Annotated in this window: 40 protein-coding genes and 3 pseudogenes (2 of these 43 cut by a window edge); 17 read left to right on the forward strand and 26 right to left on the reverse strand. The window is 38.6% G+C overall.

The features are described from left to right. Positions 1-496 carry the 5' portion of a porin family protein gene (locus ESZ36_RS20335; RefSeq protein ID WP_170235904.1) on the reverse strand. It extends 110 nt beyond the left edge of the window, so 496 of the gene's 606 nt are visible here — the first part of the coding sequence; the start codon lies at positions 494-496; its stop codon lies off the left edge, out of view. Positions 497-890: 394 nt separating this feature from the next. Here ESZ36_RS20335 and ESZ36_RS20340 point away from each other — a divergent pair, with 394 nt between their 5' ends. Genes ESZ36_RS20340 through ESZ36_RS20350 form a run of 3 tightly spaced genes read left to right on the forward strand, consistent with a single transcriptional unit; the run spans position 891 to position 3,877 of the window. Further along, positions 891-1,949, forward strand: a complete 1,059-nt coding sequence (locus ESZ36_RS20340; RefSeq protein WP_170235905.1) for a sensor histidine kinase — start codon at positions 891-893, stop codon at positions 1,947-1,949. Position 1,950: 1 nt separating this feature from the next. Beyond that, positions 1,951-3,084 (forward strand): sensor histidine kinase, encoded by a 1,134-nt coding sequence (locus ESZ36_RS20345; protein WP_146791275.1) that lies wholly within the window; start codon positions 1,951-1,953, stop codon positions 3,082-3,084. Further along, on the forward strand, positions 3,077-3,877 hold the full coding sequence (locus tag ESZ36_RS20350; protein WP_146791277.1) for a LytR/AlgR family response regulator transcription factor: 801 nt from the start codon (positions 3,077-3,079) through the stop codon (positions 3,875-3,877). The genes ESZ36_RS20345 and ESZ36_RS20350 overlap by 8 nt, the downstream gene beginning before the upstream one ends. On the opposite strand, the gene ESZ36_RS20355 is transcribed toward ESZ36_RS20350, so the two are convergent. Both ESZ36_RS20355 and ESZ36_RS20360 read right to left on the reverse strand, forming a co-directional pair. Further along, positions 3,878-4,573, reverse strand: coding sequence for a DUF6090 family protein (locus ESZ36_RS20355; RefSeq protein WP_146791278.1), 696 nt, complete (start codon positions 4,571-4,573; stop codon positions 3,878-3,880). It lies immediately after the preceding gene. Positions 4,574-4,649: 76 nt separating this feature from the next. After that, complete coding sequence (locus ESZ36_RS20360; RefSeq protein WP_146791280.1) at positions 4,650-5,354, reverse strand: hypothetical protein; 705 nt, start codon at positions 5,352-5,354, stop codon at positions 4,650-4,652. A 355-nt stretch (positions 5,355-5,709) separates the two neighbouring features. Here ESZ36_RS20360 and ESZ36_RS20365 point away from each other — a divergent pair, with 355 nt between their 5' ends. Both ESZ36_RS20365 and ESZ36_RS20370 read left to right on the forward strand, forming a co-directional pair. Then, positions 5,710-6,927: an acyltransferase family protein gene (locus tag ESZ36_RS20365; protein WP_146791282.1), complete on the forward strand. Its 1,218-nt coding sequence runs from the start codon at positions 5,710-5,712 to the stop codon at positions 6,925-6,927. A gap of 381 nt (positions 6,928-7,308) precedes the next feature. After that, positions 7,309-8,433, forward strand: coding sequence for a methyltransferase (locus ESZ36_RS20370; protein WP_146791284.1), 1,125 nt, complete (start codon positions 7,309-7,311; stop codon positions 8,431-8,433). Positions 8,434-8,650: 217 nt separating this feature from the next. On the opposite strand, the gene ESZ36_RS20375 is transcribed toward ESZ36_RS20370, so the two are convergent. Together ESZ36_RS20375 and ESZ36_RS23010 are read right to left on the reverse strand one after the other, a co-directional pair. Further along, complete coding sequence (locus ESZ36_RS20375; RefSeq protein ID WP_146791286.1) at positions 8,651-9,625, reverse strand: YecA family protein; 975 nt, start codon at positions 9,623-9,625, stop codon at positions 8,651-8,653. 475 nt (positions 9,626-10,100) lie between these two features. Then, a pseudogene (locus ESZ36_RS23010) lies at positions 10,101-11,894 on the reverse strand (DUF885 domain-containing protein). Between the two features lie 598 nt (positions 11,895-12,492). Here ESZ36_RS23010 and ESZ36_RS20385 point away from each other — a divergent pair. After that, positions 12,493-14,427, forward strand: coding sequence for a DEAD/DEAH box helicase (locus ESZ36_RS20385; protein ID WP_146791288.1), 1,935 nt, complete (start codon positions 12,493-12,495; stop codon positions 14,425-14,427). A gap of 672 nt (positions 14,428-15,099) precedes the next feature. On the opposite strand, the gene pgi is transcribed toward ESZ36_RS20385, so the two are convergent. From pgi to ESZ36_RS20425, 8 genes and pseudogenes are all read right to left on the reverse strand, one after another. Next, on the reverse strand, positions 15,100-16,758 hold the full coding sequence (gene pgi / locus ESZ36_RS20390) for a glucose-6-phosphate isomerase (RefSeq protein ID WP_146791290.1): 1,659 nt from the start codon (positions 16,756-16,758) through the stop codon (positions 15,100-15,102). Between the two features lie 556 nt (positions 16,759-17,314). Beyond that, entirely contained in the window at positions 17,315-18,127 is an 813-nt protein-coding gene (locus ESZ36_RS20395; RefSeq protein WP_211357821.1) for a sugar phosphate isomerase/epimerase family protein, read from the reverse strand. A 100-nt stretch (positions 18,128-18,227) separates the two neighbouring features. Next, positions 18,228-19,130 (reverse strand): DMT family transporter, encoded by a 903-nt coding sequence (locus tag ESZ36_RS20400; protein WP_146791293.1) that lies wholly within the window; start codon positions 19,128-19,130, stop codon positions 18,228-18,230. Between the two features lie 28 nt (positions 19,131-19,158). Next, positions 19,159-19,896, reverse strand: coding sequence for a sulfite exporter TauE/SafE family protein (locus tag ESZ36_RS20405; protein ID WP_146791295.1), 738 nt, complete (start codon positions 19,894-19,896; stop codon positions 19,159-19,161). A gap of 98 nt (positions 19,897-19,994) precedes the next feature. After that, the gene (gene iolG, locus ESZ36_RS20410) at positions 19,995-20,993 is read right to left on the reverse strand and encodes an inositol 2-dehydrogenase (protein WP_146791297.1); all 999 of its coding nucleotides are present in this window, start codon (positions 20,991-20,993) and stop codon (positions 19,995-19,997) included. A 145-nt stretch (positions 20,994-21,138) separates the two neighbouring features. Then, positions 21,139-21,942 (reverse strand): annotated as a pseudogene (iolB, locus tag ESZ36_RS20415) (5-deoxy-glucuronate isomerase). A 132-nt stretch (positions 21,943-22,074) separates the two neighbouring features. After that, positions 22,075-23,070: an inositol 2-dehydrogenase gene (iolG, locus tag ESZ36_RS20420; protein ID WP_146791299.1), complete on the reverse strand. Its 996-nt coding sequence runs from the start codon at positions 23,068-23,070 to the stop codon at positions 22,075-22,077. 501 nt (positions 23,071-23,571) lie between these two features. Beyond that, positions 23,572-24,420, reverse strand: a complete 849-nt coding sequence (locus ESZ36_RS20425) for a MurR/RpiR family transcriptional regulator (protein ID WP_146791301.1) — start codon at positions 24,418-24,420, stop codon at positions 23,572-23,574. A gap of 683 nt (positions 24,421-25,103) precedes the next feature. Between ESZ36_RS20425 and ESZ36_RS20430 the strand changes: the two genes are divergently transcribed. The 5 genes and pseudogenes from ESZ36_RS20430 (at position 25,104) to ESZ36_RS20445 (ending at position 31,213) form a co-directional block, all read left to right on the forward strand. Then, on the forward strand, positions 25,104-27,014 hold the full coding sequence (locus ESZ36_RS20430) for a bifunctional 5-dehydro-2-deoxygluconokinase/5-dehydro-2-deoxyphosphogluconate aldolase (RefSeq protein WP_146791303.1): 1,911 nt from the start codon (positions 25,104-25,106) through the stop codon (positions 27,012-27,014). A gap of 59 nt (positions 27,015-27,073) precedes the next feature. Then, positions 27,074-27,970 carry a myo-inosose-2 dehydratase gene (gene iolE / locus ESZ36_RS20435; protein ID WP_146791305.1) on the forward strand — a complete coding sequence of 299 codons (897 nt, stop codon included), beginning with the start codon at positions 27,074-27,076 and terminating at the stop codon, positions 27,968-27,970. A 15-nt stretch (positions 27,971-27,985) separates the two neighbouring features. Next, complete coding sequence (locus ESZ36_RS20440; protein ID WP_146791307.1) at positions 27,986-29,488, forward strand: CoA-acylating methylmalonate-semialdehyde dehydrogenase; 1,503 nt, start codon at positions 27,986-27,988, stop codon at positions 29,486-29,488. Between the two features lie 708 nt (positions 29,489-30,196). Next, a pseudogene (locus tag ESZ36_RS23225) lies at positions 30,197-30,310 on the forward strand (IS1595 family transposase); the annotation flags it as partial. Between the two features lie 612 nt (positions 30,311-30,922). Further along, positions 30,923-31,213: a transposase gene (locus ESZ36_RS20445; protein WP_170235906.1), complete on the forward strand. Its 291-nt coding sequence runs from the start codon at positions 30,923-30,925 to the stop codon at positions 31,211-31,213. A gap of 158 nt (positions 31,214-31,371) precedes the next feature. Here ESZ36_RS20445 and ESZ36_RS20450 read toward each other — a convergent pair whose 3' ends face one another. The 6 genes from ESZ36_RS20450 to iolE (ESZ36_RS20475) all read right to left on the reverse strand — a co-directional run bounded on the left by ESZ36_RS20450 (position 31,372) and on the right by iolE (ESZ36_RS20475) (position 38,637). After that, complete coding sequence (locus ESZ36_RS20450; RefSeq protein WP_211357822.1) at positions 31,372-32,346, reverse strand: ABC transporter permease; 975 nt, start codon at positions 32,344-32,346, stop codon at positions 31,372-31,374. Continuing rightward, the gene (locus ESZ36_RS20455; RefSeq protein WP_211357823.1) at positions 32,343-33,926 is read right to left on the reverse strand and encodes a sugar ABC transporter ATP-binding protein; all 1,584 of its coding nucleotides are present in this window, start codon (positions 33,924-33,926) and stop codon (positions 32,343-32,345) included. Before ESZ36_RS20455 ends, ESZ36_RS20450 begins: the two co-directional genes overlap by 4 nt. Positions 33,927-34,076: 150 nt before the next feature. After that, positions 34,077-35,018 carry a substrate-binding domain-containing protein gene (locus ESZ36_RS20460; protein ID WP_211357824.1) on the reverse strand — a complete coding sequence of 314 codons (942 nt, stop codon included), beginning with the start codon at positions 35,016-35,018 and terminating at the stop codon, positions 34,077-34,079. A gap of 235 nt (positions 35,019-35,253) precedes the next feature. Then, positions 35,254-36,420 carry a Gfo/Idh/MocA family protein gene (locus ESZ36_RS20465; RefSeq protein WP_146791311.1) on the reverse strand — a complete coding sequence of 389 codons (1,167 nt, stop codon included), beginning with the start codon at positions 36,418-36,420 and terminating at the stop codon, positions 35,254-35,256. Between the two features lie 55 nt (positions 36,421-36,475). After that, positions 36,476-37,639, reverse strand: coding sequence for a Gfo/Idh/MocA family protein (locus ESZ36_RS20470; RefSeq protein WP_146791313.1), 1,164 nt, complete (start codon positions 37,637-37,639; stop codon positions 36,476-36,478). A 101-nt stretch (positions 37,640-37,740) separates the two neighbouring features. After that, positions 37,741-38,637 carry a myo-inosose-2 dehydratase gene (gene iolE / locus ESZ36_RS20475; RefSeq protein ID WP_146791315.1) on the reverse strand — a complete coding sequence of 299 codons (897 nt, stop codon included), beginning with the start codon at positions 38,635-38,637 and terminating at the stop codon, positions 37,741-37,743. 353 nt (positions 38,638-38,990) lie between these two features. Between iolE (ESZ36_RS20475) and ESZ36_RS20480 the strand changes: the two genes are divergently transcribed. After that, on the forward strand, positions 38,991-39,872 hold the full coding sequence (locus tag ESZ36_RS20480) for an AraC family transcriptional regulator (RefSeq protein ID WP_146791317.1): 882 nt from the start codon (positions 38,991-38,993) through the stop codon (positions 39,870-39,872). Between the two features lie 842 nt (positions 39,873-40,714). Here ESZ36_RS20480 and iolD read toward each other — a convergent pair. The 4 genes from iolD to ESZ36_RS20500 form a co-directional block, all read right to left on the reverse strand. After that, a complete protein-coding gene (iolD, locus tag ESZ36_RS20485; protein WP_146791319.1) occupies positions 40,715-42,565 on the reverse strand; it encodes a 3D-(3,5/4)-trihydroxycyclohexane-1,2-dione acylhydrolase (decyclizing) in 1,851 nt (616 codons plus the stop codon). A gap of 62 nt (positions 42,566-42,627) precedes the next feature. Continuing rightward, positions 42,628-43,620: a hydroxyacid dehydrogenase gene (locus tag ESZ36_RS20490; RefSeq protein WP_146791321.1), complete on the reverse strand. Its 993-nt coding sequence runs from the start codon at positions 43,618-43,620 to the stop codon at positions 42,628-42,630. 259 nt (positions 43,621-43,879) lie between these two features. Then, positions 43,880-44,671, reverse strand: a complete 792-nt coding sequence (locus ESZ36_RS20495) for an HpcH/HpaI aldolase family protein (RefSeq protein WP_146791323.1) — start codon at positions 44,669-44,671, stop codon at positions 43,880-43,882. Between the two features lie 10 nt (positions 44,672-44,681). After that, a complete protein-coding gene (locus tag ESZ36_RS20500; RefSeq protein WP_146791325.1) occupies positions 44,682-46,121 on the reverse strand; it encodes an NAD-dependent succinate-semialdehyde dehydrogenase in 1,440 nt (479 codons plus the stop codon). A gap of 746 nt (positions 46,122-46,867) precedes the next feature. Between ESZ36_RS20500 and ESZ36_RS20505 the strand changes: the two genes are divergently transcribed. From ESZ36_RS20505 to ESZ36_RS20525, 5 genes are all read left to right on the forward strand, one after another. Beyond that, positions 46,868-48,370 (forward strand): CoA-acylating methylmalonate-semialdehyde dehydrogenase, encoded by a 1,503-nt coding sequence (locus ESZ36_RS20505; protein WP_146791327.1) that lies wholly within the window; start codon positions 46,868-46,870, stop codon positions 48,368-48,370. Positions 48,371-49,143: 773 nt separating this feature from the next. Then, positions 49,144-50,511 (forward strand): carbohydrate porin, encoded by a 1,368-nt coding sequence (locus ESZ36_RS20510; RefSeq protein WP_146791329.1) that lies wholly within the window; start codon positions 49,144-49,146, stop codon positions 50,509-50,511. An 837-nt stretch (positions 50,512-51,348) separates the two neighbouring features. Beyond that, positions 51,349-52,365, forward strand: a complete 1,017-nt coding sequence (locus tag ESZ36_RS20515) for a LacI family DNA-binding transcriptional regulator (RefSeq protein WP_146791331.1) — start codon at positions 51,349-51,351, stop codon at positions 52,363-52,365. A 376-nt stretch (positions 52,366-52,741) separates the two neighbouring features. Next, entirely contained in the window at positions 52,742-53,635 is an 894-nt protein-coding gene (locus tag ESZ36_RS20520) for a sugar phosphate isomerase/epimerase family protein (protein WP_146791333.1), read from the forward strand. A gap of 325 nt (positions 53,636-53,960) precedes the next feature. After that, complete coding sequence (locus tag ESZ36_RS20525; RefSeq protein WP_146791335.1) at positions 53,961-55,127, forward strand: phytanoyl-CoA dioxygenase family protein; 1,167 nt, start codon at positions 53,961-53,963, stop codon at positions 55,125-55,127. Between the two features lie 329 nt (positions 55,128-55,456). Here ESZ36_RS20525 and ESZ36_RS20530 read toward each other — a convergent pair whose 3' ends face one another. The 3 genes from ESZ36_RS20530 to iolC all read right to left on the reverse strand — a co-directional run. Further along, entirely contained in the window at positions 55,457-56,287 is an 831-nt protein-coding gene (locus tag ESZ36_RS20530; RefSeq protein WP_146791337.1) for a class II fructose-bisphosphate aldolase, read from the reverse strand. Between the two features lie 12 nt (positions 56,288-56,299). Continuing rightward, positions 56,300-57,145, reverse strand: coding sequence for a 5-deoxy-glucuronate isomerase (locus ESZ36_RS20535; RefSeq protein ID WP_146791339.1), 846 nt, complete (start codon positions 57,143-57,145; stop codon positions 56,300-56,302). Between the two features lie 156 nt (positions 57,146-57,301). After that, a protein-coding gene (gene iolC / locus ESZ36_RS20540) for a 5-dehydro-2-deoxygluconokinase (RefSeq protein ID WP_146791341.1) crosses the window boundary here: on the reverse strand, positions 57,302-57,671 show its final stretch. It continues 611 nt past the right edge of the window; 370 of the gene's 981 nt are visible here — the last part of the coding sequence; its start codon lies beyond the right edge, outside the window; the stop codon is at positions 57,302-57,304.

Below are 57,671 nucleotides of genomic sequence, written 5' to 3' on the forward strand. Positions count from 1 at the left end.
AACCAAGTTCGGAGTAGATACCCGTACCTGAATCTTCTTCAAATACGTTATTGTTGTTATTAGTCATTTCATAATCGAAATACTGGGCACCAAGTTTGCCATAAATAAAGTTATGTTCGGTAAGTGCCGTATCAAAACGTACTGCAACTATGAAGTTGGTATAATCAAGATCACTTTTAAATGAATCGGGGTTTGACTCATCGTCGCTTACACAATAATCCTCATCCGCATCATCATTCTCACAAATCCAGTCTTGCACGTTTGACCCTTTATTCAAGCCAACTTCCACAGCCCAGCCAGGCTTGAAATAATAATCTACATAGAGCATAACTTGGGCTACGCCATCTTTATCATTACCAAAACTATCGTGGTCTATATTACCGCTTGATACTTGCAAACCGGCATTAAAAGTTCCTGGTTGAGGTAATTCTTCAGCAGTAACAAATAAGCTTAATGCAGATACAACGATGAGTGATAAAAGCGTTTTTTTGTTCATAAATAATTCCATTATATTAAGATAAAACAAGAGAAAGAATTTTTCCCTTTTGATTGGTAAGAATAATATCGCCTGATTTGAACAAAGTTAATCGGTTAGGGATTAGTTGGGATTGGGCCGTGATGAGTGGGTGATTTTGATGACAATATAATTAAAGTGTTGTGTACTCGATTTTAAAAGTGGGATGAAATGAGTATTAACCGTGTTGAATTGGATTATATAAACTGGTACCTGTTAGAATATTATATTAAAGTAAACAGGTATTTGCCGAACGAAGCTTATCAAGCTAAATATCCCTATGTCCCCATTTCGTGCTGTGTTAAACAGCTATTCACAGATATCAAAAAAGCAATGGTTTTATTGGTCGCTTTTTTACCTTTTCCTCGGGGTCGTAATGGCCTTAATAGAAGTAGCTGATTTAGAAAGTAAAGAGATAGCTTTTATAACTTGGGAAGTATGGCTAGACCAATTTTGTTGGTCTATTTGCTTTGGCTTGATCACTCCTTTTGCAACCTGTTTTTTCCATCGCTGGTCAATGGAAAAAGGTCAGAGGCTTACTTCAACCGCCAAGCTTATTTTGTTTTATATCCCATTCAAGATTATTTATATGGGGGTAACTGGGCTAACTAAACAATTGTTATATTGGCTGATAACCGGTTCATTTATAAGTATGGAAACTCTTTTACAGCATAGAATTTACCAAATATTAGATGTTAATCCGATACTCGCTTATCAGGTTCTTGATGTATCACCACTCTATCTGATTGCTATCTTTTGTGTTTACACCAAGTTATATTTTACCACTGCACAGCAGGAGCAAATAAAAAGTGCTCAGCTTGAAGTAGAGCTACAAAAAACACGCATGGACGTATTACGCAATCAACTGCAACCGCATTTTCTTTTTAACACGCTAAATCTTATCTCAAGTACCATGTATCGTGATGTAGATAAGGCTGATTCCATTATTGCCCGACTCGGAGATTTATTACGATATTCCCTGGCAACGGAACAAAAACCTTTTGTGCCTTTAAAAGAAGAAATACAGGTGATGACATCTTATTTAGAAATCGCCAAATTGCGTTTTGGTGACAGGCTGTCGACTATTATCAACATAGCACCTGAAACTAACGACATAATGATCCCCGCAATGTTACTGCAACCATTACTAGAAAATGCAGTAAAATATGGTATTGAGCCATCTGATGAAAAGGGTGAAGTATCTTTGACTACGTCATTAGAAAATTCGGAACTCATTATAGAAATAACTAATCCTTGGCATCAACGCAGAGCACAACAAGAATCGTTTGGGATTGGATTAACTAACACTAAAAATCGTTTAGCCTTACTTTACTCAGATCACGCGTCTGTAGCGCTAGAGACTAGTAACGAAAACCAGATATTGTTACAAATACGTCTGCCGGTTCAACAAGCTCAAACATTGGTTAGTAATTAAAATGAACAGTATATTAAGCTACCTCACCGGCGTTTTCGGTGTATATAAACGCTGGTGCACTTGGCAGCGTATTTTTTACCTAACTATAACTGGTTCTCTTTCAGGACTAATGATTGTTCAAACTGAAATAGCTGATGCTCTCATTAGGGGCGAAGTTGGTTTAACTTGGCAACCTTGGGTCGCGACATATAGCTCAGTGATCGGTTTTACTATTGTTTCTCCCTTTTTAATTTACTGCTGTGAGCTATGGCCTTTTGGAAAAGCTCACGTGATTAAAACCACGATTAAATTGGCTTTACTCTATGTGCCAATTACCTTTTGTTTTATTACTGCCATGCTTATTTTACGTAATATCGCACATTTGTTAATCGACGGAACCCTATTTGATGGTTGGGACTTAATTGATCGATATATTTACGAATTCCCTAAAGCAATTGCAATATATCTTATTTTTATATTTATCACTTACACCAAAATTTATTATGACAATTCGCAAAAAGAACAGCTAAATGCTGCTAATTTACAGAATGAATTGCAAACAATAAGAATGCAAACCTTACGCAGCCAGTTGCAACCTCACTTTTTGTTTAACACCTTAAATTTAATTTCGAGTACGGTATATCAAGACGCAGATAAAGCCGACTCAATTATTACTCGGTTAGGTGATTTACTTCGCTATTCATTAGCAACCGAACAAAAACCTTTTGTGACCTTCAAAGAAGAGTTACAAGCCATGCAATCTTACCTAGAAATTTCACAATTACGTTTTGGTGAAAGAATGGAGTTAGAAATTTCAGTAGAGCCATCGACTGAATTGCTAATGATCCCCGCTATGTTGCTGCAACCCCTACTTGAAAATGCGGTTAAATATGGTATCGAACCATCAAATGAAACGGGTAAAATCACGCTAGAGTCTGACTTAATAGAGGGTCTACTACAGATAAAAATAACCAACCCATGGCATCAACGTAGACAACAGCAAGAATCTTTTGGCATTGGCTTGCAAAATACTAAAGATAGATTAAAACTTTTATACCAAGAACAAGCGACGGTAACATTGGATAATAACAATACTGATCAAGTAACGCTGACCATTATTTTACCGGCTCAACACATGGAACAAACTAATGAGTAATGACAACAGCTTTGAGCTAACAAAAAACCCTGACCATCAAAAAAATGTAGTACATGACGTATTAGTCGTCGATGACGAGCCTGCAGCAAGACAAAAATTGATATTGTTTTTACAAGACCATAAAGATTTCCGAGTAGTCGCACAAGCTCAAAACGGCATTGAGGCACTCGAATGTATCGAAAAACATTCCCCTGCCCTCGTTTTTTTAGATATTCAAATGCCTTTGTTAGATGGTATGTCTGTGGCAAGCAATCTCGAATACAATAAAAACATTGCCATTGTCTTTGTCACTGGCTTTAATGAATATGCAATTAAAGCATTCGAACTTAATGCAGTAGATTATCTGCTCAAACCTTATGATAAAGGACGATTAGCAAAAACCCTTACTCGATTCCGCGAATTTACTGGAACAATTTCAGAATACAACATACCTAAAATAATCCAAGATTACCGAGCGGAGCAACACTTCCCTGAAAAGCTATTATTCAAGTCTGAAGGGGCTATTGAAGTGGTATCCGCACAAGAAATTCAATGGATAGAATCATCAGGTAATTACGTTAAAGTCTGTTTAGAACGAACCGCTTTCATTGCAAGACAAACGATTACTACTGTGCAAAGCCAGTTAGATCCAGAGCAGTTTGTGCGCGTGCGCCGTACTCATATAGTTAACAAAAATGAAGTGGCGACAGTTGACCATATTAGTAAGGGTGATTACGAAATAACGTTAAAATGCGGCACTAAATTACGCCTTTCTAGAGGTTACAAAACACGTTTTTTTGAGGTGTTTAGTTAATTATTTATCCAACATCTCAATAATTTTATCAATAATATCAATTGCATTTTGATATACCTGATTCTTTTCATCAATTAAGCCGACTATTAAAACGAAAGTATTGTTAACTATATGACCGTATAACAACTCAGGCTTGTGTACTTTAAAGGGTTGCCACTGAATAGCACTAATAACCCAAGTACTCAGGTTATCCATTGCCGCTTGTCTATGCACATCTTCAAGTCGCTCAATATATAGGTACTCACTCTCTAAGTCTTGTAATGCACCAATAATGGAATGATTTTGCACGTGCTTAATTTCACCGCTATTGACAAGTGTTTGGTAGATACTGCTTTTTCGTCTAAAGTCTGAAAAATTTTTCAATTCAGTGGCAATAAAGCCTAATTCATTCACTTTTTTCCTGTCATGACGGTTAATAATGTCAATTGCTTTATTATATTGTTTTTTATAACGCTTCCCATATTCAATTTGACCTATAAGTTCTTTTTTGTCTTCTAGCAATTCGGTTTTCATACTCTGATAATATTGGCGTTCGAATTTCCTGTTATCTTGATCTTTATCCCAATTATCTACTTGTAAGGCAATCAAAATACCTATGGCGACCAGTAAAATTTCGCCCACGATATACGATAAATATTTAACAAGCTTACCTTCACTAATAAGTGCTTTTTTTATTTTTTTTAACTGAGTTAGCATTGAAAATACTCGGTAATGAATGTTATTTAATTTTATAGCATAAATGCAGTCGTAAGTGATCAGAAAGAGAACATAACTACTCTTGTACAACCACAATTTGACCATCAATACTTACAATGGCCAAGTATGATTGCCCTACTATCCCTATTGAACATAAGTCTATTTCGTTGCCTCCCACCAATAAATCTGCGCATCCTTCAACGTCAAAAGAAGCGGTTACTACGCCAGGCTCAGTTATTGCTAAGTTATCGTTTGAGAAAGACTGCTTAACTGTCATTTCACTAGTTGTTAATAATCGAACACTGTATTTATCAGCTATATTTTTTGCTTTCTTTTCAAATACCGCCAGCTTACTTTCATCAACCATACTCCAGGCAACAGCCCAATAGTCTGCTTGTTTATTGATATCAATTTTCTGACTTACTCTTGAACCATTGGTTATTGCATTTTCTATTGCAAAAACACTTTCATTAGCGCCATCTATCCAATCGTGCTGTATCACCTTGCTAACTTCAGCAGACATTAATTCTATCGTTTTAAATTGATCTTCATATACACTCGCATTGTAGATCGCACTTTGAAGGTAAAAGCTAGTATTGTCATCTAAGGCATTTATATAGGAAATTTTGGTACTATTATTAGTATCAATTTTATCAATTATCTTATCAGCAGTATCTCCACAGGCACTCAGTGATATAACCATTGCCATTGCAATCGCAATTTTCTGATGTTTAGTGGTTAAGTTATGTGTTTTCTCTTGGTTTGATAATATTGTGCTCATGAATAAATTCCCTTTGTTTAATTGTATAATTGTTTGTTTGCTTGCTTGACTGATTTGAAGTTTAAAGAATCAATACATCAAAATAAATCGACAAGGGGTGAGTCGGTATTTTTGCGTGATGACAGGGAATAATGCTTTACCGTTTGGTGTACTCTCTATATGAATAGTCTAAAGGTGCTTTAAATATCTGCCACCTTAAGGCATTTATAATCCCAACTGTAACGGGTATAGAAGTCATTTTATTAATATCCATTCCTTCTTGTCACTATACAAGACCGCTTCATCCCTACCCCCTATATTTAGCGATCTCATTTTCATAAACTTAATTGCATAAACAAATAGTCAGAGAAGATTTATGTTATCGCAATTAGCCGGTACGCAAATAACCAATAACTTGGGTGAGCGTAAATATTTTTTAGATTGGGTGAGAATTTTAGCTTTTGCATTCTTGATTCTTTACCACACAGCGTTGATGTTTGTTGATTGGGGGTTTCATATCGAAAGTGGCCATAACAGCACCTTTTTAAAGTCAATAATGATACTTAGCTCAAAATGGCGACTCGACATCCTGTTTATTGTTTCAGGTGTAGCAATAAGCTATATGATTACAAAAATGCCACTTAAGTCATTTGCATGGCAAAGAATAGTTAAGCTTTACCTACCACTTATTTTTGCTATCGCGGTTGTTGTAGCACCCCAGTCTTATTATGAAGCCATTCAAAAGGGAATTTTTGAAGGTGGTTTCTGGAAATTTTGGACTTCTTATTATTTTACCTTCTCATGGGATGAACGCATGCTTGCACCTTTCCCAACCTACAATCATATGTGGTATGTGCTGTATTTATTTCATTATACAATGGTGTTATTGCCTCTATTTTCTTTCATCAATAGTGATAAAGGTAAATTGATTTTAGCAAAAATTGAATGCTGGATTACAAAAGGCTCTCGTATTATTTGGCTACCATTAGCAATATATCTAGCCATTTTTCTCGCTATTGATAATCATGATGTGAACCATACTTTTTATAATGATTGGTACGGGCATGCTATTTTTATTTTTGCAGTTATTATGGGGGTGGCTTTTGCCCGTATGCCTAAAGTTTGGCAATCTTTTGAAAAAAATCGCTACTTTTCTTTAACCCTTGGTTTAATTAGTTACGCCGTTTTACTGGCTATATTTTTATCTCCCGACGAGATGTTACCGATGGATAGAACCGTAGTTTGGGACTATACGAGTCTATTAGTTAAATGGTCATGGATCGCTTTAATCATCGGATTTGCCAGAAAACACCTTAACTACACCAACAGCACATTGAAATATTGCAATGTCATGGTCTATCCGTTTTTCATTTTGCATCAAACCGTCATCATAGTACTTGGTTATTATGTGATTGATTGGAGTATGTCTGGAACGCTGGAGTTTTTGGTTATTGTTACTGGCACCTTTGTGATTTGCAGTTTGCTTTATGAATTACTCATTAAAAGAGTCAATACTCTAAGAGTATTATTTGGTTTGACATGGATAAAGATGGCACCTCCTATTAAGGTGCAACCTACAGCAAAACAGAGCTAAAACAGAGCTACCATTAAAAGTTATATGGTATTAATAACTATTTGCTAGCGCATAAACCTTGTCATCCAAAAGCGCAATTTTGGATGACGGAAATAATATAAATGGACTAATGAAGTTGTTATTATTTCTCTTAAGAACAAAAAGAAAGGATGAATATTATGACTGAAGATAATAATGACCGCACACCAGACGCATCGATTAAAGCAGCTCTTAATTGCTTTTTAAATGATGAAAGGATTAGCCCCCTAGCTTTATAGCAAACAGATTAATTGTTAGTAAACCTATCTGATAAGCGCGTATACCTCTAAATTAAAAATTACGAACATGGCAAATTTATGGAACTTATCTTCTAGGCCTTGCTTTGTCTAAAAAAGGAAAAACATGAATAAATTACAAAAAAACATTAGAAAAACTAAACGCTTTGAACGCATTATGAATATAGCGTATTGGATCGCAGACTTACCAAATAAGTTAACTCCTGCCCCCTTTAGGTTAATGCAAATAGGATCGTTATTTTGGCAATCTAGGTCTTTATATTTAGCGACAAAGCTTGGTATTGCAGACGTAATCTTATCTGAACCAATGGCAACAAAAGACATAGCAAAAAAATTAAACTTATTCGAACCAAACTTATATAGATTAATGAGATTTTTGGCCTCAATAGGGATATTTAAAGAAGTAAGCCACAAGGTTTTTGCACATAATAAATTATCGTTACCGCTTGTTAGGAGCCAACCCAACTGCGTATCGGATATGATATTAATGCATAATTGTGAAGAAATGACCTTACCATGGATGGACGCCATGGAAGCTGGCATTAAAGATGGCGAGATACCGTTTGTTCAATGTCATGGTAGTGAGATGTTTTCCTACATGAATAATAATAAAGAACTTAATGATTTATTTGCCAATGCCATGGATAGCGTCGAGTCACTTACAGGCTTAGATTATTTACAAGATTTCAACTGGCGTTGTTTTGACCGTATTATTGACCTTGGTGGTTCAAAAGGCAGTAAAAGTATCGCTATTTTAGCTGAAAACACCACCTTAACCTCGGTGGTATTTGATCGCGATGCAGTCACCCACGATGCCAAAGAAAGCTGGAAAAACAAGATAAATGATCAAATATTGGATCGTATCACTTACGTAGGTGGTGATTTGTTTTCTTCAAACTTACCAATACCAACCTCTGATAAAAATTTATATTTGTTAATCGCAATATTTCATTTACTTGATGACGCTGATTCCGTCGCATTACTAAAACGAATTACGGCTTCAATGGATGGTATTAATGCTTCCATAGCTATCGTTGATGCGGTATTACCTGAGACACAAGCTAGCATTACTCAAACATCGTTTGACATGCAAATGTTAATGGGAACAAAAGGCTGTGAACGTACAGCAACTCAATGGCATAACCTATTTGAACAAGCAAACCTTGAGTTGGTTGAAACTGTAGCCATTAGAACTTTTGCCAAGGTAATGGTATTAATTAAACGTTCTTAACGCTTAAGAGGTAACTGCGCATTAGGAAAGGATTAAAGCGAGAAAGGTGATGTGCTACCAACCCTTTGGCAGTTTTCACAACTTAAAATACAAAAAGCCGTTAACCTTTCGATTAGCGGCTTTTCTTAATGTGGCAGGCAGAATGGGACGAGTATGGGCACTGGTTTTATTCAATAAATTTACCATTGGGCTATGTCTGAGTAACCAGCTTACTGTTCTACCGCAAACAACACTTCTTATATTTCTTTCCACTGCCACACGGGCAAGGATCATTTCGACCGGCCGTAGGTAATGAACTAACGGGCACACTATTTTCTATGATTGTATTTTCGTCATACAAAATGTTAGCCAATAACCCGCCTTCCCCCATTAACGAATCAAAGCCCTCAAAGTCTTCCAAGTCTTCATTTACAAGACTATCGACTTCTTCACTTTCATCTTCTGAGTCATCTTCAGCCCAAGCACTTAAAGTGGCAACAAGATTAAATTGGGTTTGAATCATATCCGATTCAATCAACTTAGGCGTACCTGCCCTATTCCACGCTTTAACTTCATCTTGTTTAAAACGGTCTTCATCAAATAAATCTTTGTCACATAAACTAATAAACTGACTTTTAAAATCATCAAGTTCATATTCAATGCAAGAATCGGCTAATGCGCTAAGTAAAAAGCTATTGGTTGAACTCGGTAAAGCCGAAAATGCCGTTATCCATCGAGTTACATGTGCACTTAATACGAATTCATCAATAATACCCGCTTCGAACTGAGCAAATACCGCTTCAATAGCAGAGGCTTTGCAATACATCGCTTGATGACCATCAACAATATAATTACACAATGCTTGTGTATTACCATCAACCACATTATAAAATAAGGTCGGCGTTAATTCAGTTAGTGCATCGCCAAACACCCCTTCAAGAGGCGATAAAAACGTATCGCTACGTGCAAATAACTGCAAACACTTTTCTAATGCGGGAGAATATTTTAATTCCGCTAATAATAACGTACCAAAAAATAAAATGGCCTGCTGGTCGTCGGTTAACGAGGTATCATCTGCGATAAATTGATCTATCAGCCGTTCTAATTCAGGATAAAATTCCAGCCAATTTTCTTTAACCACTTCGAGACCTGTAATAGGTATTTCGTTGTCTTGTGCATCACCTATTGCCAATAAAGCTTGTTGTAAATTCATGTGAATTCCGTGATAAATAATAAATTATGAGTACATATGCCGCATATTATATACCCGTTACCATTCAAAGTGCAGGATTTCAGTGGGAATTAAAATGTCTTTAGGCAAGGAGAATAATTAAAGCATAGTCACTCTATGGTTTGATTATTTAACGCAGTATAAAGTCATTTTAAACCCATCGAAGAAGTGCTTGAGCAACATCACTACATCATTGCTGTGATTTATAAGGACGTTACATGGAGGTAACTTATTAGAGAATGCAGGAGCATATTCTCCTGAATAACCATTATTTCATCACAACGCCTTGTACTGAAATTGCTCAAGCACTCTGAAACATGCATCTTGATTGATAACGGGTATATATTAAAGGTGTTGTTCCCGTTACCATTCAAAGTATCAAATTCAATCGAAAAAAAACCGCGACTCGTTAACGTTGCGGTTTTCTTAGTATGGTGTGCAGAATGGGTACTCTTTCTTATTTTTTGTTTAAGGCGATGTATCGATCTATTTCAGCTGCAACCATAGCTAATGGCAACGCACCATTACTCAATAAAGCATCATGAAATTCACGTAAATCAAATTGTTTCCCTAATGATTTTTCTGCCTTTTTTCTTAACTTCCAAATGTGTAATTCACCCAATTTATATGAAAGTGCCTGACCAGGCCATGATATATAACGGTCTACTTCAGCTCTAACATTCGTTGGTGATAATGAGGTATTACTTGATAAGAAGTCTATTCCTTGTTGTCGACTCCATTTCATTGAATGTATTCCTGTATCAATAACCAAGCGACAAGCGCGCCACATTTCATAACTTAATCTGCCAAAATCATCATAAGGTGTATCATATAAGCCCATTTCAACACCTAACTTCTCAGAATATAATCCCCAACCTTCACCATAGGCACTAAAATACAGACCTAAACGGAATTTAGGCACATTTTTCAATTCACTTGATATAGCCGATTGGTGATGATGTCCAGGTACTGATTCATGTAATGTTAACGCGGTAAGTTCATACAATGGTCGTTGGTCAAGTTGATAAGTATTTAGCCAATAAGCACCACCACGTGTTCCACCAACAACGGCTGAATTATAGGAAGCGGTAGTATAATTAGGGGCTATTTATTTTGGCACAGCAACAACACCATAAGGCAGACGAGGTAATGTTTTAAAATACTCAGGCATAATATAGTCAATGCGTTTAGCAATATACGCTGCTTCTTTTAGCAAGTCTTTCGGTGTTTTTGCGTAAAACTGAGGGTCTGTTCGCAGGTATTGTGTAAATTCTTCAAATGACCCTTCAAACTTTGTTTCTTTTATTATTTCAAGCATTTCTGATCTGATGCGTTTGACTTCACTCAGTCCCGTTTGGTGTATTTCTTTAGCCGTGATATTAGGTAATGTCGTATATTTTTTAATTTGAGAAGCATAATAAGCTTTGCCGTTATTCATTTGTTCTGCGCCAAGCGTTATTGTAGCTGCCTGTAAATATTCTCCGCCGAAAAACTCGGCAAATGTTCTAAAAGCAGGTATTGCGTATTGTGATATGGCTTGCTTGGCAGATTCTCTAAGTTGTGCTTGCTCTTTGTCTGATATTTTAGTGCTCATTTTCAAAAAAGGTTTGTAAAGACTACTATCCGTGGGCTTATTATATATCTGTGCTTGTACCGTAGGAAGAATACCTTCAACAACAATTTTTGGCAGGGTAAAATTGGTATTAATACCTTCACGCATGTTGGTGATATTTTCATTAAAATAACGCGGAATCTCGTTAATTCTTGCGATGTAATCGTTGTAATCTTTCGCTGTATTCATCGGCAAACCATTACTCATACTTAAGACTTCTAAAAAGAAACTATAGAAAGTATTGAGTGGAATACGTGATAAATTAAGTTGGTAACTTTCTATAGAGCCTTCAATCACCCACTTAAATAATTGATGATTTATTCGGTTGGAATCAGACAATTGCGTAGGGTCAATTTTTACTAATTGACCCAGTAATTTTGTCTCCGCGGCAAGTCGCCTATCATTATCAATTTTTGATACGCGGTTGAGTAAATGATTATATTTGGTGATACCTTTTGCTGTTGCTGATAAAGGACTTTCTTTCATCGAATAATCCCAATGCTGTGCAATCAGCTGTTCTAACTTCTTATCCGCGTTTAGTGATACTTTATCTTCAGCCATAAGATTTGTCGAAAATATAAGCGTTGATAAAACAAGACACAAACCTCGGATATTTTTTAACATTTTATTTTTTATCATTATTCATTCTCGTTTCTGTTTTATATTTTCTGTTGTAAATTACGTTGCTCATTCGTTATTGCTTAAAGCTTATAACGAATTTATCAAAAATTGAACTGAACTAGCGGTTTTACTAGGAAATAACTAAAAGGACAGTGCAAAACTTTGAATGTAGCAATGAGATAGTCATTTGAACGTTACGTAGAAGGTATATACCCGATCCACTTAAAGATGCTCGTTTCAGGAAAGCTGAGCGAATCATAATCAAGGCACATTTTTTTATTAAGGGTCACTCGGGAGAATGTGCTCCTGCATTCTCTAATAACACCATCCATGTAGCGTCCTTAAAAACAAATGTAACGACGAGTCTGGTTTGCTCAGACTTCCCCCCAAAGGGCTGCTTTATAAACGCTTTATGCTGCGTAATTGATTTCGATAAGGGAAAAACCATTTTCTTCAATCAATACCTTGCCTAAAGACGTTTATAATTCCAGCTGAATCCTGCATCTTCAAGTGGAACGGGTATCAAGTTTGTTTTAATTTTTGTTTTAAATGTTGGACTTATCCGCTATTTTGCTATCATGGCTGCTTTCCGTTCCCTATAAGGCAGCAGCACTGCGTGGCAGTTTTTCAACTTAGAGATTATCAACAAGACGCTGTTTCTTCGGTGCTCAAACACTTTCGAAAAAGCAACGAATCTGCGGTTATTGTTTTACCTACAGGCTCAGGTAAAAGTCTGGTAATTGCCGAGCTTGCTCGCTTGGCAAAACGAAAAATACTAGTACTCACCCATGTGAAAGAATTGGTCGAGCAAAATCATCAAAAATATGAAACCTATGGTGTTACCGCCGGTATTTATTCTGCCGGATTAAAACTGAAAGAAACTCAGCACCAAGTCACGTTCGCCAGCATACAATCGGCAGCCCGCAATCTAGATGATTTTAGTGAGCCTTACTCTTTAATTATTATTGACGAATGCCATAGAGTTAACGTAGCTAGCCCTGACTTGTCTAAAGAACAGCCTAATGAACAGTCTAAAGATAAAACTAAGGACAAAGCTAAAAGTAAACCTAAAGGTGAGTCCAAAGAGCAATCACATGAAAGCGCAAGCAAGCCGTCCAATAGTAATCAGTATCAGCAAATCATTGAAAAATTGATGCAAGTTAATCCCGAGGTGAAATTATTGGGTTTAACCGCAACCCCTTATCGTTTAGGTATGGGCTGGATTTATAAAAAGCATTATCGTGGTTTCATGAGAAGTGAAGAAAAGCGACCTTTTGAGCACTGTATTTATGAACTACCCATTCGTTACTTAATTAAGCGCCAGTATTTAACCGAACCTAATTTAGTCGATGCCACCATAGAGCACTATGATTTTAGTAGCCTGCGCGCAAACGCCTCTGGCGAATATAGTCCTACGGATATGAATCATCTATTAAACAAAAATCCCCGGGTGACTCAAAGCATTATTGAGCAGGTCATTGAGTTAGGCCACAAACGTCAAGGTATTATGATATTTGCCGCTACCGTTGAGCATGCAAGGGAAGTCTTTAGTTATTTACCCACCAAATTAAGTGCGTTAATTACCGGAGCTACCGACAACACTGAACGCGATAAGTTAATTAAGGCATTCAAGCGTAAAGAAATAAAATACCTGGTTAATGTTTCTGTATTAACCACTGGCTTTGATGCACCCCATGTCGATATGATTGCAATATTACGTCCAACACAATCAGTGAGTCTCTATCAGCAAATCATCGGTCGTGGTCTGCGTTTGAGTGATAACAAAAAAGATTGCTTGGTGATTGACTATACGGGCAATGATTTTGACCTCTATCATCCCGAAGTCGGTGAGAAAAAGCCGAATAGTAAAAGTCAGCCGGTTCAAGTTGTTTGCCCAAGTTGTGAATTTCCCAATGTATTTTGGGGCATTTGTGACGATGACGGTTATTTAGTGGAACACTACGGCCGACGATGCAAAGGCCTCGTCGAGACTGGCAGTGAAGAACAAGCATACCTAGTAGAAAGCCAGAGTCAATGTGACTATCGTTTTGTATTTAAAGAATGCCCCCACTGCGGTGGTGAAAATGACATAGCTGCTCGTAACTGTTTACAGTGCCTTGAAGTCTTGGTTGACCCCGATGATATGTTAAAAAAGGCACTGAAACTTAAAGATTCAAAAATTATTCGCTGCGCAGGTCTTAATTTAACCAGAGTTAATGACAAGGTCAGTGATAAAGGAGCTGATAAGTTAAAAATCACTTACCATGATGAAGAAGGCACCCAGCTCAATGAATCTTTTGACTTCGCTATCCCCAATCAAGTTAAAGCGTTCAATGATATCTTTTCTAAACGCCTCAGCGCTAAAATCAGTGTTCAACTGGGATCTACTGAGTCGTTTGAAGTGACTACTCTTGAACAAGCATTAAAGTTAGCTAGCATATTGCCTTGTCCTGACTTTGTCATTTCCAGAAAACAGAAATTCTACTGGCGTATCAAAGACAGACTTTTTGACTATCAAGGTAAATACCGAAAAGCCAATGAGCTCAAATAAAATCAATTACTAAATAAAAAACCGCTATCTTACGGTTAGCGGTTTTTTTAGAATTTGGCGGGACGAATATGGGTACTGGTTTTATTCAATAAGATTGCCATTTGAGTAGTTATTACTGGAAATGTAGTAGCTTATATCTGATCTGACAATTTAGAAAATAGGCCCTGGCATAATAGTAAAATCGATAAGGTCGGTAGTTGCCACAAAGCGGTCCTAATGATCAGAACAATTACTCCCACTTTTATCTCCGCTGCTTTCAAGAATAGCTGACATTAGCAGTATTTTTCTATCTCGCTTCCGCCCCCCAAGCGAGTTATGACCTATAAATTAGTGGCCAAAAATCTATTTTAATATTAATTCAAATTATTTGTACAATTACCGTTTAACTTTTAATAAAAAATGCAGACTCAACATTAGTTACTCGACGGATGTGTAAAATACACTCTAGAAGTCCTGTGGAAATCCTGCAGGACTTCTAGACTTCATCATTTACCCATAAAAACGAGGAGAGCAAAAAGTATAATACTAAATAAAAATAAATTGATTGATATTAAATTTACTTTGCGGGCTTATTGCCCCAAAGACAATAAATCACTCCTTAATATTAGTAGCTTAGATCGAAATACTCAGGTCGCGCATTAAACCAATATCAAAGTAAATTATATTAAACACTTACTTTGATGAACAATAGTATTTCATCAAACCTTTGGTAGAACTGTCATGACTTTCTTTAATCGTTTTATTCGATAATTCCTTAACAATTTCATTCGCTAAGCCTTTGCCCAATTCAACGCCCCACTGATCAAAAGAACAGACTTGTAAAATAATGCCTTGAACAAATATTTTTTGCTCGTATAAAGCAATTAAGCTCCCCAGAGATTTAGGCGAAATACGCTTCATCAAAAGCGTATTCGTTGGACGGTTTCCTTTATGTACCTTATGCGGCGCAACTTTATCAATATAGGATTGTGGATGACCTCTTGCAGCAAGATCATCACGTACTTGTTTTTCATTAACCCCCGACATTAATGCTTGAGTTTGTGCAAAGAAGTTCGCCATTAATGTCTCATGATGGCCTTGAACGGGCGTAACACTTTCAACAGAGCCAATAAAATCAGCAGGCACAACATTATTACTTTGATGTAAATATTGGTAAAAGGCATGTTGACCATTGATTCCTAATTCACCCCATATTGAAGGCACAGTTGGATAATCAATTTCTTGGCCATCCCAAGTCACCGACTTACCATTACTTTCCATTTCAGCTTGCTGCATATAAGCAGATAACTTATGTAAAGGTTGATCATATGGCAAAATTGCCTGAGATTGCGCACCTAAAAATGTACAGTTCCATATACTTAACAGTGCCAATATAACGGGGGCGTTTTGCTCAAGGGGCGTATTACAAAAATGTTCATCTATCTCGTGAGCTCCTTCTAATAACTCAAGAAATTTTTCAAAACCAATATCTAAGGCAATAGGTAAACCAATAGCAGACCATAGAGAAAATCTACCACCAACCCAATCCCACATATCAAAAATATTTTCTTCATCAATGCCAAATGCCATGGCATTTTCTTTATTAGCGCTCACCGCAACAAAATGTTTAGCAACCGATTTTTGATTAAAAGAAGAAGATGTTAGCCAATTAACCGCAGTCCTTGCATTAGTCATTGTTTCTGTTGTGGTAAATGTTTTACTGGAAACAATAAATAATACCCGCTCTGGGTTTAAGGGGCGAAGCACTTCGGCAATTTGTGTACCGTCTACGTTTGAGACATAATGCATCTGAACACTGTCATCACTGTAATGTTTTAACGCTTCAGTGACCATTTGTGGGCCAATGTTAGAACCCCCTACCCCAATATTGACTACATCGGTAATTCGTTTGTTCGAATGGCCAAGCCATTGCCCTTGTCTTACTTGCTCGGTAAAAACTCTCATTTTTTCAAGAGTTTTTTCTACATCAAGGGTGATATTTTTACCATTAAGCATAATGGGGTTTTTACGCCTATTACGTAACGCTATATGTAAAACGGCACGGTCTTCGGTGCGATTAATCCGTTCTCCTTTAAACATTTTTTCTCGCCACTGTTCTACTTCACTGTCTTTTGCTAAGTCTATAAGGTGCGAAAGTGTTTTATCGGTAATTAGGTTTTTAGAATAATCTAATAATAAAGGCGAAAGTTGAATAGAAAACTTTAAAAAACGTTCACTGTCTTGGGTAAACAAGTCATTCATATGCATAGCTTTCATTTCTTCGGCATGTTCAACCAATGTTTGCCAGCTAGGAAGTAATGTTCTTTTAGATGCTTGGTTATCGGTGCGCATAGTTATCTCTATTATTGAGCAATTAGTTTAGGGATCGGAAAATGGTTAATTTCTAAATTGGTAAAGGTAGTAAGGTTTCCAAACAGGCCACTAAAAGGTGGTAATCACAATGCGTTGGCATTATTTTATCCATTCGAATATTGTTAGTTCTTATTTTAATCACATTCAATCAAGTTCATATCGGTAAGCAATCTTAGTTTCCCAGCTATAGTGTAATAATTGATGGTTATGCGCTAAATGCCTTTCATCGTTTACAAAAAGCGCGAAGACAATAAAATTTCCGTTTAAATACACTAACCACTTGAAGATGCATTCTGAAGGACGTCCCCGCAGGACTAGTTTAGAAAAAATCCCCCTACGCTATTTTTTATAAAAAAACATTATATTCAATCAACATCTTGCCTTAAGATGTTTCTAATACATACGGTACATTTAGATAAGGCTTATTTTCCGATTGCTAACTGAGTGAATAATAATGGTAGTAAAATAACTGATTTGTATGACATTTATAGGTAACCGCATTAAAGAGTATCCCTATATATGTTGGACCATTGAATTACTCTTCAGAAAATAGTGACTGCATGCCTTGTAGCATTGATGCCGCAACTTCGTAGTGATCCCCTTCCCACAACTGATCATTAAGGAACTCACCTGAGTAGAAACCGTCATAGCCAGTACTTTTAATTGCATCAACCCATTCTTGTAGTGGAATTTCACCTTCGCCTAACAAGTATCCTCGTAGTAATTTTTCGTCAACCCAATCTTGGCCGATATCAGGTCTTTTTCCATCAGAGAGATGTACATTATAAATCAATTCTTTATCTATTTTCGCCATGTCTTCTGGCGTGGCTCCACGGCATGCCCAAAAATGCCAGGTATCAAGTACAAAAGCAAAATTATCACGGCCCACCGCATCGTGCAGTCGATAATAATCATCGAGTGTTGCAATCGGTGTCCAGGCTGCCCCCTCGTATTGAAAACGAATACCGTGCTCTTGACCAATATCAGCAATATGTTTGATATTTTGTGCGGTAATATTAATATTATCTTCTACAGAAAGTCCGTTCAGAGCTTCAAATGCATTAAGTTGAATGGTTGGCGCGCCAATTTCTTTTGCAAATAAACATAGAGTCTCTACAGATTTAAAGACTTTTTGTTGCGTCGCTTTATCAGTCGCTTCTACAGAACCAACTATATCAATTGCTGAAGGTAGAATATTTGCTTTTTCAAGATGACTTTTGAAATCCGAACTGCTAAATCCAGCGTTAATATATCGCCAAAGTTTCTGTGTGTGGATTTCTAATCCTTGATATCCGGTCTCTTTTGCTAAACGTATATCACTTACAATGTTATTATGTAGCGAACACATACCGTGTAATGCAAATTTCATATTTTTCTCCTCAATTTTATTATTTTTATAATCATGGCATTAACTTTCAATACCACCGTTTTATAAATCAAGCTTCCACCTAATTTTTATATTTTCCCCTCCGTAAATAAATTAATTTTAAATTGCCCCAACTTCTATTAATCACTATAGCGAATAAGATAAAAATACAACCCATCACCTTATATGTAGACATCTGTTCTGCTAGCCATAACATGCTTAATAACAATGTCCATATTGGCTCTAATATCATGATGATCGCAGCATTAGCTGTGCTGGTTCCTTTTTGACCTAATGTTTGTAAAACATAACGTAAACTGGTGGCAACCAGTACACTCAAGGCAAACCAACCCCAGGTTGAATTGGGAATATTATCAGGCCAAACTTCGAAAAATGCTGACATTGCAAGTCCCATCAGTCCCGTACTAAAAAGCTGGATACACGTTAATAACAGCACGGGAATACGCTGAGCATAGCGACTATTAAAATTAAAGTGCACTGCCAACATCATTGCCGCAAATAAAAACCATAATTGGCTGCTCGATTGCTGCCATCCTCCTGCAAGGGATAACAAAACCAAACCAATTATCGCGAAAGGTAAAGAGCACCAAAAGGCGCTAGTTGGCTTATAACCAAATAGCGGCCATGCGACAAGTGGGACAAATAACATCGATAGGCTCATGATGAATGCGCCTTCTCCTAATGTGTCACTAATAGATACCGCATAAATCCACAATAATAATGCGCTTCCCAATAAAGCCCCTACACAGAAGGCTTTAATAAGATCAATAGACTTAACGCGAATAAAGTGACGATAACAAAAAGGTAATAAACATATTGATGCTAATAAAAATCTTAAACCAATAAAACCAAAAGCAGGTAAATGCGCAATGGCTTCTTTTGAAAATATCCAGCCAGACGCTGCAATCAAAGTAGCAGCGACTAATAATAGTTCTGAATGTTTCTGGGGAGTATGTGACTGCATTAAATGTTGCTTCCTAGTATTACCCTCTTCATCCGATGATGCCATCGCCAAAAAGTTTAAGGCCAGATAAAAATAAAAATAGGTAACAAAGTCGATACACCATGCTCTGACTTACCCTATGTAACAGCATTACACCAAGTTTTACACCAATAGGAGCCAATGGCATCAGCACTAAAGCCGTCAGTAAGTTAGTCTGATCAAAGTTTCCAAGTAGTGTATAGGGAATTAATTTAATCAAATTAATAATGCCAAACAACACAGCCATTGTTGCAACAAGCGTTAGTTTATTTAGCCTTTTGGGTAATAAGTAAATACTGATCGGCCCTCCACCTGCGTGAATGGTTGTACTTGAGAAACCGCCAAGCGCACACCAAAACCATACATTTTTAACGATGGGTTTATTGCTTGAGTTGAGTAGGTATTGAAGACAAAATAATAATGACAGACTACCAATTAATAAGCTCAATCCTGCTGTAGGGATCACACTCAAAAAAAATCCTGCGACAACAATTCCTACAAATGCGCCAGGCAGCATCAACTTAAGTAAAGAGTAATCTGCATTGCGATAGTGCACTTTGATTGCAAAAACATCCATAACACACAATATAGGTAACAAAATAGCGGCTGCTTGCATGGGTGAAATAACAAGGGCTATCATTGGCACCGCAATGATACCAAGAGCACCACCCAAGCCCCCCTTACCGATACCATAAATCAAGATGGCGGGAATAGCAGTGATATAAAACCAGGGGTCTGTCACTAACATGTAAGAGATATCCAAGAAAACGGTCGAAAGTCTTACTTTATTTGTTAGTAACGCAAGACTAAACAGTATAGAAACGATATGTTGAAATTCAAAACTAACTACAAATCCAACATTACTGGTTTACCACTAACAAGTGACTCTTGAGCCGCATCAGCCATTATTTGAGCCATCATCCCATCAGTAAAAGAAGGTGACGTTGGTGTATCAGTCATTAATGATAAGATAAAGCTATCAAGCTGAGCGCGATAAGCATCTTGATAACGCTCAATAAAAAACGGATTAAGTACACTCATACTGTCTGTGCCTGAAGCTATTGACTTGCTAACTGAGTTGGAACGCGGGTTATTTGACTGCAGCATACCGTTGCTACCAAATGCTTCTATACGCTGGTCATAGCCATAAACACAGCGCCTAGCACCATTAATATGACATAACTTTCCTGACTTAGTTTTAATCGTAATCATTACACTATCAACATCACTTATTTTTGCCAAGTCAGGATCAATTAGAGTACTGCCAATGGCATGGATTTCGGTGGCTTCTTCACCAGTGATAAAACGAAACATATCAAAGTCATGAATAAACATATCACGAAAAATTCCACCTGAGTGACGTAGGTATTCCACTTGGGCAATATCAGAATCACGACTGGTGATAATTAATTGTTGTAACAGCCCAATGTATCCTTCATTTAATTGTCGTTTTAATCCTGCATGAGTTGGGTCGAAGCGACGATTAAAAGCAATTTGAATTGGCACCTGACAATCTTTGATTTTATCCCAACATTGAAGAACACGTTCGGTACTTAAATCAATTGGTTTTTCACATAAAATGGCCTTACCCGCCTGTGCCCCTTTAATAATAAGCTCAACATGAGTATCAGTAGTAGTGGCGATAAGTAACGCATCGACGCTATCGTCATTGAGTATTTGTTCAATAGATTCAACGGCAATAGCGCTATACTTATTTGCCAACTCTCTTGCTGAGGGCTGATCCGTATCATAAACATAACGTAAAATAGCCTCAGGAGAACCTGCAATAAGATCTGCATGCATACCACCGATACGGCCAGCGCCTAACAAAGCAAAATTAATCATAACTATTTCCTATATTTAAATACCAGTATTACCAAAAAACTACAAATAATCGCAAGCGCTTGCAATGACGATTATAAAATTACAACAAAAATAAGTTTATTAGTAACGTTAACCAATAATTGATCCGTAGTATTGACTTGGCCTTCTAGGTATTAACAATCCATTCGTGAGCAGGGTCATTTTTAAACTGCCACTGACGGGTTGCACCAGCCATCACATTCAAGTAATACAACTCATAGCCATGAGGAGATCCTACAGGGTGATACCCTTATGGTACCATTACTACAGAATTATGTTCAACGGAAATTGTTTCGTCAATACTACGGTTATCCGTATAAACCCGTTGGAAAGCAAAACCTTGTTGGGGATCTAACTTGTGATAATAGGTTTCTTCTAAGGCGCTTTCTTGGGGTAAGTTATCAGTATCGTGTTTATGAGGAGGATAACTTGACCAGTTACCGTCAGGCGTGATCACTTCAACCACTAGCAACTTTTCTGCTTCCTGATCGGGAAATAAGATATTGCAAACATGACGTTGGTTAGTTCCAGAGCCACGCGGGACATAACTGCAATCTTCAGGTTTAATCAAACGGGTAGGATATTTACCAACAGCTGGTGCTTTGCATATTGCAACTTCCAAATCAGTATTGGCTGTTACCAATAACGAATCACCAGGCGGAGTATAAACACTATATGGCGCTTTTTTTTCAAACACTGTCATGCGCTCGCCAATATTAGTCCACGACTCATTGTCGGTCGCAACATCGGCCAAGCCAGTAACAATCACCATGCAAGTTTCTTGATCTGCACTACAGAAACTTTTACTTTGACCAGCTACTAGTTGATGAACTTCAAAACTAATGTATTGCCAATTCGCTGATTGTGGTGTTATTTTTTGGATGCAGCCCTTGTCATCGACATTGCTCGGGCGGCTGTGTAAATAAGACATACCTTCGACCTTTAGTTCCCAATTATTAGGGAATTCTGAACCTAAATTTTCTATAATTAGCTTGTGAAACAAACTAATCGCCAGCCACAGTAATTGATATATGGCATATTATAAGGAAGATTAAACTAACGATTATTCCAGTATTACTGGTTTACCATTGGCGAGTGACTCCTGAGCCGCATCAGCCATTATTTGAGCCTTCATACCATCAGTAAAAGAAGGTGACGTTGGTGTATTAGTCATTAATGATGTGATGAAACTATTAAGCTGTGCTTGGTAAGCATCTTGATAACGTTCGATAAAGAACGGGTTAAGTACACTAAGACTGTCTGTACCTGTGGCTGTAGACTTGCTAACTGAATTAGGAAGTGGATTGTTCGACTGTAACATGCCCTCACTACCAAATGCCTCGATGCGCTGGTCATAACCATAAACACAACGCCTAGCACCGTTAATATGACAAAGTTTTCCTGATTTGGTTTTAATCGTTAGCATCACGCTATCAACATCGCCAATCTTGGCCAATTCAGGATCAATCAGAGTACTGCCAACAGCATGGATCTCGGTGGCTTCTTCGCCAGTAATAAATCTAAACATATCGAAGTCATGAATAATCATATCGCGAAAAATTCCACCTGAATGGCGTAGGTATTCTACCGGAGCAATATCAGGATCACGACTGGTGATAATTAATTGTTGTAATAACCCTATATCACCATTACGTAATTGATCTTGTAATCCAGCATGGGTTGGATCGAAGCGACGATTAAAGCCAATTTGGATTGGTACCTGACAATCTTTAATTTGCTCCCAACACTGGCGAACACGCTCAGTACTCAGATCGATTGGTTTTTCACATAAAATGGCCTTACCCGCCTGTGCCCCTTTAATAATAAGCTCAACATGAGTATCAGTAGTGGTAGCGATAAGTAGCGCATCGACGCTATCGTCATTGAGTATTTGTTCAACAGACTCAACGGCAATAACGCCATATTTATCAGCTAATTCTTTAGCTGCAGGCTGATACGTATCATAAACATAACGTAACTTAGCCTTTGGGTTTCCGGCAATGAGACCAGCATGCATACTACCGATACGGCCAGCGCCTAATAAAGCAAAATTAATCATAACTATTGTCCATCCATTAAATATGCATAAACCATAACAGCACACAACGACCATTGCAAGCGCTTGCAATTGCATTTTCATCAATAAAATGTTCGAATAAATACTATTATTTAAGTTTTGTAGTTATGTGAATTTAAGAGACAGATCGATTGTAATCATCTTTGTAGACATGTAAAACAGACGATACTGGGATCTTAGAGATTTGGTTCAGTGACTATAATTTAATATTTAATAGAATAAATGAATGCCTTATAGCAAAGTGAGCATACAAATAATTTCCCGGAGATGTGAGGGATTTTATATTGTCCTGCCCTACCTATTGATGAATTGTAGCCTACTATATTTCCAGTTCACTACTTGTGACATGATTTGTTGAATGCAATTTTATCAAGCTCATTTCTCAGGGATTGGGTCATAAGATTTACTTTTTATTCAATGGCCAAATACTTAGAATAGGTTTCAAACCTTAGTCCAATAACAATAAGATCAATTGTTATTGGACTAAATTTCTATATTTAATTTGTGAACTAAACTAATAGCCAATGACTGTACCAGGCACATAGTGGCAGTGAGCGATCGAAATGAATAAACTTCCGCTTCTTTAACTACAAAACAAACACTGGCTTGTTGCGCCATAGGGCTCAGAAGACTATCGGTAAAGACAATCACCGAATTTCCTCTGGCTACTGCATTATCAATAGTTTGTTGTGTTTCATCGGCATACGGATAAAAACTAATCACTATAACCGCATCATTTTTTCTAATTAAATGGTCCTGCTCTTGATGCATGCCACCAACACCATCGAGTAAAAAACAACGTAAGTTGATGTGATTAAATAAATAAGCCAAATAACTCGCAATAGGAAATGAGCGGCGAACAGCCTTAACGTGAATAGAGTCAGCCTGAGCTAAGATATCTCTAGCAAGGTCCAAATCACTTTGACTAATATTATTTTTCAGGTTTTCAAGTGCTTGGCTATTAGCCTGACTAAATTGATCTAACAACCTAAGACTTGCACTTTCACCATCAAGACTACTGTCATCCTTAATTAATTTGATTCGTTCATCATAATTAGGTGAATCTTGTAGCAATTTTTTTTGAAATAACTTCTGCATATCACTAAAACCAGTAAAACCAAAAGCGTGCGAAAACCTGATCAAGGTCGAAGGGTGAACGTTGGCATCTTTAGCAATTACAGCAACAGTACCAAAGGCAATTTCATTGGGGCTATCCAAGATATATTTAGCAACCTCTTGCAACCTATTACTCAATTCATCGAATTTATTGGATATGTTCATATTTAGCTCATCCAACGTTGTCATGTTGTTACCTGCTGTTATTTTACCCATATCAACCCCTTGACCCTACATTTAGAATATAAATAATATTATACTTTAAAATAATACATACATTCTAAAAATTAAAGTATTAAATAATTTTCTTACCAACTCTAGTCTTGAAAGACGTTCTAGCCAACTTTTAACTAAAACTGAAATATGAAATATTAATTCCAAACATCCTTTAGCTGTTTATTAACTTCAGAGTAAACAGGCGTCAAGCTGATTCACAATCAAATGAAGGTCATTATCAATGGCTACAGCAACCAAGAGCCTACTCTCATGATCAAGCCAATATTCAAGATAAACGTATTGTTAATTACTTTGGAATACTGATCTCATTCATTATTTTGGAATATGTGTTTCGTTAAAATATAAATCAAATTAATTAGAATAAACATTCCAAGCATTGGCTGGCGTTAACTCATTGTTATGGTTATTATTTTATAATAATAAAAGATTACATCCTCTCTAAAAGTAAACTTAAAATATGATTTACACGTTTCAGCTATTGCTTTTATAGAATGAATATTCTAAATTAATAACGGTTCAAATTAATAACTAATGACAAGCACACTGAACAATTCAGAGAATTGCCAAAATGTCATTCATTAAACCGACCTTATTATAAACATCTGGTATCTCTGCCCATTATGATTTGGATAACCAATTTACCTTATCGGAGAACAACTCGAATGAGTAAACATAAATTTGAAGTAATATGCCTAGGCCGTGCTGCGGTCGATCTTTATGGCGAGCAAATAGGAAGTCGTTTAGAAGACACCTCGTCTTTTACCAAATCATTGGGTGGCTCATCAGGTAATATAGCCTTTGGTACAGCCCGACTCGGTTTAAAATCATCAATGCTAACACGCGTTGGCGATGAACATATGGGTAGATTTGTCCGTGAAGAATTAGAGCGAGTAGGCTGTGATGTTAGTCATGTGGTGACTGATCCTAAACGCCTAACAGGCTTAGTCTTATTATCAATTAAAAATAATGACAGTTTTCCACTACTATTTTACCGTAATGATTGTGCCGATATGGCTGTTGATAGCAATGATTTTGATGCTGATTATATTGCATCGAGCAAGTCATTACTTATCAATGGTACCCACTTTTCTACTGAACAAACCAACGCTACCAGCCTTAAAGCAATCGAATACGCACGTGCCGCTGGTACTAAAGTTATTCTAGATATTGATTATCGCCCGGTACTTTGGGGACTAACTGGCATTGGCGAAGGTGAAAATCGTTTTGTGTCTAACGAGTCAGTAACGCAGCATTTATTATCTATTTTACCACTTTGTGATTTAATTGTTGGTACCGAAGAAGAGATTCATATTGCGGCAGGTAGCACTGATACTATTGAGTGTTTACGAAAAATACGTTCCATCAGTAGCGCAGAAATTGTGGTTAAACGCGGTGCTTTAGGTTGTTCAGTGTTTGATGGTGTTATTCCAGATAGCTTAGATGGAGGTTTCACCAGCTATGGCGTTACTGTTGATGTGCTTAATGTATTAGGTGCTGGCGATGCTTTCTTAAGCGGCTTCCTACGTGGCTGGTTACGTGATGAAAGTTATGACAAATGTTGCAGCTACGCCAATGCCTGCGGCGCACTAGTCGTCTCACGTCATGCTTGCGCCCCCGCTATTCCATCAGAAGAAGAATTAGATAATTACCTGCAACGTCAACAAAGTATTACTCGTCCCGATTTAGATACTGAGCTAAACCATTTGCACCGTGTTACGACAAGAACACCTGCTAACTGGGGTGAATTATGTATTTTAGCCTTTGATCACCGCAAACAGTTTTATGATATGGCCTGTCAGCTTAATGCAGATCCTGCACGTATCGGTAAGTTGAAGCAATTGTTGGTCAAAGCTGCCATTGCTGGTTCACAAAGCGAAGGATTCAACTACCAAGCTGGCGTACTGATTGATGATACCTATGGGCAAGATGCCCTTAATCAAGTGACAGGTACAAATTGGTGGATTGCACGTCCTGTAGAACAACCTAGTTCTCGCCCTCTTGAGCTTGAAGGAGGTCGTTCTATTGGGTCTCGTCTAAAAAGTTGGCCAAAAGAGCATATTGTTAAATGCCTAGTTTTCTTCCACCCCGAAGATGAAATTAATTTGCGCTTAACACAAGAACGTCAAATCGTTGAGCTGTATAGAGCCTGTTGCATTAGTGGTCATGAGTTACTGCTAGAAATCATTCCTCCAGCTGATATGAAGCAAGATGACAATACAGTTTTTTTAGCGATGCAACGTTTTTACAATTTGGGTGTTCAACCCGATTGGTGGAAGCTACCTGCCCCAACCGTAAATGCATGGCAAGGTATTTCAGACCTGATAAAACAACGTTCCCCGCATTGCCGTGGGGTAATTATACTCGGGCTAGATGCACCATTAAGTGAATTAGAAAAAACGTTTAGAACCAGTGCCAATTTTGATATTTGTAAAGGATTTGCCGTTGGACGCTCAATATTTAGCGCGCCAAGCAAAGCCTGGCTCAAAGGAGATATTGATGACGATGTCTTTGTTACGCAGGTAAAGAATAATTATTTACGTTTGGTTAACGCATGGCGTAACCGTAAAACCTAGACAGCCCTTTTAATTTATCGACGATAGCTTCTGCTATCCCTTATATAAGACTATAAAATATGACTGTACGAATTGGGATAAATCCCCTCACCTGGACCAACGATGACTTGCCGTCACTAGGCGCAAACACATCATTAGAACAGTGCCTGAGTGAAGGAAAAAAAGCGGGCTTTGCTGGTTTTGAACTAGGTAACAAGTTTCCGCGTCAAAGCGAAGAACTTAATAGTGTGTTGGTTCAACATGATCTCGCTCTTGTCTCTGGCTGGTTTAGCGGACGATTACTAGAACGAAGTGCTGAAGAAGAGATTGTCGCGATTGAAGATCACTTACAGCTACTAAAAAAAGGCGGCTCGACGGTTATGGTTTATTGTGAAGTAACCGGCGCTATTCATGGTGCTCAAAATACTCCGCTATCGCAACGACCAACGATTTCAGAAAATGGCTGGCATGAGTTCGGTGAACGGTTAACTCAAGTTGCTGATTACTGCTTAAGTCAGGGAGTACGCCTCGCCTACCATCATCACATGGGCTCGGTAGTCGAAACAAGCGATGACATCGATTTACTCATGACGCACACAGGTGAGTCACTTGCTTTATTACTTGATAGTGGTCACATCACCTATGCCGGTGGCGACCCAATGGCCGTCATTGCTAAGCATGGTTCACGCATTGCACACGTCCACACTAAAGATGTCCGACTTGAAGTACTAAAAGATGCCAAGAATCGTAATCTTAGCTTTCTAGATTCGGTACTCAATGGTGTATTTACCGTACCAGGTGACGGTGATATCGACTATATAGAGATATTTATCGCGCTTCGAGAGTTCAATTATCAGGGCTGGCTGGTGGTCGAAGCTGAGCAAGACCCAGCTACTGCAAATCCATTGACCTATGCAACATTAGGTTTTAACAACATTCAACATTTTGCACAACAAGCTGGTTTGAAACTAGCGTAAATAGGAGTTAATAACATGCAAGTAATAGGTAATTTTATTAATGGTAAGCGAGTTGCCAGCGAGAGTAGTCGTAAGGCTCCTGTTTTCAATCCTGCAACAGGTGAGCAAACAAAGTTAGTCACACTTGCAACGGTCAGTGAAACTGAAGCTGCTATTGGTGTAGCACAAACAGCATTTGAGACTTGGAGCAAAGTTACGCCTCTTAACCGATCACGCATTATGTTCCGCTTTAAAGCATTGATGGAACAAAACATCGATCTGTTAGCCGAAATGATTACGTTAGAACACGGAAAAGTTTTGTCTGATGCTAAAGGTGAATTAACCCGTGGCATTGAAGTGGTCGAGTTTTCTTGTGGCATTCCACACTTGTTAAAAGGTGAGCACTCGCTAAATGTTGGTCGTGGTGTTGACAGCTTTTCGCTAATGCAACCGTTAGGTGTTTGTGCCGGCATTTCACCGTTTAACTTCCCAGTGATGGTGCCCATGTGGATGTTCCCGATCGCCCTAGCCTGTGGTAATACATTTATCATGAAGCCGTCGGAAAAAGATCCAAGCGTAATAATGCGTGTTGCCGAGTTATTAAAAGAAGCCGGTTTACCTGATGGTGTATTCAACATAATTAACGGTGATAAAGAATCCGTTGATGTATTACTTAGCGACAGCCGAGTCCACGCAGTCAGCTTTGTTGGTTCAACCCCAATCGCCGAATATATTTATGCCACAGGCAGTAAACACGGTAAACGTGTTCAGGCCTTGGGTGGCGCTAAAAATCATATGATCGTAATGCCAGATGCCGAAGTTGATCAAGTTACATCAGCTCTAATGGGCGCTGCATTTGGTTCGGCGGGCGAACGTTGCATGGCAATTTCAGTAGCCGTTTGTGTTGGTGACGGAACAGCAGATCTGTTGATTGCTAAGCTAAAGCAAGAAATTTCGGAGATGCGTGTTGGTCCCGGTTCTGGTTTTATCGAAGAACCTCATATGGGGCCGTTAGTCAGTAAAGTTCATGCTGATAAAGTATTGAGCTATATTGATTCAGGGATAGAAGACGGAGCGAAATTACTGGTTGATGGTCGTGATTTTAAAGTTGTTGACCATGAGCAAGGCTATTTCGTAGGACCAACCTTATTTGACCGTGTAAAACCTGGTATGCGTATTTATAATGAAGAAATATTTGGCCCCGTATTATGCGTGGTACGTGTTAAAAGTTATAACGATGCCGTAACATTGATTAATTCACACGAATACGGCAATGGTACTTCCATTTTCACCACCGATGGGGATAGCGCTCGTCAATTTTGCGAACAAATTCAAGTGGGCATGGTTGGTGTTAATATTCCAATTCCTGTTCCAATGGCATTTCATAGCTTTGGCGGCTGGAAGCGCTCGGTATTTGGTCCATTAAACATGCACGGTAACGATGGTGTTCGTTTCTACACTAAAATGAAAACCGTAACAGCTAGATGGCCTAATGGCAGTCAAACAACAAATACCTTTTCGATGCCAACCATGGAATAACTTCATCTAAAGATGTGCTTTCAATGCGTTTTAAACGTATTGAAAGCTGCTTTATACGTAGGGTGACAATTAGCCGCCAAGCTATTCGGGCTTAAGAGTGAAAATGGTGACGAAAGCACTCTCGTTGCTGGTGTACAAGCTGAAATCTGGTTCTAAACGTCAGTGCCACGCTAATGTTCTTTCCCAACAGCTTACTGACCCGCGGAGCTTTTTATTAGCCACAGCCAACCGAATTAAATTCATCATAAATAAGACTATACCAAAGATATCAGGTGATAGTTTTATAACCTGTGTAAACGGGACTCACCTAACTGATAACATTTGATTTACGCTTTCTCTCGTACTCCCCCCCTACCCTACATAGCTGAATCTAGGATTATGTTGATTACCTAGCTAAGTTTTATAAAGGTGCTTATTTAAATTTTTAGTTTACATGCTTTATCTGGGCCATCCCAAGCGCTATCCTACAATTCACACCACTTATAGGAAACCAACAGGGGTTGAATTATTTGATACTACCAGTATAAATTTTTACCATAAATGACGTATCCCAAGCTCGAAATAAAGTCACGGTAAAGCACAACGCAGTATAAGCCACTATGGGTTGGTTCTCTGATTTATAACTTACTTTCATTAGATGCCTCATTCTGGCTTCGTCACAGACTGATGTAAATTGTTAATCAAGACAAAGCAAATTAGTTAGAAGACATTGTCGAAATGGATGAAACCTTTTTCAGACATTCACTTAAGGGCATGCACCATCAACCTAGAACACCAAGAAAACGAGGTGGTGTAAAGACCAAGTTCGTTAGTGGTAAAGATGGCAGACGTCAATGCATATCACTGTACGTTGAAGACTTGGATAAATGAAACATTCAGAGGACGCTAGCAAATATATGTATCGACCTCTGGTTGATGACGACCATTAATTAGTAACTAATTGATTAATAAAGCATTTGCTATAATAAAAACCTTATAGTGCGATTAGAATGATATAAATAAAACGCACGTTAATCGTGTAGGTGTTTACTCGCTAATGCGACAAAACAAGTTTATGATAACGTGATAAAATACAGATGGACAGCAATAAGCGCACCGGCTCAAAAATATAATGATTTAAAAACGTGACTTAGATATGTTGCAATTTGAGATAAGCATTTCAAAATCTGACGATATCCCCATATGCTTGGCAGACAATCAAACCAATTAATAATCTGCTTTATATCCGTGACCATTCAAAATGCATGTATCAGTGGTAGAAACTACAACTATCGAATCAAGTACGAGGATTATTGCTAGAGTTTGGTATTGTTATCAATAAAAGTAGTAAAAGTTTTAAAGAGCGGGTACCTGAAATTTTAGAAGATGCTGAAAACGAATTATCGGCTCCGATGCGAAAAGGTTTATTTCAAATGTGGGCGCTCTATTCTCGACTTGAAGACGACTTTAAAGAAATACATATATGAGCTTGTTCAATTAACTGAGCAAGATGGTGATTGTCTGCGGTTAACGAAACTTGAAGGTGTCGGGCCAATTACGGCGGTTAGGTTAAAAATACAGTTAGGAAATGGTGAGCATTTCAATAGTGGTAGGCAAGTATCCTCTTATATAGGGCTTACCCCCAAACAGCACAGCAGTGGCGGAAAAGTAAAGTTAGGCTCAGTAGGAAAAGGCTCATGCGATAAACCGTTACGAAGTTTATTTTTCTTGGGGCCAGAGCTGTAGTATCCAAATTAAAAAACAGGCCAGCGAGCATTTTGAATGATTACAGGTATATACAAGTTAAAAGTAATCGAGACGTGACGGTTAATATGTCTCGATTAAATTTACGCTAGGTTGCTCTTTTTATAGCGGTGAGCAACACAGCTAAGATCATTTATTCTTTAAGATTTTTTGCGTTTCTGAGCATCTAGAAGAACAGCACCGATGATAATCATACCTTTGATAATTTGCTGCCAGTATGGATCAACGCCCAACATATTCAGCCCTTTATTCATCACACCAATAATCAAAGCGCCTACTATACACATGGGTACAGAGCCAACGCCGCCAGCAAGTGACACACCACCAATAACCGCTGCTGCTATAGCATCAAGTTCCCACATGTTGCCAAATGTTGGGTTACCTGCAAAAGCTCTAGAAGTAAGCATTGCACCAGCAAGACCCGCTAACACACCACATAAAACATATACTTTAACCAAGGTAATTTCGACATTGACACCGCAAATTCTTGCCGTATTAACGTTGCCACCTATTGCATAGACATGACGACCAAAAGTTCGTCTGCTCATCATCGTATGACAAGCAATAGCAACTAAGACGTAAATAATAACCAAACCAGGTATACCAAATACAGAAGTGCCGGCAATAGAAGTGAAAGCATCAGAGCTAGCGTCAACAGGACGGCCATCACTGAATAATTGAGCGAAGCCTCGAGCTGCCGTCATCATGCCTAACGTTGCAATAAATGGAGGTATACGGCCATAGGCGGTAATCGTACCGTTTATTAAACCGCAGAATCCACCAACGAGCATAGCGCCACCAAAGGCAACAAGCGTCATGCCATATCCTTCGCTACCAGTAACTAATGTAGCGGCAACGACTGAGGCCAAAGCAACAATGGAACCCGTCGATAAATCGATACCTGCTGTGACAATCGCAAAAGTTACGCCAATAGCAATAATACCAAACATAGAAACCTGTTCGAGAATACTAAAAATGTTCCGAAAAGAAGCAAACCCCTCAATGTTGAATGATAAAACAGTAAATAAAAGGATCAGTATCAATACCATCCCATATTTATGAAAAAAAGCCGAATAATTCATATCTCGGACAGCATTTGTTGTTGTAGCGATCATTGTCCTACTTCCTCAAATTTATAATTTTGTTGATCATTTTTTATAGATGGCTCATTTTGATGAGCATGTTCAAGCGCTTGTTCTGCTGTATCGCCTGCGGCCATTTCAAGAATAATTTCCTGAGTGGCATCGGCACGATCTACAATGCCACTCTCGCGCCCTTCGGCCATAACCATAATCCGATCACTTAGGGCCAATAGCTCTAACATTTCTGATGAAATAATAACGATGGCTTTACCGGCCTTAGCTAACTCTATTATTAACTTGTAAATTTCAGCTTTCGCACCGACATCTATTCCTTTAGTAGGTTCATCAAGAATTAAAATTTCAGGTTCCAACAGCAACCATCGAGCTATAAGAACTTTCTGTTGATTACCTCCAGATAAGTTATCGATAATCGTATCAACCGATGGTGTTTTTATTCTTAATTGTTTTTTCTTTTGATTAGAAACAGCTGAAGCTAACTTGTCAGAAACAAGTCCACTTTCTAAGTAAGGCAATAAGTCAGGCATAATCATGTTATCGGTAACACTCATATTGAGCATTAAACCTGTTTTCTTTCTATCTTCAGTTACAAAGCCAATACGGTGCTTAATTGCATCCATTGGTTGTTTAATATCAACCTTTTCTCCATGAATGATTACCTCACCTGATTCAGCAGGAACATAACCAAAAATAGCTTCAACAATTTCACTACGACCTGAGCCGACTAATCCAGCAATACCAAAAACCTCCCCTTTTCTTACATTAAAGTTAATGTTCTCAAACTTGCCAGGTAGATTTAGATTTTTAATTTCTAGTAGCACTTCACCAATATCAACACTGTCGCGAGTGAACATCTCATCCATTTCACGACCAACCATCATATTGATCATTTCTTCTTTAGTTATATCAGCAGTATTCTTAGTACCTATATATTGTCCGTCTCGTATAACCGAAACTTCATCACATAATTCGAATACTTCGCCCAGTTTATGAGAAATGTAAATAATTGCGATGCCACGCTCTTGCACTTTTCTTACAATCTTATATAAACGATGAACTTCCGATTCTGTCAGCGCAGTTGTCGGTTCATCCATAATAATAATTTTTGCATCATATGAAACTGCCGTAGCTATAGCCAATAGTTGCGCTTGAGCTACAGAAACTTCACTCATCAACACATCGACTTCCATTGGGATCCCAAGCTCATCCAGTACTTTAGTGGTCTCAGCATTCATTTGCTTCTGATCCATTAAGATGCCTTTAGTAATCTCTCTACCAAGATAAAAATTATCTGCAACAGATAGATTAGCTGAGGGGCTAATTTCTTGAGGAACCATTGCCAATCCAGAACGAATAGCATCAATTGGAGAATTAGGTTGGAACGGTTTACCATCTAAGAGAACAACACCACCTTCGTCAGGGGTATAAATTCCATAAAGAATTTTCATTAATGTCGATTTTCCAGCACCATTTTCTCCCATAAGTGCATGTATACTGCCCGTACGAATGCGCAGGTTGACATTATCTAAAGCTTTAACCCCGGGAAAGGTTTTGCTTACATTGTTCATTTCTAAAATATAGTTTGAGTTATTCACAGGTTTTCTTCTTTTTATCGAATAGGTTATAGCTAATCAGGACAGTGCTCTTTAGCATAATTCTCTCCTCAGTTAATCATTCACTTTCTGAGGAGATTTACCTTTATCAGACAATATTAATGGAGGGCATAAGTTACCCCCCGGCTCAGATTAATATTTTAAGAGATATGCTTCTTTTTGCGACTTATCAACTAACTCAAAATCTATCCAGTTCATTTTTTTAACCTTTTGACCTTTTGATAGCTTATAAGCAATTTCAGCACCACCGTACCCTTGCCCTTTAGCACTTTGGAATACAGTAGTATCTAAGCCTTTACCTAAGTATTCCAAAGCATCTGGCGTAGCATCAATCCCTGAGATGATCAAATCGGCATCTGTTTTCCCTGCCTTAGTAGCCGCGAGCAATGCACCGATTGCCATTTCATCATTGTTCGCCACAATCACATTAATTTCTGGGTGTGCTTGTAGTACATCTTCAACAATTTGCAGTGCTTTAGCCCTATCCCAACGACCTTCATGCTCGGCAACAATCTTAATGTTTGGATATTTTGCAAAGACTTGTTTATTGCCTTCAGTGCGGTATATTTGAGCTTCCTGCCCCATAGGTCCTAATAGCAACAAGATATTGGCCGACTGCCCATCTAATAATCCGACCACGCTCTCCGCTTGAATAATACCGGCTTCAATTGACTCTGATCCGACATAAGCATCAACGCTTTTCATTGTTTTCTCATCAGGAAGTCGATTAATAATAATCAAAGGTATACCAGCTCTTTTTGCTTTTTTGGCAATAGGTTTGACCGTCGCTATATCGGTAGGTACAACCAATAAAGCATCTACTCCTGAATCTATAAAGTTATCGACGTCATTTAACATTTTACCTGGATCATCATTGGCGTCAGTCAACTTAAAGATAACATCATCATGTTTAGTATCAAAATCACGAATACCATCAAAAAGATAGCTCAGCCACTTATCGGCAAAGGACGACATAGGGGCGCCAATAACCAATGAATCATCGGCTAAGGCAATGTTTGAAGTGGTAGTGAGTATTGCGGCGGCCAATAAGGTTTTTTTTATCGTTTTTATCATTTTTTTTTCCTTTTTTCTTTGCTTGAATAGTTGCGCAGTTACACTGCGCAGTCTTAATAAAAAAACCAAGGTTTATCGACTTTTTCACGTCGAACTACAAACTATGGCTCTTTCGGTAAACTTCATGAATGAGCTAAAAATGGCATGTACTAATAACTAACTTGCTCTCCATCTAACACCTCAGTAATTTAAAGATATCAGTAGATTGCAAGACCTCGAATTAAGAATTACAACCTTAATTCAGAGAAGTCCACAGTCCATCTTTTTTATTTGATTCCAGCGCAGTATTAATGAAACGGACGCCATCTACACCCTCAGCTATCTTGGGGTATACAAACACATCGTTCTGATTATCTTCCTCTGTTATGTCTGCAATAATTGCTTCAGCAAATTCTGAATATAAAGTAGCGAACCCTTCTCGGTAACCTTCTGGATGGCCGATCGATATCTTGCTAGCTCGATTTGCTATCGGATACAATTCAGGTCCCCCTTTAGTCAGTAGCCTTGCCGGTTTACCAAGCTGGCGGTGTAGCAATTGATTTGGTTGCTCTTGATGCCATTCGAGACCACCGTTGCTACCAAAAACACGCAAATAAAGTCCATGTTCTGCACCTGCAGCACATTGGGTAATCCAAAAGGCACCTCTAGCACCATTGTCATATCTAAGCTGAATGCTGGTGTAGTCCGTGGCTGTTCGACCCGGTGTCAATACACAGGTCTCAGCACTAAGTGAAGCGGGAAGCATTTGTGTTACAAATTGGCATAGGTGATAACAATGAGTACCAATATCAGCCACAATCAAATCATCACCGGCTACTGCTGAATTCATGTGCCAATTGCTGCCATCTTTTTCTGATTCTCCTAACTCAGCAAGATGCCCCTGAACATAATCACACTGGATCATTCGAATTTCACCAATATCACCTGCCTCCACCATCGCTTTTGCTTGGCGAACCATAGGGTAGCCTGAGTATCCATAGGCAGCACAAAAGTGAACTTTTTCTTTAGCCACTAATCGTTCTAACTCTTCGGCCTCAGCAAGGGTATTAGTCAGGGGTTTTTCACAAATAACATGAAGACCACTTTTTATAGCAAGACAGGCGACAGAAAAATGCTCACTGTTTGGTGTCATGATTGCTATGACATCAATACCATCTTTTCGGTTAGTCTCACTGTGAATCATTTCAGCTGCTGAGCCATACCCGCGAGGAATACCAAGATCTATAGCAGCTTGAATTGATCGCTCAGCATTAGAAGATAAAACCGCTGCGACAATATCATATTGCTCATTCATTAGTGCTGCGCCTCGATGAACCCCGCCGATAAAAGAGCCTGGACCTCCGCCCACAACGCCTAATCTAAGCCGACGACCTAATTTTTTTATCATATTGTTGCTATTCATTTATCACTCCAAAAATTTTGTTAAAAAGAGTTAACCTTGTTGCGCTTAACCTATCTTACTTTTCAACATCGACCCAAGCCTGCTTGTCCCAAGAGGCTAAAATAGCCTGCTGTACTTTTGCTACCGCTAGGGCCTCTTTCAAACTAGGGTCAGCTTCCGTCCCGTTAGAAACAGCCTTTAAGAATTCAAAGCACTCGATAACCTTAAGATCATCGTATCCAAGCCCAGTGCCTGGAGCCGGATTAAAACGTTCGTGATTAGGGTGTGCAGGACTACTATAAATCGTTGTATATCCTTCTTCTCCAGCTTCATTATTACGATACTGCAGTTGAAGTTCATTCATCTGTTCAAAGTTCCAACGTAATGCTCCTTCAGTTCCGTGTAGTTCAAATCCCATTTCAGTCTTTGGTCCATTGATAACTCGACATGATTCAATTGTTCCGGTCACACCATTTTCAAATTCTAATAACGCACTGACATAATCATCATTAGTCACAGACGCCATTGGACTGTCAGCATTACCTTTGGCGTAATGTGAACTCGTCCCTTCTGTGGGTAAAGGACGTTCTTTGATAATAATTTGAATATTGCTGGTTAAACGTTTGACCGGTCCAACTAACATATGGGCCATATCAATGGTGTGACTCATAAGATCAGTTAATGTGCCGTGACCATTTTCTTTTTGAAATCGCCATGAAAACAAAGAATGGGGATCACTGGCATAACAGTTTAAAAAACGTCCACGGTAATGGGTTAATCGCCCTAATTTTCCATCCAAAATGAGCTTTCGTGCATATTGCACCACAGGAGCCCAGCGATAGTTATACCCGATCATACTTAGTACATCATATTGTCTGGCAATTGCTTCAGCTTCCGCAATTTCTTGAGGATTTTTACCAGCAGGTTTTTCGCAATAAACATGTTTGCCAGCTTCGGCAGCCGCTTTAATTAATTCCAAATGCATACCAGTTGGCGCAGTAATATTAACAACATCGACATCGGGGTGAGCAATGACTTGCTTCCAATCCGTTGTATACTCTTCAAAGCCAAATCTATGCTGGCTATCTCTAGCGCGCTCCTCAACAGAGTCACTACAAATAACTAACCTTGGATCAATATTTTGATCATAAAACCTGTCGGCAATAACCTTATAAGATCGGCTATGACACTCGCCCATCCATCCCATTCCAATCACACCAACACCAATTGTTTTTCTCATTATTTTTGCTCCTCTATTACCAATATCAGGATAACTAATAGAACACTGGCTAAAACGCTGATCTTCTAGCGAAATCTCCAGTGAATATCCGTTGTAATTAATTAGTCGATTTTAAACTGTGCTTTTTCAAATACCTTTTTTAGGTGATTAAAGCCCAGCTTTGCATATTTAAGAGGTGGGGCTTTTATCGGATCTTGTTCCGCCTCTACGACAACCCAGCCACTATAATTTTGTTCTCGAAGCTCGTTCGCTATTGACTGGTAATCAATCATTCCGTCTCCTGGTACTGTAAACACGCCTGCCAGTACCGCATTAAGAAATGACATGTCTTGTCGTTTTACATCGGCTAAAATGTTGTTTCGAATGTCCTTCATATGGACATGGTTTATACGATGTCCGTGATTTTGTAACAACCGAATGGGATTGCCTCCGGCAAATACCAGGTGACCAGTATCCAAAAGTAAGTTGACGTCATCGCCCGTGTTGGCCATCAAAACGTCTACTTCTTCTTCTGTTTCAATAACAGTGCCCATATGATGATGGTATGAAAGAGAGACACCTTCTGAACTCATAAATTCCGCAAACGACGTTAATTTTTCACCATAAGCTTTAATTTGATCATGGGTTAATATCGGACGTCTACTTAACGGAATTGCTTGCTGGTTTTGCACGGTTCCTGTTGTCTCGGCATAAACCAAAACCTGCGCACCTAACTCGCGAAAAGTATGGAGCTGGCTTGCAACTCTGCGTTTTTCTTCTTCAAGGCTATTTTCCAGCAAACTGCCGGAAAACCATCCAGATACCAGATCCAGACTATATTTTTTTAACACGGGTCCCAGAATCGTTGGATCCATCGGAAATTTCCCACCAGTTTCGGTACCACTAAAGCCAGCTAGCTGACTCTCTTTGAGACAAGTTTCCAGACTCGTTTCCCCGCCTAGTTCAGGTAGGTCGTCGTTCGACCAGGCAATGGGTGCTATTCCAAATTTTACAGACATCAAAATTTCCTCTTTTATTCACACTTAAAGCGCTTTTTTTTAGTAGTAGTTGTTCAATAAAGTCCAATCAACATTGAGTAACCTGAACTGAACTTAATAATTTTCATTACCCACAAATACAAATAAGTACTATGAAAATATATTTGGCCGATATAATTTGACTTAATCTATGGGAGAATATATGTTAAAAAAAACACATTAAAGCCCATGAAATAAGGTTAAGTTGCAAACTCGAGTTGATAGTCTAGTAGAGATCAAGCTACACTAGGAATCTCTACAACTACGTATATCATTTGATTAACTACTCTAAGAAAGCTCTAACCTTATTATTTTATTACTTGTAGGATCTGGATATGAATGGTGAACGATTGAACTGGCCCGAAATTTATTCAATAGGCAATGAGTGCAGTGAAAAGTATGTAAATTCCAGAGATACCGATAGTCCCATCGAGGCTCATGATATTGTTGCAGCGGGCATTTCCGACCTAGCAGGAACCTACGATATAAGCAGAAATAGTTTTATAGCACACGTGGTTTTTTTTACTGTAGAAGGAATGGGTATCGTTAAATATCCAGGAAATAAACGAGTCTTGACCCGTGGTGATATTATGATTGTTCCGGCAGGATGCCCCGCACGCTATCAACTTTATGGTAATAACTGGAAGACGGTGTGGTTTGACCTTGCCAATGTAAATAGCTGGGGGTGGTTAAAAAATAGAGAAATTAGCGTCCATAAAGCAAAATACCTTGATCAAATTTACAATGTCATGAACGCCATTTATAACGAAATTCACAGCCAAGAGCTCGAATCAAAAACACTCGCAGATCATCTTACAAGTGAAATTGTTATATACCTTAAGAGAGAGCTGAACTTTGAAATTGCAGATTATTCTAAACACATTCGAACTCGATTGGAAAAATTGTTTCAAACAGTAAACCACCAATTACAATTGCCATGGAATGTAGAACTACTGGCATCGACAGCCGCCATATCACCGTCGCACTTATACACTCTGTGTCGGGAACATCTCGGCATAAATCCAATGAAAAAAGTGAATCAATTACGCATGCAGCGTGCCAGAATGCTTCTTTATCAGACTAGTGCCCCTATAGCAGATATTGCTAATACGGTGGGCTATCAAAATCAATTTAACTTCTCCAGTGCGTTTAAAAAGCAATCAGGAATATCTCCCTCTCTTTACCGTAAAAAAATCAGATCAAGTGGAGTTCTCTAAACCAGCAATTTCATCACAAACAGGATTCGAAATTTTCATGCATCGTTCACCACAGGAACCGTATGCTGCGCTATGAGTGAGGTAACGGCATTACGAATATAGCCGTGAACATTGAAAATGCTGGTATTTCAAACATAAGACTGATTTTTATCCGAATGAGATCATGATACGCCTTATGCAAGAAACCATCTCACAACAGTAACAAAATTGGCTCTTGAGTCACTACACCGGTTGGACGAAGCCGTCTGGCTACAACGCTGAAAAAACAGCCATTATGTGTCTGTTTGATTTGCGTTGTTAACTGATTTTAACCCTATACCCGTAATCATTCAAAATGCATATTTCAGAGGGAGAAAAAATGATTTAGGCAAGACATTGATTGTGGGGAATGATTGTTCCATTATCAAAATCAATCACGACGTATAAATAGTTTTTAGCCCCATCGTAGAAGCGCTTGAGCAATCCCATTTTATTTTTACGTAAAAGAATTGGATGCTACACGGATATAGCTTATTAGCAAAACAGTGGATTCGCCTCAAAATGAAATAGCTCAAGCATTTTGAATGAGCTTGGGTATATAAGCCACTCAGAGTGATTTATAAGTTCGCTTAATTTTTATCATCGTTCTGAACACTTACCTTGATGAGCAGCACACGTCGCCAGCAATTACCGGAGTGTGCTGTCGGCATTTTGGGATTTCACCTTGCTAAGGAAAAATCAGTAAGCTATTTACTACGAATGCCAGAAAATTAAAAAACAGGGTGAACGAGGCGTAGAACCAGTAAGAGATATTTTTCTAATAAAGGTTACCAGTCTCTCCCTGTCTTTATTAGCAAATGAAGCTACACACCGATTCTCTGACGTGCGCTCTGTTCATCATGATCTGAACGAGCCTGACGAACCTCTTCTCTATTACTAACTTCAGGCACAGCAACATCCCACCACGCATCCCCCGGTGTCCAGTCAAACGGGTCGGTATCAATTTGAATGACATAGGTTCTATCAGCAGCTTTTGCACGTAAAAAGGCTTCTTCAAGTTCATCGATACTTTTAACTTTCTCCCCCAGGGCTCCCATGCTTTTGGCATTCTGAATAAAGTCTACTGAGAAGACCTGCTCCACATTACAGTCTTTGAGCAAGTTATTGTAAGATGCCCCACCTGTATGGTTTTGCAATCTGTTGATGATGCCATAGCCACCGTTATCACAGACGATAACGATCATCTTGTTGCCGTCTAAAACAGAACTGTAGATATCAGAATTCATCATCATATAAGAGCCGTCGCCAACAAAGACGATAGTATCCACGCCCGGCTTATCTTTGGTCAATTTTGCAGCGCCCCAGCCGCCAGCGATTTCGTAGCCCATACACGAAAATCCAAATTCACAATCGAAAGTACCAGGGTTTTTGGTCTTCCAGTTTTTGGTTAGCTCACCGGGTAAACCGCCTGCTGCACTAATAACCCGGTCAGAGGGGGCACAGTTACGGTTGATTGCACCGATGACCTGCGCATAACGAGGTAGTTCTTTGCCATCTTTAGCCGTTCTACTCTCTAATAATTCATTCCACTGTTTGTATTCCTGTTGACCTTTTTGGAACCATGATTCTGCAGCACGCCAGTCAGACAGTTCTTGATCCAGCTCCTGAATAATCACCAATGCATCTCCAACTACTGAAATCGCTTTGTGTTTGACTGCATCAAATCGAGCGGCATTGATCGATACGATTTGACAATCGTGAGAGAACACAGTCCAGGATCCGGTAGTAAAATCTTGCAATCGGGTTCCTATTGCAATAACTACATCTGCCTTGGCTGCCATCTCATTTGCAGAAGTAGACCCTAGGATACCCAGCGGCCCAATATTCACCGGATCATAATGAGTTAGTGACGAACGACCAGCTATGGTTTCACACACTGGAATACGGCGACGTTCAGCCAAGTTGCGAAGTTCATCTGCCGCTTCGGAATAAAGCACACCGCCGCCAGAAATTATGAGTGGTCGCTCGGCATTTTTGATTGCTTCAATTGCCCTTTCCAGCTGATTAGCATCCGCTCTTGGGCGTGGCACTTCATGAACTACTTCTGCGAAAAATGATTCCGGATAATCAAAAGCAATAGCTTGGATATCCTGAGGAATGCCAATAAATGCTGGTCCACAATCTGCGGGGTCAAGCATCGTGGCAATCGCTTGCGGCAGTGTAGAAATTATTTGTTCAGGGGAATAAATCCGATCCCAATACCGACTTACTGGCTTGAAACTATCATTAACTGAGGTTGATGGTGAATGAAAATGTTCAACCTGCTGTAAAACTGGGTCAGGTCTTCGGTTAACAAATGTATCACCACAGATAATCAGTAGAGGTAACCGGTTTGCATGCGCTACACCGGCTGCGGTAATTACGTTGGTTGCACCTGGGCCAATTGATGTTGTTACTGCCATAACCTGTTTACGGCGAACTGCTTTTGCATAAGCAACTCCCGCCAGAGCCATTGATTGCTCGTTTTGACCACGCCAAGTTGGAAATTTTTCACGCACCTCCACCAACGCTTCTGACAAGCAGGAAACGTTACCATGACCAAATATCCCGTATACTCCAGGAATCAACGGTACCTTTTGACCGTCAACAATTGTTTTTTGTGCCATCAGATATTTAACAAGAGCTTGCGCCATAGTCAGTTTTATTGTTTTCATGATTTATCCTAGTATTCTGAAGTTAATTTATGTTTGTTTTTTAGAGACAAATATTTTTGTCATTACTCGGTAATCAATACTTCACGATTAACGACCAAATTTTGATTGAGGTAGCCATCCAGTCCCGCGATCACATTTTTAACAGATGATATCCCCATCCGAGCGGCGCATTCATCGGTTAGTCCAGCAGAGTGAGGACTAAGTAGCACATTTTCCTGCTGAGCCAACGGTGAGGATGCAGGCATTGGCTCGTCAATAACCGTATCCAGTGCAGCCCCTTTAATTCTGCTATATTTCAAGGCTTGCGCCAGGGCAAACTCATCAATGAGCCCACCACGAGCGGTATTGATCAAGAATGCGGATTGTTTCATGAGGCTAATCATTTGCTCATCAAACAGGTTGTCAGTTTCTGGTGTTAGAGGGATATGCAGACTGATGATGTCGGCAATTTGTACTGCTTCTTTTAGGAGTTTTACGCGAGTAACACCATACTCCTTCACCTTCTCATCTGATAAATAAGGATCGTATACCAATACCTCTGCATCAAATCCTTTCAGTCGTTTTAACACTTCAAATCCAATTCGACCGAAACCTACAAGAAGTATTTTTTTGTTCCACAACTCAGATGCCGCCAAGGAGTTCTGGATGGCCCAGTTTCCCTGCCTGACTTCCCTGTCGTATTGGCATGTCTGTTTGGCCAGCGCGAGTATCATGGATAACGTATGTTCGGCAACAGCTATCGCATTCACATTTTCAATAATTGCGACTGGTATATTCATTTTTGTTGCCAAATCAACCGGAACATTGTCATAACCAACACCATGACGGGAAATGACTTTCAACTGTTTGCTATTTAATAATGCCTGTTTTGGCAAACGCATTGTGCGTATTAACAGCGCATCATAATCCGGTAACAAATTGATAAAATCACTTTCAGTTGGATGATCAATCATTCTGAAATCTATATCATCTCTTTCTTCCAGCACTTTCAGGCCCAGAGGGTGAACTTTGCCAGCCACAAAAACCTTTTTAATATTCATCTTTTTAATACTCATCTACATGCCTCTAATTTGATTGACTGGAGAATGATGAAGTTCAAGCCAAATCATCATCCGTATTTCATGTCAGTGTTGACTGAAGGGAATAACATTGATTCAATTCAGAGAAAGTGTACGATGCCTTTTTGGTGACTTACTTGGGATTATCTTTGGCATCCTCATTAAGAACTAATGATTGTCTCCCCACGCCGACAATAATATTAGTCTTTATCCTTCTACATCAATTGGTTGTACAAATAAATTATGAAATTGACATTCAGTAGCCACTACCAGATTGAATGCTTTCTGTATCTTCTTTCATTGTCTGGAGAACCTGCTGTGCTCCGCCAACCATAAGACGCACATCAGAACCAATGGTTACAAACTGAAAGCCTTTCTTAATCATTCGTTTGGCATATTCTGCAGAGGCATTATGAATGCCTGCTACAACTCCATGTGCCTTTGCCCGACTCAGAATATGGTCAATGGCTTCAACAACTAGTGGTTCGTCTTGATCAAACTTCGGCGTGCAACCTAACGCATTCGACAGATCAGCAGGTCCGATATAAATGGCATCAATACCATCGACTGACAATATGGCATCCAGGTTTTCTAGCGCTTCTTTGGTTTCAATCATGGCAAAACGCACTATGGTGTCATCGGCATATTTCGGATAATCTGCACCGGCATATAGCAAGGATCGAATCGGACCAAAACTTCTCTGACCTAGGGGTGGATAGGTTGTGTAGCTGACAAAGGCTTTTGCATCTTCAGCTGTATTTACCATGGGACAAATAACCCCATAGGCACCAGCATCCAGTACTTTCATCAAAATGCCTGGTTCCAGCCAGGGAACCCGAACTACCGGCATGGTGGTTGTTGTGGAAATAGCAGTCAGCATAGGGATCAGGCTGGTGTAATCGGTAACGCCATGTTGCATATCGATGGTCAACGAGTCCCACCCTTGGTGAGCCATCACTTCAGCTGAGAAACTACTTGGAATTGCCAGCCACCCATTAACAACCGCACCACCGTCCGCCCAAATTTGTCTAATTAAATTATCTCTCATTTTATTCACCCTATACCTGTGTTACGACATGTGTATATTTAAGATTCATGTAATCGGCCAGGCATTCAGAACCACCCTCTCGACCAATTCCACTTTCCTTAATACCACCAAATGGTGCTTCTGCCGTAGCCAGAGCATAAGTATTTACACCTACCATTCCGCTTTTAATTTGCTTGGAAGCTTCTGTCGCCAAATGAAGAGACTGACTCCATACATAGGCTGCCAGCCCAAAATTGGTATCATTTGCCTGATTTATGACGTCATCAAAATCATCAAAGCGATTTATCACAGCAATGGGACCAAAGGACTCTTCATGCATCAAACGAGCGTTCCTGGGAACATCAACCAACACTGTGGGTTCATAATAGTGTCCTTTGTCACGATTCATTGGGCGACCACCAACCAGCACTTTTGCACCACATTCAATAGCGTCTCGTACCAGCTCATCAACTTCAGCTAATCTCTTAGCTGTACGTAATGGACCCATTTGTACATTCTCATCACGACCATTACCAACAACCAATTCAGATGCTTTACGGGCAAACTCGTGACTAAATTCTTCAAAAACACCAGACTGCACATAAAACCGATTTGGGGAAACACATACCTGACCGCAATTTCCGAATTTAGAAGCAACGGAAGCGTCCAATGCAGCACTTAGGTTTGCGTCGTCAAAAATCACACAGGGACCGTGGCCACCCAATTCCATGGTTACTTTTTTCATAGTTTCTGCAGACTCTCTAACCAGTTTCTTTCCAAGAGGCGTAGAACCTGTAAGAGATATTTTTCTAACAATAGGAGATTGCATAATAACAGGGGAAGTTACTGAAGCACTGCCCGTCAACAGGTTCACGACGCCCGCAGGAATACCGGCATCATGGCAACACTCAACCATCGCGGTAGCTGATGCCGGCGTTTCTGTTGAGGGACGACAAATAACAGAGCAGCCTGCAGCCAACGCTGGAGCCAATTTTCGGGCAACAAGAGCCACGGGAAAATTCCATGCAGTAAAAGCCGCGACTACACCCACTGGTGAATGGTCTACTCGAATATGACCATTTTTCAGACGACTTTCGACAGTGCGGCCATAGATTCGTTTAGTCTCTTCAGAAAACCAAATAAACTGATCAATGGCCAACTCCCATTCCCTCTTGGCCTGAGCCAGAGGTTTACCAGTTTCCAGTACGGTTGCCCTTGCGTTTTGATCAATGCGTTCAGCCATTAAATCAGCTGCTCGTCGAATGAACTCTCCGCGTTGCCAGGGATCAAATTTCGACCAGGTATCCAAGCCTTTTTGTGCGGATAATATTGCGCGTTCCGTGTCTTCTTTCGTTGCGGCGGCGCATTGTCCAATAACTTTTTCTTCTGCAGGGTCAACTACATTTATTGTTTTTCCATCAGAAGATGCAGACCATTCACCGTCGATATACAAGCCTTTTAATTCGTACATGCTTTATCCAACCTAAATTTCAGTTATATTTAAAAGTACTTATTCATAAGAGTTTTTTTAACATAAAAACCAACAAGCCAATCGAGCGACACCGGCGTCAACAGTACCAAAACTGGCTATACAATGAATAACATTGCCTCATTCTATAGGCCTACCCGTAGTAATCGGAATCTAGCTTTCTACTTAAGATATATGAATTACTACTATTATTACCTTTTGGCTTCATTGGTCTTTTTTCGGAGGGATGTGACCTAACTACAATTTATCATAACGAAATTATTTGTAAAAAAAACGGCTTTAAACCGAACATCCAGTGCAGAATCAATACGAAATAAAGTAAACATAACAGCTTTGTTTTGCGCTTACGTCGTAAAGTAGTTGGCTGGGAAGTTCATAATAATGAAACAAGTGTGCAAGCGGTAAAATTGCTAGAACGGAGTGTTTGGCCGGAAAAATGCCGAAAAAATTACTAGACATCGAAAAGTCATCTGAAAAATGAAGCCAAGTGCTTAACACCAAAAGCACGTCGAAAAAGAAAAAATCGAAGAAATATAATAGTAGTAATTCATATACCTTAAGTAGAAAGCTAGATTCCGATTACTACGGGTAGGCCTATAGAATGATGCAATGTACGTAACATCTGCTTAATTGCCCACGTACTAACCTATGCAACATAAGGTTTTAACAACATTCAACATTTAGCACAACAAACTGGTTTAAGACTAGCATAAATAGGAGTTTACAGCATGCAAGTAATAGGTAATTTTATCAATGGTGAGCGAGTTGTCAGCGAGAGTAGTCGTAATGCTCCTGTCTTCAATCCAGCAACAGGCGAGCAAACGAAATTAGTCACGCTTTCAACAGTAAGTGAAACAGAAGCCGCTATTGCTGTTGCACAAACAGCATTTGAGACCTGGAGCAAAGTTACGCCCCTAAATCGCTCACGCATTATGTTCCGCTTTAAAGCATTGATGGAACAAAACATCGATCAATTAGCCGAAATGATTACGCTAGAGCACGGCAAGGTTTTATCTGACGCTAAAGGTGAACTAACCCGTGGCATTGAAGTGGTCGAGTTCTCTTGTGGCATTCCACATTTGTTAAAAGGTGAGCACTCATTAAATGTTGGTCGTGGTGTCGACAGCTTTTCGCTAATGCAACCATTAGGTGTTTGTGCCGGCATTTCACCGTTTAACTTCCCAGTAATGGTACCGATGTGGATGTTCCCAATCGCCCTAGCCTGTGGTAATACTTTTATCATGAAGCCATCGGAAAAAGATCCAAGCGTTATAATGCGCGTTGCCGAGTTATTAAAAGAAGCCGGTTTACCTGACGGCGTATTCAACATTATTAATGGTGATAAAGAATCCGTTGATGTATTACTTAGTGACAGCAGAGTCCACGCAGTGAGCTTTGTTGGTTCAACCCCAATCGCCGAATATATTTATGCCACAGGCAGTAAACACGGTAAACGTGTTCAGGCCTTGGGTGGCGCTAAAAATCATATGATCGTAATGCCAGATGCCGAAGTTGATCAAGTTACATCAGCTCTAATGGGCGCTGCATTTGGTTCGGCGGGCGAACGTTGCATGGCAATTTCAGTAGCCGTTTGTGTTGGTGACGGAACAGCAGATCTGTTGATTGCTAAGCTAAAGCAAGAAATTTCGGAGATGCGTGTTGGTCCCGGTTCTGGTTTTATCGAAGAACCTCATATGGGGCCGTTAGTCAGTAAAGTTCATGCGGATAAAGTATTGAGCTATATTGATTCAGGGATAGAAGACGGAGCGAAATTACTGGTTGATGGTCGTGATTTTAAAGTTGTTGACCATGAGCAAGGCTATTTCGTAGGACCAACCTTATTTGACCGTGTAAAACCTGGTATGCGTATTTATAATGAAGAAATATTTGGCCCCGTATTATGCGTGGTACGTGTTAAAAGTTATAACGATGCCGTAACATTGATTAATTCACACGAATACGGCAATGGTACTTCCATTTTCACCACTGATGGGGACAGCGCTCGTCAATTTTGCGAACAAATTCAGGTGGGTATGGTTGGTGTTAATATTCCAATTCCTGTTCCAATGGCTTTTCATAGCTTTGGCGGCTGGAAGCGCTCGGTATTTGGTCCATTAAACATGCACGGTAACGATGGTGTTCGTTTCTACACTAAAATGAAAACCGTAACAGCTCGATGGCCTAAAGGTAACCAAACAACAAATACCTTTTCGATGCCAACCATGGGATAACTTCATCTAACTAGGTGCTTTCAATGCGTTTTAAACGTGTTGAAAGCTGCTTTATAGATATTATATACTTATTGTAATAATAAGAACTATTGGCATTAAAATAATGAGTCCATATCACTTTATTTCAGAATATACCAATTAAAAATTACAATAAAATATGGATATATCACCATTTTTTTCAGTTTTTTATTCAATAAAGATCATTGTGATATTACTAAAAAATACTAGTTTATCGCATCAAAAATTCCCCTGCCTTTTAGCTTGTTAAGTCATATTCACGCCAATTCATGTCATAAAAGAGTATTAAACAGCAACAAAACACAAGCGCTTGCATCTCTTATTAAATTATTTATAGTTACATTTAATTTCTGATGATTAATTAACAAACAAGGTAACATATATATGATTTATCATCACTTGTAGCATAAAAAATTACCACCCCCATAATATAAAACCATAAAAACAACAACTTAAAACAAAACCTCATATAAACCTTAAAATTAAAACTACATTAAATTGTTTTAATAAACTTTTAAATTGCATAACAAACAAGCAGAAATAAATATTGATTTAAAATACAAACCCAATAAACTCAAGGGAGCTATGGGTATAAACAGAACATAACTCCAAATAAACTTGCAAGCGCTTGCATTAATGATTTAGTGTTGATATGGTTATTGAAGAACATGAATACTGATAGGAACACCCTATTTATAAAAAAGAATAAAAGAAGAATAAAAAATACATAACAAGCAAACAACTCTGGAGTAACGATGAAATATAATAAATTAAAAAACACCTCATTATCCCTTATAACCCTATTTTGCGCCGCAGCAATGAATGTTAACGCTGCTGAGCCACCTGAAGGTCTTTCTGAAGCTGATATTACTTATGTAAAACAGCTGATAGCCGAAGATGCTAAAACTAAACAACAAGCAAATAATGATTTCGAATTTAACGGATACTTTCGTGCTGGAGCCAATACAGTTATAGGCGGAGGTGCCAAAAACGGGGGCTCTTGTTATTCACTGAATTATCCGAAAAATGATGGTATTTATTACCGTTTAGGTAATGAATGTCGTGATTATGGTGAATTTAAATTTACTAAAAACCAACAAATAAATGGCGTAAATTTTAAAGCCGTATGGATGATGGACATCGCAGGTGATTCACGCGGTCCAACCAATGTCGAACCTTGGTCACGTCGTTCTAGAGAAATGTATGTTGAATCTGATAATCTACTCGATAATGGTACATTATGGGTTGGACGTCGCTTCTATCGTGCTGTTGCTGTTGGGGATGTTCATATTCTTGATTATTTCCACGTCCAAAGTTCAGGAAACGGTGCTGGTGTTAAAGATATAATGGTAAATGATACCGACAAACTACATATAGCAACAATGTTTTATGGCGGTGAAGGTGAGATCACAGGTGCAGACGGCACTACTGATAGTAATTATCAAAATATAATGGCAGATATACGCTATGAAATGGATATCGGTTCTGCTGGTAAATTAAAATTTGCATTCCAAAATCTATTTGTTAATGACGCAATCGATACTGCAGGACTAGCTGATGGCAGAACACTAACCGTGCAGTGGGAAAAGAAATTAGGCATAGTTAATCAAAAAACAGTCATTCAATACGGTACCGGTGCTATGGCGCGTAACCCAGGTAGTGCAGGAACAGATGGCGGAAGTTTCGATTATGCCGCCGATAGTAGCTCTACAGGCTTTCGTATTTTTAACAATGGTCATATCGAAATTACACCTAAAATGATTGTGAACTACATGGCAATGTATGAAAAATCTGATGATTATCACACATTAACAAGTGTTGGTATCCGACCACATTATTCGCTAACCGAACACTGGAGTGTTTTAGGCGAGATAGGTTACAACTTATACCAAACAAAAACTGATGGTGTTGAAAATGACCAACAGCGACTAATGAAATATGCTGTTGCATTACAAGCAACAGCCGATTCTACCAATTTTTGGTCACGTCCATCATTAAGATTTTATATCAGTAACTTCGATTGGAATGCTGCTGCTGGTCAACAATCTGGCCTGAGCGTACCTGGTGAAGTTGGTGATGAAAGTGCCTTAGTTGCTGGCGTACAAGCTGAGATTTGGTTCTAAATTTTAGTATCAAGCAGATAATTTATCCTCGCAAGTTACAAACTTGCGAGGTTTTATCAATAACATTAATTCATACTAATTTTTATAAATAAATTGCGGTAGAATTCAAATAATGTCTGTCAGACTATATAAAATGGGTAAAGTGACTGAGTGCCTGCGTTCACCAGACCAAGCATTTAGAAGTAGTTAAGTTAACAAAAAAGCTATTTCATCTCGAACACTTCAAAAGTAGTAATATGTTTACTGTTTTTCATACCAAAACCTCATATTTACACTATCCCTTATCACATACTCGCCTGGACAATGTCAACTTACTCAATGATTACACTCGAATATAAAAGTAAGTGGCTATGCCTCTGATTTTCTAGTTTCCTCTGCTAAAACCACTAAATGGCTAGTTTTCTTTATCTTGTATAATACAAAACTAACAGATAAATGAAAGCCGTAAATTGATTTTGGAGCTTGAGTAAAAAATCTAGTGAAATACAATACAATGAAATTTTCTTTATATTAGAAACGTGAATAATTGGTCGCTAATTCATCAAAACAAGTTTAAAATAACGTAATGAGATCCTTACCAAAGGTAATAACATACCACCTAGGATTGATAAACTAAATAAGGCAGGTGTGTAGCAGATATGTTACAAATATTCTGTGATATTTTCTTTTGTTGATTATCACAGTGCTTTACAATAGCAGACAAGGGATAATGTAACTATTGAGGCAAGTAAATACGTTTTCACTTCTACTGTGTAACTAATGTATTTGTTATCAAAGTCTATTATGTCCCACAATCTATATCCAAAATATTCTATTTAGAAGGACACCAAATAAATAATGGGACAAGGTAGCTATAAGCACATAACTCAAAAAGAAGTTGCAATGACAGCTGGTGTATCGCTTTCCGCAGTTTCACGCACATTTACCGAAGGGGCAAGCGTTTCACCTTCGACTAAGAAAAAAGTTACAGAGGCCGCTAAAATATTAGGGTATAAGCCCAACATGTTAGCTCAATCTTTAATGACAAACAGAACTAGGTTAATTGGCATAGTTAACAGTAATTTCGAAAACCCTTTCCTCATCCAAGTTTTTGATCTAGTTACCCGAGAATTGCAAGCAAGAAACTATCGCTCTCTTTTTGAAAACCTGACTGAAAAATGCAACCCTGAGGATATACTTGAGCGGTTGTTACAGTATCGTGTCGACGGAGTCTTATTTATTTCTTCCGTGCTCCCCACCGCGTTTGCAGAAGTTTGTACCAAAGCAAAATTGCCGTCTGCGATTATGTTTGGCCGTGGCCATGTTAATGGACTTATTAACACCATTACGGCTGACAATTTTGGAGGAGCTGCAATTGGCGCTGAGCTTTTATTAGCCGCTAACTACAAAAACATTGCTTTTCTCGGCGGCCCAAAAAATGCGACGACAACAATAGACCGTAAACAAAGCTTAATCAATACCTTGAATAAACACGGTCAAGATTTAAAAGTAATTAAACACTGTGAGGTATACTCTTATGATGAGGGTAGAAAGAAATCACAGGAACTACTGCAAGAACACCCTGAAATAGATGCTATATTTTGTGGTGATGATATCTTAGCTATCGCTGCTATTGACTCTGCCAGAAAGCTAGGAAGAAAATGTCCTGAAAACATTGGTATTTTGGGCTTCAACGACATGCCTATGGCCTCTTGGGGCGCTTACAACTTAACGACAATTAAACAGCCGATAAAACAAATGGTCTCTGCTGCTGTTGATATAATTATCGCGCAAATAGAAAACCCTCAAAGAGGCATTGAAACAAGGATACTAGCCTGTAAAGCTGTTGAGCGAGGAACACTCAAAAACAAATAGCAATTAATTGCGCTTCAACTCATATTTTATCCATCAAACTCTGTCTATAGCATCATATAGATAGAGTGCCATTCAGCATAATTTTAATCCTATCAACAAAACTAAATATCAAAACAAATAAAATTTTATTAACTCTTATCTAAAATTAATTCTTTCTTTCATAAAAAAATATATCTTTTACTTAGACAAAAATATATTTTCGAGCAGAAATCCCGTTAAACCACTGTTATTTTTAATAAATTAATTATTTAAACATTAAAAAATTCTTTACCTTAAGCGTCATTGCAAGCGCTTGCATTTATAATAAAAGTAACTGATAATAGATTTAAGTAAAAATAAGATAAAACACAATAACACTTCAAACAGAGAGAATAAAATGAAACTTCGCCTATCAAATGCGCCCTGTTCATGGGGAATAGAATTTGCTGATAATCCAACCAATCCAGCTTGGGAAACAGTACTAAGTGAAACATCACAAGCGGGCTATAAAGCAACAGAGCTAGGGCCTTTAGGCTATTTGCCAACTGATCCTAAGCAGCTTAACGCTAAATTACAGCAATACGGATTAGAGTTAATTGCTGGCACAATATTTAAACATTTGCATGATCCATCTCAACGAGATGCCATCCTTGCGTACACTCACGAAACTTGTAAAGTAATGCAGCCACAAGGCGCAAAGTATATGGTAGTGATAGATCATGTTTCATCACCTCGTACTGACCAAGCAGGGCAAATTGAAACGGCCGATCGCCTATCTGATTCTCAGTGGTCAGAGATGATGAAGACAATCACTGAGCTGGCAATTATTTGTAAATCTTATGACATTACACCTGTACTCCATCCTCATGCTGGTACTTATATAGAATATCGCGATGAGATAGACCGTGCGATGAATGACCTTGATGCAGATTTGGTTCAGCTTGTTGTAGATTCTGGGCATAGTATCTATGCTGGCATCAACCCTGCTGAGCTTATTCGCACTTATCAAGATAGAGTAGCTTATTTGCATTTCAAAGATATTAATAAGTCAGTTCATGATAAAGCGACGGCAGAAGGTATTGACTTCTACACAGCCATTGGACAAGGAATTTTCTGTCCACTAGGTAATGGTTGCGTTAACTTTGAAGAGATTCGTCAAACTTTAAATGATATTAACTATGATGGTTGGGTAACTGTAGAACAAGACGTCGATCCTGCAGTAGAAAATAGTTCATTAGAAGATGCAAAAGAGAGTCTTGACTTTATTCACGACAAGGTTATTCAAAGCTAAACATTGGCGACTTATCTTTTGTTGATATGAAATAATTCCATAAACTATTACATATCATAATTCTATCGGGGCAAATCTATATGCCCCGATTTTAATATGCCTAAACCCACTGTCCCTGAGACTTTGCTCCAGAATTTTTGAAGATACGGTATTTAATTACTACTTATTGCTCTCCCAGTGAACACTACTATTCGTTAATCAATTAACAGTTAACAGTTAACAGTTAAAAATCACAGTACAACAGGGTTTTCGCTCAAGTAGTGTGCTTTATAAATAAATATTATGTCTAAATAAAGCAGAGTATTTATTAACGTAAGGAGATTATATGTTACCTACTACAATTAATAATCCAACAAATGATGAACAACAATTAAACATCTCAATTTTCAATGAACTATGCCAACAAAAAAATGAAGAAAACACCTACCCTTTAGCACAAAGTATTGAAAATAGCATACCCATTTATACGGGAAAAGACCTGCGTCTTTCTTTCAAGTCAGATATGACCCAAGACTATAAAAATGAATTTACTCATATCTTCAAAGAAGGTCCTGGTGTCATTGTCATTAAGGATTTTTTTAATAATAAAAATGATATTGACCACATGAGTCATATTTTTGATGAGCTGCTTAAACAACAAGGAAAAGGAGCAGGAGATCATTTTGCCAAAGATGGAAAAAATGGACGTATTTGGAATGTTTTTGAAAAAAGTGCAATGTATGATTCATCGAGCTTTATTCAATATTATAAAAATCCTTTGCTGCAAATGGTTGCACAATCTTGGCTCGGACCAAACTATCAAGTCACAACACAATTAAATGTGATCTATCCTCAAGGCAAAGCGCAGCAACCACATAGGGATTTTCATCTAGGCTTTCAAGAAAATGAGGAAATAAAACGTTACCCTCTTCACATGCAAAAAATGTCGCAATATCTTACATTGCAAGGCGGAATTGCCCACGTAGATATTCCACTCGACGCAGGTCCGACACAACTACTTCCTTTTTCACATCAATATGACTTAGGATACCTAGCATGGAGAGACCCACTTTTTATAGAATACTTCAAGGAACACTATGTACAATTACCTTTAAATAAAGGCGATGCTTTATTTTTTAATCCTGCACTATTCCATGCTGGAGGTGAAAATAAAACAACCAATATTAATCGAAATGTCAACCTTATCCAAGTATCTTCTGCTTTTTCAAAACCAATGGAAACAGTTGATTTATATAAAATAGTACTTAACATCTACCCTGAACTATTAGATTTATACCAAAAAAACTTATTATCAGGTTTAGCTTTAGATTCAATATTAACAGCAAGCTGTGATGCATACTCTTTTCCAACCAATTTAGATACAGACTCCCCTATTGGAAGTTTGGCACCCAAAACTGTAAAAGAGCTAACACTTGAAGCTTTAACAAAAAATTGGGACTTATTAACGTTTAAATACAAATTATTAGCACATCAACAAAACAGGCAGAGTTAATTTAATTGCGAGTAAACTATCAACAATGAATAAGTTTATCAAATTAGCTAAAGTATTATTGGCCACTGACAATATGACTATTAATAATGCAAAGAAAACTATGGGAATAACTATATAGGAAAAAACTGGACAGTTTATTAATATTGTTGATATGGCATATGGTCACTTCACTCACGATGCTCGTTTAAAAGCATTGCTGATTCCAGTTGAATCATACATTCCAAGTAGATCCGGTTTATACATTAGTAGTGAAAATAGTTTGAGACTAAAAAGGCGATGGAATACCATCGCCAAATAATTTTGTCAAAATAATGATGTAAAGTGCTAACCTAGCCTAATAATTCAAGAATACGCATGGCATCCTGTTGAACAAACGGCATGGTTTTCTGCATGAAATAAAGACGGTCGAACTTTTCCGGTTCTTCATTCATTAAGCGTCTTAAGTTTTGACCCAAGGTCATTCTTAAAGATGTGCCAATATTAAATTTCGAAATACGGGTTTGTTTCAATTTAATAATGTCTTCATCTCTAATTCCCGTAGTCCCATGTATTACTAACGGAATATCACCAACAACTTCAGAAATTGTTTGCAAGCGCGGATAATCGATCACAGAAGTAGGTTTAGTTAACCTATGTATATTACCTACAGCAACCGCCATAGCGTCTAAACCACTTTCTTGTGCATAGCGCTGTGCTTCACTTGGGTCTGTACTAATCGACTTAATATGATCGCGTCCTTCTTCATACGGAACCGAACCTATTTCACCTTCAACACTCACACCTACAGCATGTGCTACATTCACAACTTGTCGAGTACGTCGTATATTTTCTTCCAGAGGCAACTGTGAACCATCAAACATTACTGAACTAAAACCATGATGAATAGCTTGAAAAACGATATCTTCATCATAAGTGTGATCTAAATGAACACACACCTGAGCAGAGCTCTCTTCAGCCAATGAGACGAACATTCTTGCCAAAGTTTTAACACCCATGTAGTCAACCATGTCTTTATTTGCGGCTAATATAACTGGCTTTTTCAACTCTTCAGCTGCTTCTACAATGGCACGCGCATCTTCGTACCCAAATGCGTTAAAACATGGAACAGCATACTTGGCATCTGCCGCTTGTGGCAGTATGTCATTCAAGTTAACTAACATCTATTTCTCCTATTATTTGAATTTATTGATCATGTCTTTGATACCTGGAATGGTATGGACTTGATATTCATGGTGAGGGTCAAAGTGCTGAATTAACGATTTAGAATGTTCACCTACAATAATGGTAAAATAGTACATTTCATAACCTGGAGCTGCAACGCAAGGGTGGTATCCTTTGTCTATTGCAATAACGCTGCGATTTTTAATGTGATAAACCGGTCCGATATCATCCTCATGTTCATAGAGGAATTGAGCGCCGAAGCCTTGATCAGGATTAAAGCGGAACTGGTAAACTTCTTCATACCTTGTTTCCATGGGCGCGCGTTCCGTATCATGTTTATGTGCAGGAAAGCCTGACCAGCCCCCCGCTCCAACAGTAAATAGTTCACTCACCAATAAACGGCCTCGTTTATCAGCGTTTTTCTGGCCGAGAATGTGCTTTATCTTACGATGTGTTTTGGTAACATCGCAACCATATTGTATTTGATCACTCGCTTCAGGTGTTATTTCAAATGGCGCTAACGATTCTTCATAACGACCACCAGCGATCATCACATCTGCATTTTCTGAGACACAGATAATTTCAACCGTTGCCCCAACTTGAGCATAAACAGCCGCAGGATTACCATCCCAAACATTTTTGCGGATGCCTATATTTTCAAATAATTCTCCATCGACTTTAATGTCGCAAGTTCCGCCAGCTAGCACTACTGCTGTCTCATATGCTGCTAATTGATAACGATGGCTTTCGCCCTGTTTCAAAAATACTTGATTAAAATAAATCAGTGGCGTGGTGTCATCGTTAACATCGATAATGGCTTTGTTTTTATTGTCATAGGCGGGAATATGCTTACCCATAAGATACATCCTTAAATATGTAAATATTAAATGGCCACAGAATCAGTGACCCAGATAAATAGCGAACGAGATTGGTTTTATTGGGTACCAATCTCGACTACCCTGTTGATGCCTATTCTGAATATAATTGGAGGCTAATCACCTTCAACCTATTTATCATTTGGCAATGAAATCTTGAAGCTCCTTTAGTGTTGGCATTGCTTCTGTACAACTATCGCTAGAAACATTGATCGCCGCTGCCGCTGAGCCCATCTTGACCACAGTCTTTAATCCATAGCCATTTAGCAAAGCGTAAACAAGTGCTCCAGCAAAAGAATCACCTGCCCCGAACGGTTTCTTAACCGTGACAGGAAAAATGCCGTGTTCGAAATAATTACCGTCTCGGGTATAAACTTTGGAACCTAATTCGCCAGCCTTAATGACCACTACTTGAGTGGATTCAATCAAATAACGAGCCGCCGTTTTACCGTCATCCTTATTCCCTCGGTCTACCATATATTCCATCACATCAAACTCTTCACGATTA

The organism is Colwellia demingiae (assembly GCF_007954275.1).
GTDB lineage: Bacteria > Pseudomonadota > Gammaproteobacteria > Enterobacterales > Alteromonadaceae > Colwellia > Colwellia demingiae.

Coding starts and splice junctions, on each gene's coding strand:
- ESZ36_RS20505 (WP_146791327.1), top strand. CDS start 46,868: ATGCAAGTAATAGGTAATTTTATCAATGGTGAGCGAGTTGTCAGCGAG.
- ESZ36_RS20525 (WP_146791335.1), top strand. CDS start 53,961: ATGTTACCTACTACAATTAATAATCCAACAAATGATGAACAACAATTA.
- pgi (WP_146791290.1), bottom strand. CDS start 16,758: ATGCGCACCGATAACCAAGCATCTAAAAGAACATTACTTCCTAGCTGG.
- ESZ36_RS20465 (WP_146791311.1), bottom strand. CDS start 36,420: ATGAATAGCAACAATATGATAAAAAAATTAGGTCGTCGGCTTAGATTA.
- ESZ36_RS20495 (WP_146791323.1), bottom strand. CDS start 44,671: ATGAGAGATAATTTAATTAGACAAATTTGGGCGGACGGTGGTGCGGTT.
- ESZ36_RS20360 (WP_146791280.1), bottom strand. CDS start 5,354: ATGAGCACAATATTATCAAACCAAGAGAAAACACATAACTTAACCACT.
- ESZ36_RS20490 (WP_146791321.1), bottom strand. CDS start 43,620: ATGAGTATTAAAAAGATGAATATTAAAAAGGTTTTTGTGGCTGGCAAA.
- iolG (WP_146791299.1), bottom strand. CDS start 23,070: ATGATTAATTTTGCTTTATTAGGCGCTGGCCGTATCGGTAGTATGCAT.
- ESZ36_RS20430 (WP_146791303.1), top strand. CDS start 25,104: ATGAGTAAACATAAATTTGAAGTAATATGCCTAGGCCGTGCTGCGGTC.
- ESZ36_RS20370 (WP_146791284.1), top strand. CDS start 7,309: ATGAATAAATTACAAAAAAACATTAGAAAAACTAAACGCTTTGAACGC.
- iolD (WP_146791319.1), bottom strand. CDS start 42,565: ATGAAAACAATAAAACTGACTATGGCGCAAGCTCTTGTTAAATATCTG.
- ESZ36_RS20520 (WP_146791333.1), top strand. CDS start 52,742: ATGAAACTTCGCCTATCAAATGCGCCCTGTTCATGGGGAATAGAATTT.
- ESZ36_RS20365 (WP_146791282.1), top strand. CDS start 5,710: ATGTTATCGCAATTAGCCGGTACGCAAATAACCAATAACTTGGGTGAG.
- iolE (WP_146791315.1), bottom strand. CDS start 38,637: ATGTCTGTAAAATTTGGAATAGCACCCATTGCCTGGTCGAACGACGAC.
- ESZ36_RS20440 (WP_146791307.1), top strand. CDS start 27,986: ATGCAAGTAATAGGTAATTTTATTAATGGTAAGCGAGTTGCCAGCGAG.
- ESZ36_RS20340 (WP_170235905.1), top strand. CDS start 891: ATGGCCTTAATAGAAGTAGCTGATTTAGAAAGTAAAGAGATAGCTTTT.
- ESZ36_RS20355 (WP_146791278.1), bottom strand. CDS start 4,573: ATGCTAACTCAGTTAAAAAAAATAAAAAAAGCACTTATTAGTGAAGGT.
- ESZ36_RS20500 (WP_146791325.1), bottom strand. CDS start 46,121: ATGTACGAATTAAAAGGCTTGTATATCGACGGTGAATGGTCTGCATCT.
- ESZ36_RS20350 (WP_146791277.1), top strand. CDS start 3,077: ATGAGTAATGACAACAGCTTTGAGCTAACAAAAAACCCTGACCATCAA.
- ESZ36_RS20480 (WP_146791317.1), top strand. CDS start 38,991: ATGAATGGTGAACGATTGAACTGGCCCGAAATTTATTCAATAGGCAAT.
- iolE (WP_146791305.1), top strand. CDS start 27,074: ATGACTGTACGAATTGGGATAAATCCCCTCACCTGGACCAACGATGAC.
- ESZ36_RS20400 (WP_146791293.1), bottom strand. CDS start 19,130: ATGCAGTCACATACTCCCCAGAAACATTCAGAACTATTATTAGTCGCT.
- ESZ36_RS20425 (WP_146791301.1), bottom strand. CDS start 24,420: ATGGGTAAAATAACAGCAGGTAACAACATGACAACGTTGGATGAGCTA.
- ESZ36_RS20470 (WP_146791313.1), bottom strand. CDS start 37,639: ATGAGAAAAACAATTGGTGTTGGTGTGATTGGAATGGGATGGATGGGC.
- ESZ36_RS20510 (WP_146791329.1), top strand. CDS start 49,144: ATGAAATATAATAAATTAAAAAACACCTCATTATCCCTTATAACCCTA.
- iolG (WP_146791297.1), bottom strand. CDS start 20,993: ATGATTAATTTTGCTTTGTTAGGCGCTGGCCGTATCGGTGGTATGCAT.
- ESZ36_RS20395 (WP_211357821.1), bottom strand. CDS start 18,127: ATGTGTTCGCTACATAATAACATTGTAAGTGATATACGTTTAGCAAAA.
- ESZ36_RS20375 (WP_146791286.1), bottom strand. CDS start 9,625: ATGAATTTACAACAAGCTTTATTGGCAATAGGTGATGCACAAGACAAC.
- ESZ36_RS20460 (WP_211357824.1), bottom strand. CDS start 35,018: ATGATAAAAACGATAAAAAAAACCTTATTGGCCGCCGCAATACTCACT.
- ESZ36_RS20530 (WP_146791337.1), bottom strand. CDS start 56,287: ATGTTAGTTAACTTGAATGACATACTGCCACAAGCGGCAGATGCCAAG.
- ESZ36_RS20450 (WP_211357822.1), bottom strand. CDS start 32,346: ATGATCGCTACAACAACAAATGCTGTCCGAGATATGAATTATTCGGCT.
- ESZ36_RS20515 (WP_146791331.1), top strand. CDS start 51,349: ATGGGACAAGGTAGCTATAAGCACATAACTCAAAAAGAAGTTGCAATG.
- ESZ36_RS20345 (WP_146791275.1), top strand. CDS start 1,951: ATGAACAGTATATTAAGCTACCTCACCGGCGTTTTCGGTGTATATAAA.
- ESZ36_RS20535 (WP_146791339.1), bottom strand. CDS start 57,145: ATGGGTAAGCATATTCCCGCCTATGACAATAAAAACAAAGCCATTATC.
- ESZ36_RS20405 (WP_146791295.1), bottom strand. CDS start 19,896: ATGTTAGTGACAGACCCCTGGTTTTATATCACTGCTATTCCCGCCATC.